The following is a 57,671-nucleotide window of genomic DNA, read 5'->3' on the forward strand; positions in this document are numbered from 1 at the left end:
TAGTCAATTCTTCAGTAGAATAACTGGAATAAAACAATTTTGGAACTCCGTGAAATCGCATATAAAAAAGCGGAAAATCTTTAAAAATAGTTTGAGGAAGATTAGGATGGCTCACACTGCAAAATGTAATATTATTTTCTTTGAAAACATTCCACACCTCGTCATTCCACCAGCTTTCATGACGAAATTCGACTACATTTTTAAAATTATAATCTAGACTATTGATTATAGTTTCTAATTTTTCTCGACTAAAAATATAACTCGGAGGAAATTGAAATAAAACTACCGCAAGTTTTTCCTTCATACCTACTTTACAGATCTCATAAAAGTCATTCAATAGTGTTTCACATTCTTGCAGTTTTTTGATATGGGTAATTTCTTTGGGCACTTTTACAGAAAACAAAAAAGATTCAGGCGTTTTATTGTACCAATTTTGAAAAATTCTTACTGTCGGAAATTTATAAAAACTACCGTTAAATTCGTAAGTATCAAAATGATGGCAATAAAACTCAAACCATTGCTTTGAGGGCAGATTTTGAGGATAAAAAATATTTTTCCAGAAACTGTTGTAAAAGCTTGAACATCCTATTATTACTTGATTTTTCATTTGTATAGTTGTTGACAATTGGTGCAGAAAAAACTTCTGCGTTTTCGCTCTCCCGTCTGTTTTCTTTGAAACGGCAGATTACATCGCAAACAAATACTTTTGGTATAAGCTTCCCAATGTTGTTTCAGTTCGAATTTCTTTTTCCAATACAAAAATTCAAAACTATAAGTAGAACATTCTGCAATAAGCTCACTAATAACGTGAGGCGGAATTTTCTCTACAATCGATTCTGGATGTACATAACAGCGGTACAAAACTTCATTTTTAATGATATTACCTACTCCAGAAAAAATTTCCTGATCTAGAATTACATCACAAATCATTTTGTTTTCCATTTTGTCGACACTAGCTTTTGCCTTTTTCGGATTCCAATTTTCATTCATTACATCGACACTCCAATCGTAATGTGAATTGACATCGCCTTCTAAAATTTTAACTGAGCAGGTGTAGAAATTGATTTCTCCATTCTCAAAAACTAAACTCAATCTCGGTTTTGAATCTTTACGTTCATTAATTCGATACGTTCCGAACATTAACATGTGAATTTTCACTGTAAAGGAATCAAAACAGATTAAAAAATGTTTTCCCCAGGTTTTAAAAGCAAGAACGGTTTTATCCTTCAGGCGAGAAATATCAATATGGGCATTTCCAGATACAGAAATTATTTTCTGTCCGGCAAATTGCTGCACTTCTTCTTTTAAGATTACTATAGACGGACCTTCGGGCATATACTGAATTTTTTATTTAACTAAAAAAGTGCAGATTTAGAACTGCACTTTTATTTCATTTCTTAATCTGCTATTCAAGTTCAGCAGCTTCAAGATTTACTGCGTTTACAGCGACTTCTGTAAGGGTTTTATCGGCTCCTTTTTCTTCGTCGAGCGTTTGTTCTAATAAAGTTGCCGCTTCTGGCAGACCTAGCGTTTCTGCAAATTGTCTTAAAGTACCATAAGTAGCAATTTCATAATGCTCAATTTTCTGACTTGCTGCAATAATTGCTGCATCTCGCACTACACCAAGTTCGGTTTCCTCGAGCATTCCTTTGGCTTCTTCAATTAAACCTTCCATTGCGTCGCATTTTTTTGCTGTTGCTTTTTTACCAATAATTTTAAAAATTTCTTCCAAACGAATAATCTGTTCTTCGGTTTCGGTTAAATGATTGTCAATCGCATCTTTCAATTCAACAGAAGAAGCATTTTTAACCATTACAGGCAAAGCTTTTGTCAGTGCTTTTTCTGCCCAATAAATATCTTTTAATCCGTCTTCAAATAATTCTGTTAATCCTGAAGCAGCATTCGACTTCGGCTTCGTAACTCCTCTCGGCGTAGTTTCTTTTGCATTTTTACTATCTGTAGTTTTCATGGCAATAGTTTTTATGATTAATATGCTGGTAAAATTACTGCCTGCACAATCAGACTGGTTATATGATTACAAGTTAAAATTCTATTCTAAACATCTGTTAATTATAGAATTACACTTTATAATTTTATAATATATTCTATCAGCTTAATGCTAGCTTTGTATATATAATCATAAAAAACAGCGACCATGAGTACTATAGATAAAAACAACGGCACGAATAAAGATTTTAGAGAACATTTCTCAGATGACCGAAATCTGGCAGAAGATCTTAAAAACGATATTAGAAAACCGGATACCGATAATCGTGAAATTGCAGAACGAGGATATACGGTAAGAAATGGCTACAATCCGAACCGACCTAATCCAGATCAGGAAGATTTTGCCGATGATGATTTGGATGATTTAAATGATGACTTTCATAAGGACAGGGATTTAGAAGATAATAACGATGATATTTATGAAGTCGAATTGGAAGATGATTTCGAAGAAAACGACGAATTTGACAATCCTTCAGACTTAACCGAAGAAGAATATGATTTTAATGAAACTGAAGCCGTCTTGGAAGATCTTGACGAAGACGAAGATGATGATGAAGACGATGAAGACGAGTACATAGAAGAAGACATTGACGAGGATGATGACACTGATTATATCGAAGATGATGTTCAGGAAGATAAGGATGACGATAGATATCCAGAAAATGATCCCCGTCGATTCTAATTTTTTTAAAAGGATAAAAAACCGTCTCGTTAAATAACTAGACGGTTTTTTTGAGTTTAAAATTCAACACTAATCTCCAATAATTTTCAATACTGGAATATCATCCATACGTGCCAAACGCTCGGCTAATCCGGCTTTGGCTTCGTTAAGCTCCTGTTCTGCTTTCCCTAGTTCTTTATACCATTTTTCTTTACCAACTGGCGACGCTTCTAATTTTCTAACAATTTCATAAATCTCGCCCTCAGCTTCCATTACTTTCAATCTTTTATAATACGTTAGACTTTCGGTCATGTGTGCAAGCGCAATCATAGCCGTCAAAAACGGATGGTTATTGGTAACATTTACATCTTTTACCCTTCCGTGTTCCAACTCTACTTTTAATGCAAAAGCAAATTCTTCCATATTAAAAGCTTCATGTTTGCTTTTCGGATCCAGGTAGGCTTTTATTGCATGAACATTATTCATTGTAGAAAGATCGACATCGGTGTGTTTTTTATCATTTAAATCCTTAAAAACCACATTTGCAATAGCTCGTGCTTCTGCAGTTGTCGGATCGTTTTTAGGATTTTCAAAATCACGCACCGACCAATCCCAATCTTTAGGATGAACAGGTTTTATATACTTTTCACAAAAATCTGTCACATCATTTTTAAGGCTCACCATTTCATCTTCTCTTTTAATATAAACATCCTGATAAGCACCGCTTTTTGTTCCCATGATTTGCTTTTTTTTAATGAAACCACAAACGACACATCTTCGAAATGAGATGTGCCGTTTTGATTTGTTTGTATTTACTGACACTTCTTCTATACTCTTGTTGATCTTCCGCTTATTAAAGAAATAACGAAAAGAACTAAAAATATAAAGAATAAAATTTTAGCTATACTAGCGGCTCCAGCGGCAATTCCACCGAAACCAAATATTCCCGCCACTATGGCTAGAATAATAAAAGTGACTGTCCAACGTAACATAATAATAGTTTTTTAGTTAATAATGATTTTGTTTGTAATTCAAACTTTTCAGCTTTTTAAGAGATGCAGTAACTCTTTTATTGACAAGGCGATTCCAGATTGATCTGATAATTCTGAATCAATTCTGAAAATGCTATTTCTGATTTTGTAAAATACTTTTTTGTGCTTCGGCTTTTCTTGGCTATATCAAAATATTTCTGAATCGAGCCGTCTTCATAAGTCGAAATTAAAAGCGGATGAACGTAATAATCTTTGCATACTTTTCTCGTATTTCCTAGTGCTTCGGCGGTTAAATCAAAAGCAGTTATAATGTTCTGTTTGCTTTCTTTTTCATCATCTGCAATTCCGAGTTCCATTAGACTTTCAAAAAAAATAATCGAGGCTGCCCAGGTTCTAAAATCTTTTGCACTAAAATCTTCTCCCGAAATAGTATGCAGATACTCATTGACCATATGGCTGTCGAGTACTTTCTTTTCGCCATTTTTATCGTAATATTTAAAAACTTCCCAACCTGGAATTTCTTCGCAACGGCTTACTAGTTTGATCAATTGTTTATTTCGAGTCGTAATGGTATGCTGCACTCCTTTTTTTCCAATAAATTCAAATCGAAGCGAATTCTTATTGATATTAATATGGCGTTTTCTTAAAGTCGAAAGTCCGTACGATTTATTGTCTTTGGCATATTTCTCATTTCCAATCCGAATATGCGTCTCTTCCATTAACCGAATCACCAAAGCAATTACTTTCTCTTTTGACCATTCTTTCTTTTCTAAATCAATATCGACCTGTTTTCTAATTAAAGGAAGCTTGGCACCAAACGAAGCAATTTTGTAAAACTTGGTTTGGTTTCGTATCAAATTCCATCTCGGATGATAACGGTATTGTTTTCTATTTTTAAGATCGGTTCCTACTGCTTGCAAATGCCCGTTTGTTACATCTGTAATTCTAACATTTTCCCAAGCTGGCGGAAGCACTAAGCTATTAATGCGTTTAATTTCATTTTTATTTTTAAGGCTTCTTCCGTTCTTTTTATAAACGAAATTCTCACCTTCGCGGCAGCGTACAATCGTCAATTGATGATCATTGATGTACTCCAAATCCAGTTTTTCGATGACCAAATGTGGAGCTTTAATCAGCTGATTCATTAAGATTTCTTTTCTAGCTGCAGCATTCATGGTATATAAAATTTTATCACATTAAAACTTAGTTGTAATTTTTAATTATTTCTTAAAGACTCTATTAAACCTCTTTTGTTCATATAAGATCTTCCTTTTATGCCTACTTTACTGGCTTGTTTCAGAAGTTCTTCTTTTGTCCATTCTTCATACGGTTTTGCTTTTCCGCCCTTTTTACCTGCGTCTGGAGTATTGGCAATTCGAGCCGATTTTTCTTTGCTGTATCCTTTTTTTACCAATGCTTCATATTGCGCTTCATTCTTAATTCTTGGATCTGGCATGACTTTAAATTTTAAGGGATTAAATTCTAAAAATCTGATAAGTCAAAGTTCTTCAAAATGTTAAGCGAATCTGTTATAGAATTTTGGCTCGATATTTCATATTTGTAGGATGGGAATTGTGTAAGGGGAAATGTAAAATGTTTTTATTGTGATTTGTGAAATGTGATTTGTGAAATGTTAGATGTTGGTTGCAAAAAAAATCCCAACTCTTTTGGAGTTGGGATTATAATTATCTTTTCTAATCTTATTTTTCTAAATGGCAGTATCCTTTTAATTTAATTGTTTTTAAAGCAGTTACAAATTGATTTTGAGTCTTCTCTTTTAAATCAAAACCATAGAAAGCCATTTTTACCTTATTAAAATTTTTAGAATTTCCTTTTAAACTATCAATATAAATACCTGTTGCACCAAATTCTACATTAGTGGGTATTGTTATTTTAGCTTTAAAACAATCTATGGAATAAAAAACAGATTTATATTTTTGATATTTTCCAAAATCAATATCTCCAGACAAAGAATCAACAACTAAATGTTTCGTTTTTTTCAAAAGTTCTTTTTGCTTTTTAGTTAACTCTGCATAAGATTGTTTATCAAAAACTAATGAAAAATCATTTGAAGCATCTCCAGAATATAAGCCAATATCAAAAATCAAAGAATCTCTTTCTGGTGTAATTATTCCACCAACGTAACTATCAGTTCCTTTAAATTCTAATTTATTCCATTGCTTTGGAACTGTTATTTCAAAATCACCAAAGTCGATGGTTTTATATTTTTTCTTCTGTTCGCATGAAACTATTAGAATTGAAACTAAAATTATAAAAAGTATCTTTTTCATTTAATATTAAATAAAATCTCTAATTACTATTTAGAAAGTCCTTCTTCAGTTATGTATTTAAATTCGTAATCACTATCTAAAATAATACCTCCTATCCTAATAAATGTCCCGAATTGTCCTCTCCAATCTTCGATATCATTTTCTTTTGCTGTATCCCAACGAATCAGTCCACAAAAAAATGATTGATCTTCTTTATCTCTTATGACAATACCACATTCGTTTTCTAAAGAAACTTTCATACCATAAATAAAATCTTTTTCCATTTTAAATTGATTTTAGGCGAATATAAAAATTAACATCTTAATCCTATAACAATCTCTCAAAATCCTGTAAGACATTCCTGTAACTACTCCATAATTTTACATTATAACATTTAAACTATTAAAATCATGAAAAAGTTACTATTAGCCGGAAAAGCCATTTTAGGAGCAGGACTTATTATTATATTCCTTCAATCTTGTAAAAACGAAACCAAACAAGAAGATCCAAAAGAAGTTGCAGAAGACGCAAACGAAGCAAAATTTGATTCTATTGACAGCAAAGAAGATGATTCTGAATTTTTGGTAGATCAAGCTGAAATTAATTTGGCTGAAATCGAAATCGGTAAACTGGCACAAACAAAAAGTACAAATCCTGAAGTGAAAAAATTTGGTAAAATGCTTGTTGATGAGCACACTAAATCGGCTTCTGAAGTAAGTGCTTTAGCAAAAGCAAAAAACTTTACTCTTCCAACTTCTCTAACTGAGGAAGGACAAGAAGAATACAATAAATTAAACGAAAAATCTGGCGTTGATTTTGATAAAAAATTCGCCGATATGATGATTGATGGTCACGAGAAAGCAATCAAAAAGCTTCAAGATGCAACTAAAAATGCCGTTGACGAAGATGTAAAAACTTGGGCTTCTAACAATATTGCAGGTTTAACAGCGCATTTGGAACACGCTAAATTGCTGAAACAAAACCTAGACAAAAAGTAAAATGAATTAAGACGCTAAGATTCTAAGGTTCTGAGATTCTAAGTATAAAGTATCTAAGAACCTCAAATCTTTGCTAAAAACCCCCTCAAGAGTTGAATTGCTTGAGGGGGTTTCCTTTTTAGATGCTAAGATTCTAAGTTTTCTCCTAGTTGCTTAATATCTTAGCGTCTTAGAATCTTAGCATCTCAGAAACTTACTTCCCAGCTATCTTCTGCAAATGCTCTGGGTATCGCGAGCCTTCTATTGTTATTTTTGATGCGGCATCGTTAATTTCTGAAAGGTCGCTGGCAGAAAGCACTAAATTTAATGCGCCGAGGTTTTCTTCTAAACGATGTAATTTTGTGGTTCCTGGAATTGGTGCAATCCAAGGTTTTTGTGCTAAAATCCACGCAAGTGCAATTTGTGCATTTGTTGCACCTCTATCGGCAGCCATTTTTCCTAATAGATCTACAAAAGCTTGATTTGCTTTTCTGGCTTCAGGGGCAAAACGAGGCAATGTGTTTCTAAAATCGGTGCTGTCAAATTGTGTGTTCGCATCAATTTTAGCGGTTAAAAAACCTCTTCCCAACGGACTAAAAGGCACGAAACCAATTCCTAACTCTTCTAAAACAGGTAGAATTTCTTCTTCTGGAGTTCTCCACCAAAGTGAATATTCGCTTTGTAGTGCGGTAACAGGCTGAACTGCGTGTGCACGTCGAATACTTTCTACACCAGCTTCAGAGAGTCCAAAATGTTTTACTTTTCCTTCCTGAATTAAATCTTTTATGGTTCCAGCAACATCTTCCATAGGCACATTCGGATCAACACGATGCTGATAATACAAATCGATTACATCGGTATTTAATCTTTTTAACGAACCTTCAATGCTTTTTCTAATCCACTCCGGACGGCTGTCTAATCCTTTTTTAGAATCGCCTTCCAAAAAGCCGAATTTTGTTGCAATGACAACTTTATCTCTGAAAGGCGCTAAAGCCTCTCCTAAAAGTTCTTCGTTCAAAAATGGTCCGTAACATTCAGCCGTATCAAAAAAAGTAATTCCTTTTTCATAAGCAGAACGAAGCAGACTTATCATTTCATTTTTATCATGAGCTGGACCGTATCCAAAACTCATTCCCATGCAGCCGAGTCCCAATGCTGAGACTTCTAAACCGCTATTTCCTAGTTTTCTTGTTTGCATGATTTTTTTTAAAGTTTCTAAGATTCTGAGATACTAAGATTCTAAGTTTTTTTTAGTCTTTTTAATCTCTGTTCCTTATTTTATACAATTCCTAAATTAACCAAGATTCTAAGCATAAAGAAAAACTTAGCATCTCAGAATCTTAGCAACTTAGCATCTTATTTCAACGAAGCCATATCAATTACAAAACGGTACTTAATATCTCCTTTTAATAATCTTTCGTAGGCATCGTTTACATCATTAACACCAATTACTTCAACATCGGCAGTAATATTGTGTTCAGCACAGAAATCGAGCATTTCTTGAGTTTCTGCGATTCCTCCGATGGCAGAACCCGCGAAGCTTCTTCTTCCTAAAATAAGACTGAAAGAAGTTACAGGAAGCGGATCCATTGGCGCTCCAACTAAAGTTAAAGTTCCGTCTACTTTTAGTAAACCTAAATAAGAATCGATGTTGTGTTCAGCAGAAACGCAGTCTAAGATAAAATTCATGCTTTTGGCGTGTTTTGCCATTTGCTCTGGATCTGTAGACAAAATAACCTCATCAGCACCCAAACGTTTTGCATCTTCTACTTTAGATAAAGAAGTTGTTAGAACAACCACATGAGCTCCCATAGCTTTTGCTAATTTGATTCCCATATGTCCTAAACCTCCGATACCAACAATTCCAACTGTTTGACCAGGACCAACTTTCCAGTGTCTTAACGGAGAATATGTTGTGATTCCTGCGCATAATAATGGCGCAACAGCAGAAAGTTCTAACTTATCTGAAATATGAAGTACAAAATTTTCATCGACTACAATACTTTGAGAATACCCTCCGAAAGTTTGTCCGCCTAAATGTTTATCAGGAGAATTGAATGTTAAAATGCTTCCTGGATCACAATATTGCTCCAATCCTTCTTTACATTGCTCACATTCTCTGCAAGAATCGACCATACATCCAACTCCCGCCAAATCGCCAACTTTGAAACCTTTTACGTGATCTCCCACTTTTGTTACACGACCTACAATCTCATGTCCCGGAACAATCGGATAAATAGTGCCATGCCATTCGTTTCTAGCCGAATGCAAATCTGAGTGGCAGATTCCGCAATACAAAATTTCTATTTCAACATCATGCGCCTGTACAGCTCTTCTTTTAATATCTAAAGTTTTTAATGGTGCTTCAGCAGCTACTGTACCAAAGGCTTTAATGTCTTTTGTTTCCATAATTTTTTTATAGTTTGTTGTTAATTGTTTTTTGTTTGAAGTTTCAGGTTTAAAGTTTCAAGTTCAAAAACTGTTACGAAATTGGCGTAAAGATTCAACCGATTTACACTGATTTACAAATAGTTATATAAATTTCGATTATTTTAACCTAACCAAAAAATAAAATCTGTTATAAATCAGTAAATCTGTGTAAAAAAACTTAGAATCTTAGAACCTTAGCATCTTTAAAAAGAATGATATTCTTCATCTGTAACGCTATCTAGCCATGTTCCATGACCTTTGTCTACTTCTGTAACAATAGTAATATGAGAATATTTCGTTTTTGGTGTTGCTCCATACCAATGCTCTATTCCAGGTAAAACCGTGATTACTTTTCCTTTTTCGATAAGATTAATTTGTCCGCCTCTTTCTTGGTAATAGCCCGCTCCATCGGTTACAATAATCAATTGCAGACTCGCATTGATACGCCAATTGCTTCTTGCACCAGGCTCAAAAGAAACATCTTTTATAACAGTGTTTTCAGGATGAATTTCGCTTGTCTGCTTCTTATATGACACTTCGCCTGTCATATAAGTATTTGGAATTTTACCTTCTTCGGTTACGGCAGTGAATTGTGTCGACATAATTTCGATTTTTTTAGGTTAATAATTAATTTTAAAAATTCTTATAAGCTTATTTGAATGAAATAATCAGCACATCGAATCTCTTATAGAAGGAGATTGTTGATTTTAGTTAATACTTTAAAAAATTTATATTTTTTCTACTATCAAAATTTAAAACTAAATGCAAAGCGGAGCATCGCTTTTGTGAAGTGTTATTTAGTCATTAAAAAAACTGATACAAAGATTCGTTGTTTATTTCAGGGCAAATGTAGTGCAATACTACAATGCCGAAATAACAAAATTCAAACAAAAAATTAAGAAATTGAAACAATTTATACGCGAAGTGATTTTGGAACTGTTCCTGTAAGTCTTTTAAAATAATTATTGAAATAACTTGGATATTCAAAACCGAGCGAATAACCAATATCCGAAATACTCCAATCTGTGTGCTGCAATAAAGCTTTTGCTTCGTTAATGACTCTTTCGGTAATGTGCGCTGTAGTAGGTTTTCCTGTAACTTCTTTTACAGAACGATTTAAATGATTCACGTGCACAGAAAGACTTTGCGCGTAATCTTGAGGTGTTTTTAGAGTTAAGGGCTGATCTTTGGTTTCTATTGGGAATTGTCTTTCCAGCAATTCTAAAAACAAAGAAGTAATTCTCGAAGAAGCATTTTTATGTTTAAAGAAACTCTCTGAAGGCTGCATTTTCATCGATTCATGAATAATCAAATTGACGTAACTGCGCATCAAATCGTCTTTGAATGCATAATCGGTTTCGTATTCTTCAATCATTTTTTGAAACAACGAATCTATAAATACTTTTTGTTCAGGTGTTAAAGTAAAGATTGGCGTTCCTCCTATTTTAAACAAAGGCGATTCCTGAAGAGTTTCTGAACGGTCTTTTGTTTTAAAAAATTCTTCGGTAAAAACACAGGCATAACCCTCAAACTTCTCTGAAATAGTTTCCCAAGAATAAGGAATAATCGGATTGCCGAAAAACAGAATCGTCCCGTCGGTTTCTATTCCGCGGTCGGCATATTGTATGATGCTTTTACTGGTGTTGATGCAGATTTTATAAAAGTCTCTTCGGCTGTAAACGGGAACTTTACTAAAATCCCCATTTATAGGATACACTTTAAATCCCTTCATTTTTAAATCTGAAGTAAAATCGCAACTCTGAGTTTCTGTCTGATTATTCATTTTGCAAAGTTATGAAAATCAAACATTATTCTTTTGTTAATTTTTTGTTCGTTTTTTTACCGCAAAGAGCGCAAAGAATTACGCAATCCCGATAGCTATCGGGAGCAAAGTTTTTATTTTGAGAGAAACCAATGCTCGCAAAGTCGCTAAGATGCAAAACTCTTTTTGAATTGACTCCAGTTTTAACTGGAGGTTTAAAAGAGACAAGCATAGAAAAGGCTTTAGCCAAACCAAGAACTGTTTGGCTAAAGCCCTGATAACATTACAATCATTTCGCATCCAGCTAAAGCTGGACGCAATCCATTTATAACTATTTTAAAAGAGACTTTGCGTCTTAGCGACTTTGCGAGCATATTTCTCAAAGCTACATAACTTGAAACCTGAAACTTAAAACTATTTAACAACTAAACTTACTGCTCGCAACCCTTTCCCAGAAGCAGATAAAACAACTTCTTTCGCGTTTTCATCTTTCTGAATAATAATTTGAGCATAACCATTAAAGAGCTTTCTCTTCCATGGTTCAGCAGGAGTAACTACTTGAATGATTCCAGGATCGGTATTCATAACATCCCAATCTTTTACTTTTTGTAGTGGAGTTGCTGCAATATGAATGGTATTTTTTCCTTGTTTTAAAATGGCTGTATCAAAAATATATTTCTGAGCATCTTCAGCGCTTGGTTCTATCTTTTTTCCGTTTACGAAAACGACAGTTTCAACTCCTATTTTTTTATAGAAAAAACTAACAATCGAAGAACCTGAATTGCTTTTCAAATCAAATTCTCCTTTGTAAATATAAGACGGCGCTTGTTTTTTATAATCACGGTCTTTAAATGCTTCTTTCCATTCGCTCTCTGGATAATCTGATAATTGCTGAGGCAAAGATGCACTTGTTCCTTTCTGTTCCTTAAAATTATTTATAGCAACCAAGGCGATGTCATCAATAAACTGATCGCTTTCTAATGAAGTTGGATCACCGTTTCCTACTCCTAAAATTTTACCCCCTTTGATAGAAAACATAATTTCATCGTTTGCTGTCGGAACATGCAAGCCATTTTTATCTGTGGTTTCCACCGTTAAAACAGAAACATTTCCTTTTAAGACATTTTCTTTATCTAATGACAATTTAATATTTTCTGATTTTCCAGTTGTTTTTTGAATATCAGAAAGTACTTTTTTACCGTTTTTATAACCAACTGCTTCCAAAGTTCCTGCAACATAATTTACTTTCCACTCCAAATGACCGTTTTGCTGCATTTTCTTTTTTCCTAAACTCTTTTTATTGAGAAAAAGCTCTACTTCATCGCAATTCGAATAAGCCCAAACATCAATTGCCGCACCCTCCATTCCGCTCCAGTTCCAATGTGGCAATAGGTGTAAAACGAGTTCATTTCTCCACCACGATTTTAAATAAAAAACATTGTCTTTCGGGAAACCGCAAACATCCATCATTCCGAAATACGAAGTTACAGAAGGCCAGCCATAAGGCGTTGGTTCGCCTCTGTAATCAAAACCTGTCCAAATAAACATTCCTGCCAAATAAGGTCTTTCGGCATAGAATTTCCAACCTTCTTCGATGCTATAAAAAGTCGGACGAGGTTTTTTATCGTAAGCACTCTGGTAATGTTTGCCATCATCAGTAAAATAGATACCGCGTGTGGCAAAAGTCGAACCTTCTTCGGTTCCCATTCCGGGCTGATTTTTAAACTGATTTCTATGCGCATCGATATCCCCGTTTCCAAGATAATTATAGCCCATAATTTCTACAACTGAAGAAATTCCGCTTTTAAATCCGCTGCTGATTCCTACTGTTACAGGCCTTGTTGAATCAATACTTTTAGAAAAATCTTGCATTGTATTGGTAATTCTTTCCCCAATAATTCCGCCCTCAATCTGCCATTCTTCATTTCCAACAGACCAGCAGAAAATACTCGGGTGATTTCGGTCGCGCTCTATCATTCGCTGCAAATCATTCAAATGATAATTGTTAATTCCCATTAAACGAGTTTCATCAATAACCAACATTCCTAATTTATCGCAGGCATCCAATAATTCGGGTGTTGGCGGATGATGCGAGCATCTATAGGCGTTGGAACCCATTTCTTTCAGTTTTGCAATTCTATAATACTGAATTTCATCTGGAAGCGCTGTTCCAATTCCAGCATGATCCTGATGGTTGTTTGTTCCTTTTAGTTTTACATGTTTTCCGTTAAGGAAAAAACCATTTTCAGGATCAAATTTTATCGTTCTAATTCCAAATGAAGTTTCATATTTGTCAATTGTTTTCCCTTCACTTTTTATTTCGGTAATCAGCTTATACAAATTAGGATTCTCAATATCCCACAAAAGCGGATTTTTGACATTTAATTTTGATGTATAACTATTTGTTTTATAAAATTCTGGAGCTTCCACATTTTCTGCATTTGAAACAATCTGTTTTCCAGATGCATCTAAAATGGTTTGGCTTATATCCACATTTCCTTTAAAATGTCCTTTGTTTTCTAATTTTACTTCTGCAGTAATGACAGCATTATTATTTTCAATTTCTGAAATTACATAAGTTCCGTTCTGTGCCACATGAAGCGGATTGGTTTTCTGCAAATAAACATGTCTGTAAATCCCTGCTCCTTCATAAAACCAGCCTTCTTCCATCGAAGCATCAACACGAACTACGATTGTATTTTCGCCTCCATAGTTTATGTAAGCCGTTACATCATACTCAAAACCATTGTAACCGCTTTCCTCCGTTCCTAAGTAAAATCCGTTAAAAAACACTTTTGAGTTTCTAAAAACACCATCAAATTTTAAAGAAATTGTTCTTCCTAAATCTTCATTCGGAATCGTTATCTTTTTTCTGTACCAACCAATACTTTTTTCTGGAAAATTTTTTCCTGTTGCTTTAAATCCGTGACTAAAACTTGCGCTTTCGCTAAAAGGCTGTTCGACTGCCCAATCGTGCGGCAAATCTAATTTTCTCCAAGCGCGGTCATCAAACCCTGATGCTGCTGGTCCGTCAGCAAATCCTGTTTTGGTTAAATAGGAAAAATAACCTTCGGCATGACCAAAGTCTTTTTTTGTATCGTATTGATGTCCAAATGAAAATGTCCAGTCTTTATCAATCAAAATCAATTCTCTTCCTGATTTGTTCTGCGCGGCAATATGAATTGAAAATGCGAATAAAAAGTAAGCAATTGTGCTTAAGCTAAAAGTGGTTTTCATAAGGTTGGTTGTTAGTAAAATCAGATAGCGATAAAAATAAAGCTTTTAAAGAAGAAAGATTAATAGTATTTTATCAAAGTCTGATAACTCTTTCATACAAATACTTCCAGAAGGTGATCTAAAATTTAGAATGAATCTAATGGCTTCAGATTCAAAATTGATTTTCTTTTAATGTAATTTTATATTGAAAATCATAAAAAGCAATTACCATTATGAGTACTATTATTAATGAAAATAGACTCCAGACAACTTTTAAAAACCTAGATCATAAGATTAATAAGCTTAATGATCAAAAGATTGTGGCTTTTTTTGAATCTTTAGGATTGTTAGAAAGAAAAGATGTTCCGAGAGACTTCTTGAATTGGGAAAACATACTTATTGTAGTTCCAAATCGACACGTTTCTCATGAACTGAAATATTATAAATATACCATTTCGAGAATTTCATTCTTAACGAATCCTTATGCAGATCAAATTCATATTTTTGATCTCAAAGATTGGAAAAGTGCATCGGGAAACAAAACGCAATTTCAGATTAGAGAAATGCTGAAAACGAGTTTTGGAGGTGTAAAGAAAGTTATTAAAGAGTCTTAAGAAAAGAATTAAAAATCTGTAATTAAAAATTAAAAGTCTGGCTGTTAGCTGGACTTTTGTTTTTTAACCGCAAAGAGCGCAAAGGTTTACGCTAAGCACGCTACATTTTTAAAGAATCTCGCAAAGTCGCAGAGTCGCTAAGAATAATAAACTCTGCGGCTTTGCGAGAGTTCTATTTTTCAAATAAAAAACGTTGCTCCCGATAGTCACCGGGATTGCATAAACCTTTGCGCTCTTTGCGGTTAAGGAAAATTTATTGCACCTCTAAAAGCTCTTTAATTTTTGCTTCTAAAGCCTGTCCGTGAATATTTTTTGCTAAAATAATTCCGTTTTTATCTACCAAAAAGTTCAAAGGAACCGATTGCAACATATAATCTCCCACAACTGGAGACTGCCAGTATTTTAAATCACTAACGTTTGTCCACGGCAATTTTGCTTTTGCTATTGCTCCTGTCCATAATGGCTTTTTGGTATCCATAGAAACTCCGTAAATAGATAGTTTATCTGGGTACGCATTGTGCAATTTTATTAATAAAGGCTGTTCTTTAATGCAAGGTCCGCACCAAGAAGCCCAGAAGTCGACTAAAACCAAGGAACCTCGCAAAGAAGAAAGCGCAACTTTTTCTCCTTTTGTATCCGGAAGATCAATTTCTGGAGCAATATCTCCAACATCTACGCCTACAACTTGAGCTTTAGAACTCGTGATTACACTGCATAAGAATGCTAAAATAAGTACAGTTTTTTTCATGATAGATTAAGTTTTGTTTGTTTGAGGGTTATTTTAATCTCATAATCAGCACAATAGTTTGTCATTTCGACGAAGGAGACCCGAGCGATAGCGAACAGGCGAAGCAAATCTTCGCAAGTAACTCCGCAACGAATGTCTAATCTTTGTCGAGCTTCTCGCGAAGATTTCTCCTTCGTCGAAATGACATAAAATGAGAATAAAACTCTACGTTTTTCTTTGATTAAAACTAAAACAAATATAATTTTTCTTTAATAAAATATCTTTGCGTAACAAAAAGTTTCTTCCTCCCCAATCATAAAATTATGCTAAATATTTTTCTCGAAATCCATATATCGGGAAAAGTCGATATATTTGCACTATGGAAACGATAGAAATTTTTAAAGCATTATCTAACAAGTCCCGACTACAGATGTTGGAATGGCTAAAAGAGCCTGAAATTAACTTTCCTGGCCAGCTGGAACATGCAGGATTTGAGCATGGAGTCTGTGTTGGGCAGATTCAAGCCAAAGCTGGCTTGACACAATCAACCGTGTCAGAATACCTGTCTATTTTACAGCGTGCTGGTTTTATTGAAGCCAAACGTGTTGGACAATGGACTTATTATAAACGTAACGAAGGTGCCTTTGAAGCACTTAGTAAATTAATTCAATCTAATTTGTAAAATTACTATGAGTACAAACAACCTCTTTTCTGAATTTAACTTAAAGTCGTTAAATCTGAAAAACCGAATCGTAATGGCGCCAATGACGCGCTCTTTTTCTCCTAACGGAATTCCAACTGACGAAGTCGCAGCTTATTACCAAAAAAGAGCTGAAGGCGAAGTTGGATTAATTCTGTCTGAAGGAACTGTTATTGACAGAAAATCATCTTCTAATGATGCTAATGTTCCTCATTTTTATGGCGATTTAGCTCTAAATGGATGGAAAAAAGTGATTGATGAAGTTCATGCTGCTGGTGGAAAAATGGGCCCGCAGATTTGGCATATGGGAATTATGGATAATCACCATTCTGGATGGGTTCCTCCTGTTCCATTTGAAGGTCCGTCTGGATTAAATCGTCCTAATTTTAGAAATGGTGTTGCCATGTCTGAAAAAGATATTGAAGATACCATTCTAGCTTTTGGTAAAGCTGCTGCCGATGCTAAAAGATTAGGTTTTGATACTGTAGAAATTCACGGTGCACACGGTTATTTAATCGATCAATTCTTTAGAGCTGAAACGAATTTACGTGAAGATATCTACGGAGGGAAAACATTACCAGAACGTAATCGTTTTGCAATTGAAGTAATTAAAGAAGTGAGGAAACAAGTGGGCAATGATTTTGCTGTTATCATGCGATTCTCTCAATTTAAACCTTCTGATTATAATTATAAACTGGCTAAGAATCCACAGGAATTAGAAGCTTGGCTTACTCCTCTTGTTGATGCTGGTGTTGATATTATTCATGCTTCGCAACGTCGTTTCTGGGAACCTGAATTTGAAGATTCTGATTTGAACTTTGCTGGTTGGGCTAAAAAAGTAACGGGAGCTCCAACAATTACCGTAGGTTCTGTTGGTCTATCTGGCGATTTCTTTGGTGCATTTGCTGGAGAAAGCTCTCAGCCAACTTCTTTAGAGGAATTAAACAGACGTTTCGATAGAGGCGATTTTGATTTGGTTGCTGTTGGAAGACCTCTTTTATCAGATCCAAATTGGGTGGCTAAAATCAAAGCAGGAAAAACTGATGAGCTAAAAGGCTTTACTAAAGAAGCTTTAGGACAATTGGTTCTAGAATAATTTTTTTGAAGGTACTAAGGTTCTATCCCGATAGTTATCGGGACTAAGATGCTAAGTTTTTTTGTTGCTTCTTACTGAAAATCGAACTATGCTGAAATAAGAAAGGGATGAAGTTTAAAACTTCATCCCTTTTTGAATATCTATAACTAACAAAATTTAGAAATTCAATTTTTTAAAAGACGCTTAGAAACTAAGATTCTAAGTGACTAAGTTTTATCTTAGAATCCTTTTTGACCAATCTTTATTATCTTAGAACCTTAGTTACTTAGAACCTCAGAAACTTTTTTTCTCTGAAATTTCTTCATCAGCCATTTTCTAACTGGTTCATCGTATAATTTTAAGCATACAAAAGCTAGAACGATGCTTACGATTAAAACTCCGATTCCTTCTAAATAGCCATTTTCCATTGAAACTTTGTTATCCACAACCCATGCTGTAAACCAATAAATTAACGGATAATGTGTAATATAAATTGGATATGAGATATCACCTAGAAGCTTGCAAATCTTAAGAGAAAATTCGTTTTTAATTTCTCCTCCTGCTCCAATTGCAACAATTATCGGGAAAATAAAAATAATACAGATTGATTCATACAGACCATTTATCCAAAGACTGTTTTCATCTCCAAATCTCGGCAACGCCAAAACAATAGTGATTAAAATACTGCAAATCCAGAAAGCATTTTTTACGTGGATTAATTTTCCTAATCGGCATAATAAAACCCCAGCAAAAAATGGGTACAGCAAACGGGTAAAACCAACATACATTTGCTCAACATTTAGTGACCATCCTCCGATTACGTCACCTTTTGGTCCAAAAACAGTATAATTAATTAATAGTCCGGCAAATATCAATACAAAAACTGACATTACTTTATTCGAAAATTTACGGAAGATTAAGGCGTACAAGATGTTTGCAATATATTCGAAAAAAAGCGACCATGCCGGACCATTTAAAGGATGCATTTCTCCCCAACCTCTAATTTCTAATGAAGGAGGAATTGGCAGTAATGTAAATCCGATTACCATTGTTAGAATAACTTTCCAGACTTCCATCCCTGCAATTTGAGGGAAAAGTATATCTGAGGCTTGGAAATAGTAAAAGATAGCACCAATAATCATCCCCATGATTACCATTGGCTGTAAACGGATTAATCGGCGTTTGTAAAACTCCCATTGTCCCATTTTTACCCAACGATCGTCGTATGCGTAAGCGACAACAAACCCTGACAAAAGGAAAAAGAAATCTACGGCAAGATATCCGTGGTTTATAATTTGTTTAAAACGGTTTCCGCCAGCAAAAGCTTCAAAAATATGAAAAGCAACTACCAGAATAGCCGCTACGCCACGAAGACCATCAAGTATTTCGTAATGTTTTTTTGGTTTAATGTCAGATGAAATTGAACTCATTTGTTTTTGGTTTAAGTTAAGTTATAATTGTAGATTTTAGATTGCAGATTTTAGATTTTCTGCACTCTTAAAATTCGAAAATTAAGTTTGGAATTTGGAATTTAAAAATTGAAGTTTAATCTATTGGTGATTTTTGAGCCATTCTAATCTTCTTTGGTCTGGCAAGTGTTTTACCGTGAAGTTTTCGAATTTAGCTTCAAAACCTTTTCCGTCTGGAGAGGCAGCCATTAAACCAACCATTACTGGTGTGTTATCCTGAAGAGGTGCATTTCTCGTCATGATGTAATTTTTATCATCAAAAGAATAAAATATCTCAACAGCATCTAATCTTCGTACGGCTTTTATCCAGATAAAAGGAGGCACTTTTTCTAGAGTTGTTACACTCCAATCACTTTTATCGTGCGTTACAACGGTACTGATATTGAATTTTCCATCAACGAATTCAACTCCTGTTTTAATGTAATTCTTTTCGTCGATGCGAATCATTAATCCCATTTGATCAAAACGGGCAATGTAATTTCCCGTCAATTTTACTTTTGCTTCAAATTCGCCACCATAAGTTGCGTAGTAAAAAGGCGCATCATCGACTGTAAAACCATAATGCGAAATTCTCCAATAATCGCTATTCGCAGTGACATTCATAATTAAAGCATTGTTTTTAATTTCCCATTTTTCAGGTTCATTAAACCATTGCATTTTATTCAGACTTTGAGCCGAAAGGTTTTGAAATAGAACAAACCCAATCGTAAATAGTAGTATTCGTTTCATTATAATTTGATTCTTTATTTTATAAAAAGCAAAACTTCTAACGTTTCACATTTAACATTTTTACATCTAACTTTTTAAGACAAAAGCAAAGCTGCAAATTTTTACACTTGCAGCTTTACAAACCAACCAATTTTTAGAAATAAAAAAACTTATTTAAGTGAAAAATTCACTTTAGATTTTATATCTGTTGAAGAAGCACCAATAATTGCTTCAAAATCACCAGGTTCAGCAACCCAGTCGTGTTTTTTATCGTCAAAGAAACTTAAAGCCGTTTTATCAACTGTAAACGTTACTGTTTTCTCTTCTCCAGCTTTAAGAGCTATTTTCTCAAAACCTTTTAATTCTTTTACTGGACGTGGCAATGAAGATTTTAAATCAGAAATATACAATTGAACTACTTCAGAACCTTCTCTGCTTCCAGTATTTTTTACATTTACAGAGAATGTGATTTTATCTCCAGCATTCATTTGTTTTTTGTCTGCTGTTACTTTTCCGTAAACAAAAGTCGTGTAGCTTAAACCGTGGCCAAAAGAAAACAATGGTTTGATTTTGTTTTTATCAGCCCAACGGTAACCTACAAAAATTCCTTCATTGTATTTTACTGAATCACCACCTGGGAATTCGCCTAAAGCATGAGCTCCGTTATCAGATAATTTTACTGGGAAAGTGAAAGATAATTTTCCTGACGGATTCACATCGCCAACCAAAACATTTGCTAAAGCATTTCCAGCTTCAGTTCCTAAAAACCATCCTTGAACAATTCCTGGAACTTCTTTAATCCAAGGCATTGCAATTGCATTTCCAGAAATATTTACGAAAACAATGTTTTTGTTTACTTTCGCTAAATCGCTAATTAGTTTATCCTGACCATAAGATAAATTTAATTCATTACGATCATGTCCTTCGTCATCTTGATTTGGGCTTTTGTTCAATCCACCGATGAAAAGAACAATATCTGCATCTTTTGCTACTTTTAAAGCTTCTGCAGTCAATTCTGCTGGAGAACGTTTGTCTTCTAAACTTACTTTAGCAACAACTCCGTTATAGTTACTTGTAGGATCTCCTACATAACCTCTTGCGTATACAATTTCAGCTTGATTTCCGATTCTTTTCTTCAAACCTTCTAATGGTGTGATTTCGTATCTTGCTTTAAGCGAAGAACTTCCTCCACCAACAGTCATCATTTTAATCGCATTTTCTCCAATTACAGCAATCTTTTTAGTTTTAGAAAGATTGATTGGCAAAATGTTGTTGTTGTTTTGCAATAAAACAATTCCTTCTTCAGCAATTTTACGTCCTGCCAAGGCATGCTCTTCTGTTCCAAAAGATCCAAAAGGACGATTTCTATCCATTGTTGTCAAGAAAGATAAACGTAGAATACGACGCACTTTTTCGTCTAATTCTTTAGTTCCAACTTCTCCTTTTCTGATCATTTCAGAATATGGTTTTGCTAAGTAATAGTTGTCATAGGCATTACTTGTTCCCCAAGACAAACCATTTGTCCAAGAACCAAATTCCATATCTAAACCATTGTGGATAGCTTGTTTAGTGTCGTTTACACCACCCCAGTCAGAAACTACAACTCCTTTGAAGCCCCATTCTCCGCGAAGAATATCGTTTAACAAATATTCGTTATGGCAACATTGCTGTCCTTTGTATTTGTTGTATGCTCCCATAATTGACCAAACGTCACCTTCTTGAACTGCCGCTTTAAAAGCAGGAAGATAAATTTCGTATAATGTACGATCGTCAACAATTACGTCAACAGAATTACGTTTAGTTTCCTGATTGTTTAAAGCAAAATGTTTTACGCAAGCCGCAACTCCATTTGACTGCACTCCTTTAATATAAGGAACAACCATTTTTGAAGCTAAAAACGGATCCTCTCCCATATATTCGAAGTTACGTCCGTTTAATGGACTTCTGTAAATGTTTACACCAGGCCCTAATAATACGTTTTTGTTGCGGTAACGTGCTTCTTCTCCAATAGATTTACCATATAAAGAAGCCAATTCTTTGTTCCATGTTGATGAAAGTGCCGTAAGCGCTGGAAAAGCAATACAAGAATCGTTTGTCCATCCTGCCTGATCCCATTCGTCCCATTTTACCTCTGCACGAATTCCGTGTGGTCCATCGGTCATCCAGTTTTCTGGAATCCCAAGACGTTTTACACCTGGAGAACTAAATTTAGATTGCGCATGAATCATGGCAATTTTCTCTTCGGTAGTCATTCGTCTAAGCGCATCTTCTACACGCTCTTCAATCGGTTTTTTATCGTCTAGATAAACTGGCACTTTGTTCTGGGCATTCATTCCAACAGAACTTAGTAAAAGTAAAACAACAATTGTTTTAACGTTTTTTAACATAACAGTATTTATTAAAGCATTAGTTATAATAGGAAAGTCTTCTTACCGAAAAACTTTTTTTATCATATTGTAAAACTAAAACGTTATCGTACATGTTACATTTTTAGACAGAAAAAAGTAGTAGATTAAAAAACTAAAGTATTAATTTACAGAAACTTAACATTTTAAAAACACTAAAAAAAGTAGTGATTTTAAAACATTTTTTTACACTTTCAAAGTCTTTGAACCGATTTTCATGACCTTTTCTTCGAAATCATTTCGCGAAACTGCAGCCTTATTTCGAGCTCTTGTGCGATAGTTATAAATTGTGCTTAAAGAATAACGCAAAAATGCCGCTATTTTAACACTATCAGTAATTCCTAATCTGATTAAAGCAAAAATTCGAAGCTCGGTATTTAGCAATTCATTTTGCTTGAGAACAATCTGTTCTTCTGGTATTAATAAAGCATTGAAATCTTTGACAAATGTTGGGTATAAATTCAGAAAGATAATATCAAAGTTCTTATACAATTCCTCTAATTCATTATCAACCAAAGTAGTTGATTTTAATATTTTATAAATCTCATCAAACTGTTTCGCCGTTGCTTTCTTGTTCAAAATAATACGGTAATTCTCCAGTTTATTGATATAAGTCGAACAAAGATTGAAGAAATGTGCAATGTATTCTTCTTTAACCAAATTAGATTCAGACAATTGCAGGTTGCTTTCTTGAAGCTGACTGTTTGTTTCTGTAATATCTTTGTTTAATTCTGCCAATTTCTGACTGGTTTCGTAAAGTTCTGATCGAATTCTCGAAACCTTTTTCATCTGTAAATACACATAAATAACCGCAACAATCAAAAACAAAGAAAGCAGACTAATGCAAAGCAAGTAAATCTGCAATTCGCTTTTTCTTTGCGCTTCACGCTCTAAATACACGGTATTGATAATCGAATATACTTCTGACATGAGCAAAGTTCTAAACTGAACATTGCAATAAAGTGCGTCTTCAATAGCAGATTGTGTCAGTTTATAGGCCATATCAACATCTCCGATTTCATAAAAAACCAAAGCCAGTTCCTGTAAAGAAGCATTGTCTTTATTGGCGTTTTTAATATCTGAAGTAGCAGAAAGTGCGTAGTATCTTTTTCTGGCTTCCAAATCATGTGTCGCTTCACCAATTTTTCCTAACAAATAAGTAATCATCGCATATTGCGGACTTTCTTCTTTTGTTTTATTCAATAAAGCCAATAACTGCTTTTTAGGGTCATTGTATTTTTTATCAATAAAAATATCCTGCTGAATTCTATTAATTTGAAAATCCAAAGTATTCGGATTTAGAATACTTAATAATGAATCTCTATATTTTCCTATCTGTTTTCTATATTCTGGACTGTAACTATTTGCAGCATAATGCTCGAAAAACTCACGATACGAAATATAATAATTTGGAAGTAAGGAAGCAGGAAGGCTTTTTTTATTAATACTCTTTAAAATAGCTTCAGATTCACGGTATTTTCCAGAAGAGGAATAAAGCGTTACCAATTCCAATTGAGCCAAATTGAAAAGCTCTTTATTTTGAAGTTCTTCTGCAATTTTAAGGTTCTTTTTTACGTATTGAATAGCTGAATCTGAGTTTAGTTTCTGATATTCAAAGTACAGCGTTTTGTTGTAATTATACTCCTGCTCTTTCGTAAGATTTTCAGATTTTATTTTCTTGAAATTCGCAATTCGTTCTTCTTTAATTTTTACGTAATGCTGTTTATTTTTGATTGCTTCGTTTAGTTCTTTTAAAATAACATCTGTGCTCTCCGATGCAAAAAGAGGAAAGCTAATAAGAACTGTAAAAAGGGAAAGAAATAGATTTTTCAAACTGACAAAAAAATAAAATAAGATATACAAATATAATAAAGTGTGTATTCTAAAATATTACAAGTAAGCTTTTTTATAATTTTGTTTTAACAAACCCTATAAAACTTAAAAATTATGCCACACTTTATAATTGACTGTTCAGAAAATGTACTGCGCCGACTAGCTGCAGACGAAATAATACAGGGAGTTTTTGATGCCGCTTTATCAACTGATCTTTTTACTGCTTCGGAAATTAAAGTTCGTATTAATCCTTTTACAAATTATAACAACGGAAATACCTTAGATGATTTTATTCATGTTTTCGGCTACATTATGGAAGGGAGAAATGATGAGCAAAAGGGTAACCTATCAAAAGTAATTGTCACAAAACTGAATGACTTACTTCCAGAAGTTTCTGTAATTTCTATGAATGTCCAAGAATTTGAAAAATCAAATTATTTTAATAAAACAATGATATAAAAGCTCTTATGTTATCATCCATTTTATATCTCAAGCTTTAATGGCATAAAAAAATCTTTGCCAAAGTTTAAAATTTTGACAAAGATTTTTTTAAAACTTATATCACTTATATGGTTTAAAATCAAACCGCAATTGGCGCTGCCAAACAGCTTTCTGGAATATCAAAAGCATTTACCAAAGCCACCGCGTCGGGACGAATATCCCAGCAAAGCTGATTTACAATTTTACGGACTGCTTTGGTTTTAACCGCTTCCATATAACCGTCTTCCAGATACCAAGCTTTATTTTTTTCGATTGTAGAAAGTGCGTATAACTGATTCAATTTCGTCAAAATAGCTTTTGATGGTTCATCTTCAACAGCTTTTATTGCAAGTTGAAATTGTTCTAGAACTATTCTTTCTAAATACGCCTGTGCAACATCAATCATTTGATGCTGAACGACATTAAATGCATCATAAGGTTCTAATCCGCCATCGATTAATTTTTTGATGCGTCGTGCTGCAGAAGCCAGGATTGTCTTTTCTCTGTGAACAAATGCCTGAAGATGAAATTCTCCGTCTAATAAATGTTCGTCATCTGTCCTTCTCGTTACAATCGGATTTTTCTCAGCAATAGCTGTTTTTGCATTTTCATATACGTAATTAATGATTCCCAACGAGCCCATTTCTCCAAACGATTTTCTGAATTCTGCTAAACGATTTTTAGCCACTAATTGCATCAAAACTGTATTATCGCCCTCAAAAGTGGTATAGATTTCCGTGTCATTTTTAAGTGCATCGATTCGGTTTTCAGACAAATATCCTTTTCCTCCACACGCCTCACGGCATTCCTGCAAAATATCTCTCGTGCTCCAAGTAGAATACGATTTCATTCCTGCTGCCAAAGCTTCAATTTCCTGCATTTCAGCTTCGGTTCTATTTAAAAATCTGTTGGTTAGATATTGTAATGCAAAATGAACCGCATATGTTTTAGCCAGAGGTGGCAACAATCTGCGTTGATGCATTCTATAATTTAAGATCGGAACTTCAGATCCGCCTTCTGGTCCAAATTGTCTTCTTTGATCGCTGTAACGAATGGCAATTGTCAATCCAGATTTTGCTGCCGCTAAAGCCGAACGCGGAATCCCAATTCTTCCTCCTACCAAAGTGCCTAACATGGTAAAAAATCTACGATTATCACTCGGAATCGGACTTTCAAATTCGCCTTTGTCATTCACAGAAGCAAAACGATCAAGCATATCTTCTTTCGGAATTACTACATTATCGAAACTAATTGTTCCGTTATCAACACCATTTAATCCCATTTTATGGCCACAATCGCCAATTGTTACGCCACTTACGACATTTCCATTTGAATCGCGTAACGGAACCACAAACGCATTAACACCATAATCGTGATCGTCAATAATTAATTTCGCAAAAACAGTTGCTTTTTGTCCGTGAACAGCTGCGTTGCCAATATATTCTTTTTGCGCATTTTTGTTTGGTGTGTGAATGGTAAAAGTCTGATCGCTATGATTGTAAGTTGCTGTAGTTTCTAAACCTTTTACGTTCGATCCGTGATGTGTTTCGGTCATAGCAAAACAGCCAGGAAGTTTCAGCGAGCCTATATCTTTTAAATATTTAGCATAATGTTTTTCAGTTCCAAGAGATTGAACACTCATTCCCCAAAGTCCAAACTGAACACCAAATTTAATCACCAGACTTAAATCGTGATAGCTCAGCGTTTCCATAATTGCAAAATAATCTTCGATATTTCCTCCCCCACCGTATTCTTTTGGATAAGCCATGCTTCCAAGATTTTCATCGGCTAGAATTTTACACCATTTGTAAACGGTTTGTCTGAAAACGTTAATATCGGTAGAAGTTTCATAAGCAAATTCGGGTCTTGAAATCACCGATTTTACCCTTTTGATTATTGCAGCTTCTTTTCCATCTAAAATCTGAGTGATTTTCTGAATATCAAAACTGGCATTGGTATGAGAATCGGCTGTAAAAGTGCCTGCTTTGGTTTTAAAGTTTTGAAGCGCTTCTTCACCCAAAATTCCCAAATCATTTTCCAACTTTTTAAAATCGGATTCTATTGGAGTTAAATCTAAATCGGTTCCCGAAAGTGCTTTTGCAATATCAAAAATCGACTTAACAGAAGATTTATCCTGAATGCTTTTTTCAATATCTAATTTCCATTGTGTGAGTTCATTTCGCGAAGGCGGATTTGAAATATCTACTTTAGAAAGTAAATATTCTTTTTCTTCTTGAGATAATACATTTAGAGAATTTATAAATCCTTGTAAAGTTGTAAACTCTTTTTGCGTCAGTAAATCATCTGACCATACTAAATAAAATAACGGAGTAAAGGCTTGAAGTTTGGCTGGTTTCATATAATAAATATTCGGTTCGTAATAGTTTTTTCTGCCACAGATCAAACGTTTTTTTTGTTTGCCACGAATTCCACTGATTTTCACGAATTAATTATTCTAAAATGACGAACAAAATTTGTGGAAATTAGTGGAATTCGTGGCAACATTTTTTAAACACAAAGAATATAATCCTTTTAATCTGTGTATCCCGATAGCTATCGGGAGTGGCTAAATATTTTTTCAGTTTATCGCATAAAAAAACAGGAATGAAATATACTCATTCCTGTTTAAACATCCTGTTAAGATTCTGACAATTTTCGATTTTAAACCAATAAAAAATATGAAAACTAAGAATTAAGAACCTTTGGATATTGAGGTCATTTTTTGCTTAATGGCAAAAATATGATGCGAATTAAAAACTAACACTGCGGTAAAAATGATACCGTATGCTGTAATCTGCAATGGCGTAATATTTTCTTTGAAGAAAAAGGCTGCCAAACCAAATGCAATCATCGGATTAATGTTTAATAACATTCCAACTGTTGAAGAGTTGATTCCTGAAAGTGCATATAAATTGAGAAATAACGGAATTATAGTAAATACAATTGCAATGGTTTCAATGCAGAGATAAAACTTAAATTCCGTTGGAACCGGTCCCCCAAAAACCGGATAAAACGGTAATAATACTAATGCTGCCAAGGTAATATGAAAAGTCAGTACAATAAATTTATCAAAACCTTTATTGGCACGCTGGCTTACTAAATAAGAGGCATAAGTTAATCCGATAATGATACTGAAAACCATATCCATAATAGCAGCGTACGACAATAATACACAGCCTGAAATACTTAATCCTACAGAAATCCACTGCATTTTAGACAGTTTCTCTTGTAATATAAAATAAGCTAATATGGTAGTCAGAATTGGACAAACTAAATATGCCAGAGAAGTTGCTTTAACACTGACATGATTCATTACATAAATATATGTAAACCAATTTCCCATCAAAAAAGCACTTCCGCCAATATTCAATAAAACAGATTTTCTTTTTTCTGATTTTGGCAATGCTTTAAAAATTTCGATGGTCTCTTTTATTTGTTTTCTTTTGAATAACAAAGCAATCAAAAGCATCAAAATACTACAACTGAAAACGCGATAAAACAAAATATCTAATGATGGATATTCATGAATTGGTCTTAAAACCAAGCTGAAAAGTCCCCATGTAGTAAAGGCAATAATTGCCGCTATATAATACTTTGTTGTTTTCACAAAAACTCCGATTTGATTTGTTTTCTTTTGATAAGGCAAATTTCTAAAAAATTAAACAGCAATACAGATACAGTTTTTGTAAATTGCAGCATAACAGTTTTTATTTTTACAATGAAAAATTCCAATTACTTATATCTTCAATTTGCTGACCTCATCGAAAAACAGATCAAATCTGGACTTTTAAATGTAGGCGACAAACTACCATCTATACGAGAAGTGTGCGCTGAAACTGGTTACAGCATGAGTACTGTCAGCAAGGCATATTACGAAGTTGAAAGCCGTTCTTTGATCGAATCTAGACCGCAATCAGGCTATTATGTAAGTAATATTTCGGCTAGAACAATTCCAGAACCATCGGCAAGCAAACCGCTTTTGACCCTTGAAAATATTGAACGTGAGGATTTGGTTGATTTGGTTTATGGTGATATGCGTAAAAAAGATATTACGATGCTTTCGCTTGGTTTTCCATCAAATGAATTACTTCCGATTGCGAAACTGAATAAAGGAATGGTTCAGGCCATGCGCCAATTACCCAACAGCGGAACGAGTTATGAAGAAATTGAAGGTAATAGTAATTTAAGAAAAGAAATTGCGCGCTGGTCGTTTACTTGGGGCGGTTCTTTGACTGAAGATGATATTATAACAACTCCGGGCTGTATTTCGGCAATTTCGGATTGTTTACTAACGCTGACTAAGCCGGGAGATACGATTATTACAGAAAGTCCGGTTTACTTTGGAATTCTGCAATTGGCGAGATCATTGGGTTTGTATGTAATGGAACTTCCAACTAATATGACAACAGGAATCGAATTGGAAGCGGTCAAAAAAACACTTTCTACGAATAAAGTAAAAGCTTGTGTTTTGATGAGTAATTTCAGTAATCCGTCGGGAAGCATGCTACCAAATGAACATAAAAAGGAAATCGTCCGTTTAATGGATTTTTATAATGTCCCGCTAATTGAAGATGACATTCACGGTGATTTGTATTTTGGAACAAGCCGTCCGACAAACTGTAAAACGTATGATGAAAGTGGTATCGTTTTGTGCTGCAGTTCAGTTTCCAAAAGTCTGGCACCAGGCTATCGTGTGGGTTGGGTTTCTCCAGGGAAGTTTAAAAAAGAAGTTCTGAGAACCAAATTGTACCATACGATCTCCAATTCAACTATTACTCACGAAGTCGTTGGTGACTTTCTAAAAAACGGTCGCTATGAAAACCATCTTAGAAAAATTCGCCAAATTCTGAATCGCAACTGTACCAATTACATCAATACGGTTTTAGAATCTTTTCCTGCAGGAACAAAAGTGAGTCAGCCTCAAGGTGGTTTTTTCCTTTGGGTCGAATTGAATAAAAAAATAGATACTGCTGCTTTTTATCATTTAGCGTTACAGCATAATATTAGTATTGCGCCTGGAAGGATTTTTTCGTTTCAAAATCAGTTTTCTAACTGTATGCGATTAAGTTTTGGATTGCCTTGGTCTAATGAATTGAGAACTGCTATTCAGACGTTGGGAAGGCTGGCGAAGCAATTGTAGACTAAGAAAATCAACACAATTTTATCAACATCATCAAATTAACATAGCCCGTGGTTTCAACCACGGGAACGCATAATAGTTTTTGATATTCTTTGTGTTCCAGCGGTTGAAACCGCTGGCTATATTTAAGACGTTTGCGTTATAATTGTTGTCTATATTTATTTTTTAAAATGACAAAACAAAAAAAACTGGACAGCGCAACTACACACTGTCCAGCCAACAATTAAAAGAAGACCAAAATTAAATAGTTATAAGACAAAATAAGCGTCTTTCTCGACTTTCTTAGGTTCGTCATTTAATTCAAATTCTTTCAGGATATCAAATTCACTTTGATATTCATTCAGCATTTGCTTGATATTTTTTTCAATTGTATTTGCAATTGCCGTAACTGGAGTATCTGTTGGTCGGTTTTCAAACGGATCTTGCAAGTGAATTGCCATTCTTTCGATTAAAAAGAAAGCGGCACCAATTGCAGTAATCAACGGAATTGCGAACCAGCTTAATACGCTTGTTAATCCGAAAGGCAATACAAAAATGAATAAACACAAAGTCAATCTGATATACATGCTATATGTTGTTGGGAAAATCGTGTTTTTAATACGCTCACATTTTCCCATTTCATCACATAATCTAGACAAAGTATTATCAATTTCTACCTGCTGATACATGTTGATTTTCTTTTCGTTTTTAGCGGTTCTTAAATCCCTCGCGTGCAGCATCAAAATGGCATTTGGAACGTTCTGATGATTTTTGATGTATTTGATTTCTTCTTCGCTAATTAAACCTTCAAGCGGTTTTATGGCATCTCTTTTTCTAAGTGATTCTCCTAAACTGTAACACCATGCAATTTGCCTTTTGGCAAAATTTTCTTTGAATTCGCTGGCTTCAACTGAATAACCAGGATCATTGTAAAAGGTTAAAACTTGACGAATAAGTGTTCTTGAATCATTCACTACAGCTCCCCAAACTATTCTCGCTTCCCACCATCTATCGTAAGCTTGATTGGACTTAAAAGCTAATAATAAGGAAATAATTGTTCCAATCATGGTTGGAATCGCAATCGGGATATCTACAGGAAGATTGATGAAATAATGATGAAAAATTTCAAATAGTACTGTATACGCCAGTACTAGAGCAATTTCTACTTTAATTTTCCCGAGAACGTACTTCATTGGTATTCTTTTCTTTAATAACATATTTTCGGTTATAATTAAATTAATATTTTTTTTTAAGGTTCTAAGAAACTAAGGAGCTAAGACGTTAAGGAATTAAAGTTTACCAATTAAAAAACTTAGAACCTTAGAACCTCAGAGGCTTAGATTCTTAGAAATCAAACCATCTCTTCGTACAATGAAAGAACCGGAAGGCCTAATTTTTCATTGACATTTTCTTTTTTGACTTTTTTAAATTTGATTTTTTCGCCTTTGCGCGTTTCCACTAACATATCAATATTATGTTTTGAAATGGCTTCTGATAAAAACGGCGCAACATTTTCGTAGTTATCTTCAAAACTGGCGGTCTGGCTAACAATTTCAAAAGAGAAATTGGCGCTTAAAAATTCCTGCACATCTTTTACATGGATATTCTTGCTTGAATTTTCTACATATAAAGCTTTATGGAAAACCTCTTTATTGACTTCTGTACTTAAATGAAGAATTGGGCATTTTTGATTCCCAGCCAATTGCACTAAATACTGATGAATTCTTTTGCTTTCTTGCTTATAAGAGTGCGTAAGAATAACCAGCTTTACCGAAAAAGCTTCAATTAGACGTTTGAAAATTGGCGCTGAAAGTCCGTATTGGTTGTGAACTTTTAGCTTAATATTTGGAGTATGTTCTATAATATATCGGCAAGTTTCTAAAACTTCTTCCTGACTTTTGCTAAGTCCAGATCTCATTTCTCTCAAAAAACCAGAAGAAGAAAACGTATCAGGAGCTTCTGAAACTAATACTAAAATAATTTCCGATTCCGTATTCTTAGACTGATTTACCGCAGATTTAACAGCCGAAATAGTATCATCTTTTAAAGTTGTAGGTATAAGAAAATTTTTCATAAGTATATCTTTTAGTTTATACCTACAAAATAACTGTCCGCAAATTAGACCTTAATTAATTTAAAATTAGAATTTTCTAAAATTAAACATTAGATTTTTTAATGTTGCCTTTTTTGAAGATGATCGTAACGATTGTTCCCTTGTTTTGTTCTGACTGTACTTGAAGTTCACCATCGTGCATTCTAATGATTTTAGACGCTAAGGGCAATCCTAAACCATAGCCAATATACTTAGCCGCAATTTTACCTCTAAAGAAAGGCTCATACAAATGCGGAATATCTTCTGGCGGAATTCCGATACCAATATCATTGATCGTGATTTTGATCATTTCTTTATTGGCTGTAAGATTTACAAAGACTTCGTTGTTGTCTGAATATTTTACCCCATTAGTAATAATATTATTGATAGCCAATTCTAAAAGTGGTTTATTGCATGGTAACAATAATAGATTAGAATCTTCTGGAGCAAAATTAAGTTTAATGCTTACGCGGTTATCTGGATAAATTTTATCTAAATCTGATTTTACATCCAATAACAATTCGTCCATTCGGGCAATATCTGAAACTTGTTTTTGTCCGTCATATCCTGTCTGCGTCAATTTAAGAAGACTTTCTGTCAAATTTCCTAATCTTGAAGCCTGGCTGTAAATGTTTTGCAAAGATTCTACATATTCATGCTTTTCTCTCTCTTTTAGCAGCATAATCTCAGATTCGGCAATAATGGTTGTAATTGGCGTTTTTAATTCATGAGAAGCATTATTGATAAAGTTAGCCTGAATTTCAAAAGAAGTTTCCAATCGATCCAACATATTATTGAACGTATTGGTCAAATCTGATATTTCATCAGAATTTTTAACTTCGGGAAGACGGTTATGTAAATTAGAAGCACTAATTCTTTTTACTTCTTTAGTAATTCTCGCGACAGGATTAATAACACGTTTTGCTAGAAATCGTCCTAAAAGAAAAGCAAGAATTACAAATCCAATTCCGCCAAAAAGCATAATTTTGACAATATAAACGGTTGTATCTCTACCTTTGCGGTCTCTCGCACCAACAATCACAATATATTTCTGATTGTTTTCTTGAAAAATCTGTCCTAAATAATATTTATTATCTCTTTCATAAGAATCTTTTCCCGTTCTTAAGATATTGGTATAAAAGGTATTTGGAAGATTGAGATTAGTATTATAATCAAAACTATTATGGCTATTTATTTTTAATACATATTCTTCTTCCTCAATTAATTCCTCAAGACCATTTTTTTGAAGATTTTTATAATATTTAATTTTCTCTGGGTCTTTTTGAAAATGAATTGAAGCGACAATTTTTGCTCTATCGTCTAATCGCTTTAAAAAGTGATATCGATTGTTTTCTCTAAAAAGAAAAAATACGATAATACACAATAGCGAAGTGCTAAAGGTTGAAAGGGCAACATAATTGAAAGTGATTTTTTTTCTAATATCCATATTATGGCTTAATTACATAACCTAAACCCTTCATGGTATGAATCAGTTTGGTTGAAAAAGGCTTATCTATCTTTCTTCTTAAGTACGTAATATACACATCGACAACATTGGTATTCATATCAAAATTAATATCCCAAACATTGTCCAAAATTTGATCGCGCGAAACAATGCGTCCCGTATTTTTAGCCAAATAATATAAAAGTTTAAATTCTTTGGCTGTCAATACAATGTTTTCACCATCTCTTTTAACCGTTTTGGCACGACCATTTATTTCTAAATCAGCAATTGTGATGGTGTCTATTTTTTCTGTTTCCTGCTGCGATCTTCTGTATAAAGCATTTACTCTGGCGTCTAATTCGCCAAATTTAAAAGGCTTGACCAGATAATCATCCGCACCAGAATTAAGACCGGTTACAATGTTTTCTGAAGTTCCAAGAGCCGTTAAAAGTAAAATGGGCACAAAGTTTTTTGCTGCTCGAAGTCTTCTGCAGATTTCAATTCCGTTAACATCAGGAAGCATAACGTCTAAAATTACAACATCGAAAGTATAATTATGAATCATTTCTATCGCAGTTTGACCATCCATAGCAACGCTTACTTCATTATTATTTTCTGCAAAACCTTTTCGTAATATCGATAATAGATTTGGCTCGTCTTCGACTATCAGTAATTTCATATTAAGAAGTTTGTATATACAACAAAAATAAGAATACTATTTAAAATAATTTTAAACAACTTTACAAATTATGATTTTATTGTGAACAATAAAAAAAGCAGACTCGATAGCCTGCTTTTTACTATTATTTTATGCCTAAATTTTTTAAAATTAAAAAGTTTCTCCAGCATTCAAATAAAATCCTTTAGAATTATTACCCCAAGCATAATCGAAAATCAGATTGGTTTTGGATGCTTTATCAATTAAAAGTCTTAAACCAATGCCTGCTGCGGGCTGAATGGATTTGAATAATTTAAGATCATTATCAGAATTACTCGTCGTTACAAAATTGGTAAAAACAGTACCGCTTAGCAATTGGTTACAGGTAATTGGAAATCGAAATTCTGTCGATAAATAAACCAGCCCATTTCCTCTAAACAATCCCTGCGTATACCCTTCTCCGCTTCTGCTGCGCTGATCCCAGCCAATTGCCGGCAGGTTTAAGTACGGAACTTTTCCTCTAGTCACAAACTGTCCATAAGTCCAAATCGCCAAAATATAACGGGGATTCTTATGCGAAACAGGAATAAAATGACGGTATTCTGCAAACAAAACATTACTATATTCCTGATTATTAAACAGTACTGGATTAAATCTATAATTTATATTGGCAAACCAACCTTTTGATGCATTTACCTGATTATCTCGTGAATCGTGAACCAAATTAAGACTTACTCCATTCAAGAAATATTCATTATGATCAAAACCATATTTCTGACTGTAATTATAATGATAAGTATAATTTCCTTTATCAATATCTAGCTCTTTGTCATCAATGCTTGAATACCAATCAATATTAATTCCTCCTCCAACATAATAATTTTCCTTAACTTCAAAAGAAACTGTCTGATGAAACTTGAAGTAATTATAATCCATATCCTGAGCTAGCGAATCGACACTAAATCCAGGCGGACGGTCACGCCTTGGCGGAATTATATCGGTTCCTAATCCATAATTGGGTTGCGAAAACAAATATAATCGGTAATCGCCACTCAGAAAGATTTTATTATTCTTGAGCAGAATATTATTTTTTACATTAACTAACCACTGATTTTTAAGCGTGTAAGTAATTCCGATATTAGCAATCGAATATTTGTCTTTTTCTTCTTTTCCTTTAAAAGTATATTGGGCCACGGCTCCAAAAAAGAAACCAGTTGCAGGCTGAGAACCTATTGCTGGAATAACTAAAAAGAAATTGTTTTTTGTAGGTTTAACGACTAGCGCATCATCATCTTTTTTAAAAATATCGAATATTGTTTTGGGAGGACAAATATTTGGATTTTGAATTTCAGGACTTTGAATTTCCTCTTGAGCGAATAAATTAAAAGAAATAAGAAGCAATAATCCTAAGATTTTAGACTTGTACTTATCGGCATTATTTTTAAAAAAAATTACCATTTACAAAGTTTAGTTTTAGAGATAAAAGCTTAATCCTACTGTAAATATAAGTCTTATTTTCAACATCTTACGAACTAAAACTAATTAATTCAAAAATATTTTAACAAAAAAAGCCGTCAAAAATAAATTTGACGGCTTGGAAATATCATCTCAAATATTACTTGGTAATAAATTTTGGGTGAATCAGATTCTCAAGAGAATAAATTTCATCCCATTTTTCTTGTGTAATCAGCTTTCTTTCCAAAACTGCAATTTGATGTACACTTTTACCCGTTTTTAAAGCTTCTCCAGCAATACTCGCACTTTCTTCGTAACCTAAAATTGGGTTCAATTGCGTTACAATTCCGATGCTGTTCATCACCATATTATAGCAATGGTCCACATTTGCTGTAATTCCGTTAATACATTTATCGATTAAAGTCTGAATAGCATTTGAAAGATAATCCAACGAAGTAAACATTGCGAAAGCAATTACAGGTTCCATTACATTTAATTGCAATTGTCCCGCTTCTGCCGCCATTGCCACCGTTAAATCCTGACCGATTACATAAAAGCAAGTCTGGTTTACTACTTCTGGAATTACCGGATTTACTTTTCCTGGCATAATAGATGAACCTGGCTGACGCGCTGGAAGATTGATTTCGTTAAAACCAGTTCTTGGCCCTGAACTTAATAATCGCAAATCATTACAGATTTTAGAAATCTTAACCGCAGAACGTTTTAAAGTTCCCATAATCTGAACGTAAGCACCTGTATCAACCGTTGCCTCAATTAAATCTGGTGAAAGTGTCAGCGGAATTCCCACCTCATCTGCCAGATATTTTACGCAGATTTCTGGATAACCTTCTGGAGCATTTACTTTTGTTCCAATAGCTGTTGCTCCCATATTGATTTCTAAGAGCAATTCCTGAGCATTTTTTAAACGCTGAATATCTTCTCCAATTGTTGTGGCGTAAGCTTTAAATTCTTGCCCTAAAGTCATAGGAACAGCATCTTGCAATTGCGTTCTTCCCATTTTTAGGACTTCTTTAAACTCCTCTCCTTTTTTGGCGAAAGCAACTTCTAAACCCGCTAAAGTTTTAATAAAACTTTCCATTTTCAAATACAAAGCGATTCTAAAAGCCGATGGATAAGCATCATTTGTCGATTGAGAACAGTTTACATGATTATTTGGATGAAGAAAATTGTATTCGCCTTTTTTATGACCTAAATATTCCAAACCAATATTAGCAATAACTTCGTTCGCATTCATGTTTACAGAAGTCCCTGCTCCGCCCTGAATTAAATCGCTCACAAATTCCTGATCAAATTTGCCCGCGATAACCTGATCACTTCCGTAACAGATTGCTTCCGCAATTTTAGAATCAATTGCGCCGCAATCTTTATTGGCTAAAGCAGCAGCCTTTTTTACATATCCCAAAGCTTTGATAAATAAAGGTTCTTTTGAAATCGGAATTCCTGTAATGTTGAAATTCTCTACAGCTCTAAAAGTCTGGATTCCGTAGTATAAATGATTCGGAATTTCTAATTCTCCTAAAAAATCATGTTCCTTTCTTGTTGGTTCCATATAATAAAATTGATATGTTTTGACTTAAAAAAATAAGTGTAAAGCTACACCATTTTACGGATTAAAAATGTGAATGAAATCAAAATCATTTATAATTTGTTCCCATTATTCTATGGTAAATTATTACCTTTTCACCTTCAAATAATTATAGAAAAGGGTTGAAAAAAGAAAGCGAATATTTTCTTGATAAAGAATACAATACAATTGTTTACGCCAAAGACGATTTGAATTTTAAAGACTTTGAATCTTGCGTTTTTAACAATTGTAACTTTTCTGCATGCACGTTTTTAGCCGTTACTTTCATTGATTGCGTTTTTAATGACTGTATTTTCAGCGAAGCCAAAATCAATTATGTGGCATTGAGAACCGTTATTTTTAATCGATGCGAAATTAAAGAGGTGAATTTTGCGATGTGCGACAAACTGATTTTTGAAGTTCATTTTAATGATTGCATCCTCGATTTTTCTAAGTTTTATACTTTAAAATTGAAAGGAACTCCGTTTACCAATTGCAGTTTGATTGCAGTAGATTTTATGGCGACAGATTTAACCAACGTAATTTTCGATAATTGTGACTTATATCGTTCTGAATTCAACAAAGCCATCGCCAACAAAGCTGATTTTAAAACGAGTTACAATTATACCATTGATCCTTCTAAAACTAAATTGAAGAAAGCTATTTTTTCTTTGAAGGAAGTGAAGGGATTATTGTTTACGCATGATGTGATTGTGAGTGATAATTAACTATGTTTTTTTTTATAATAAATACTCTGCTCTATTTTTTATCCAAACTTTTACTTCAATTTTATCATATCAGCAATTTGCTTAAATTCTTTAAAATAGACATAGTTTTTTGAAATATCTGTCCCAACAAATAAAATTACACCCTTTGTCGTTTGTTTTAAATATTGAAACATCTTTAGTTTTTTGCCTTGATATACTCCTAACATTTCACCTGCAACAATTTCGTCTTCACCATTTTTATAATTCTGTTCAGAAATTATTTTTATTTCAATACTTTTCTCTTTAAAAACATTGTTTTGATATTTGGATATCAAATTATCACTATACTTTTTTAAATTGAAATCGTTCAAGTCATTTGGTAAAGTACTTACAACAAAATTATTAGCATAAGAATTATTAGATAGTAATTGCTCATTATTTATAGTATAAAAAGCCACATTACCAACTACATTTGATAATTTAAATTTTGAATCTTCTAACTGAAGATTAAATAGTAAGTTATCTCCTAACGTGATTTTTACATTTTTATCATAGTATGTACTAAGTACTAGTTTAACAATTTCGTTTCTTGCTTTTTCGTTATTTTCAAAAATCCCCATAACTAATACCGAAAAAGAAGAATCTCCAAATCCTAAAATTATTTGTTCGGAATCCATACCTTGGGGAGCAAGGGCAAAGTATGCATTATAAATTCCTAATTTAAATTCTTTTTTAATCCTTAATTTACCACCTTGTTTTTCAAGCTCATTAATCTTATTAATTACATTTGGCATTACTTTAAAATAATCTTGATTAGGAATTTCAATAATTTGGAAATAGTTCTTAGAATCCTTTTGAAACCTCTTTAACTCATCAAAGTATTTATACGAACTTGAATTGTCAATTAATACTTTAGTGCCCTTAACATTTATCTTATTCTGAATATTTGAAACTTCAATTTGGTCAGGAATATCTATTGATTGCCCTTTTAAATCACAACTGATTATTGAAAATATTAAAAAAAAAATTATACTATATTTCATATTGCTACTATGCTTTTTTTCAATTAGAAGCTATTTAATTTTATAAAATAAGGTAGCCTTAAAGTTTCCTCCCCATCACATAATCCTCCATCAAATACCCATTCCCAATTTCTATATCAACGGTTTCTTTAATTTCGAAACCTATTTTTTTATAAAAATCCAATGCTGTATTAAATCGGTTTACATTCAATGACAATTGTTTTGAATTGTTTTCTAAAGCCAGTTTTTCTATAAAATCAAATACTTTTTTTCCATAACCTTTTCCTTGTGTTTCTGGTAACAAGTAAATTTTATGAATTTTGGTAATGGCTTCATTTTTATAATGATGCTCAATTCCTATAAAACCAATTGTAGATTCAGAATCTAAAATAAGATAGAATAATTGTTCTTTATTCTCAATTTGTTTTGCCAAAGCTTCATTAGAATAAAACAAACCTAACATATAATCTAATTGCGATTGAGATAAAATTTCACCGTACGTAATAGGCCAAGTGATGTTGGTAATTTTCTGAATTGTAGAGATATCACCTACCCCTGCTTCCGAAATGCTAATCATAATGTATTTTGAAATATATTTTTATTTAGTAAAAACTTGATTTTCCTGCTCGCTTACACGGATGAAAGTCGTTCGTTTAGTCAATTCTTTTAATCTTGAAGCTCCAACATAAGTGCATGTACTTCTTATTCCGCCTAATATATCTAAAACAGTGTGAATGACATCTCCTTTAAACGGCACCTGAACTGTTTTTCCTTCACTTGCTCTGTATTCCGCAACACCGCCGGAATGTTTATCCATTGCAGTTTTTGAACTCATTCCGTAAAATTGTTTGAATTTTTCTCCTTTGACTTCTATTAGTTCACCGCCGCTTTCTGTATGTCCTGCGAGCATTCCTCCCAACATAACAAAATCGGCTCCTGCACCAAAAGCTTTCGCCACATCGCCTGGAGTTGTACAACCACCATCACTGATAATATGACCGCCTAAACCGTGCGCTGCATCGGCACATTCGATAATAGCCGATAACTGCGGATAACCAACACCTGTTTTAACACGAGTTGTACAAACAGAACCAGGTCCAATTCCGACTTTTACAATGTCTGCTCCTGCCAAAAGTAGTTCTTCAGTCATTTCGCCAGTAACTACATTTCCAGCGATAATTATTTTGTCTGGATATTGTTTTCTGGTTTTCTTTAAAAACTGAACAAAATGTTCTGAATAACCATTTGCAACATCAATGCAGATAAATTTCAATGACGGATTAGCAGAAATTATTGTTCCTATTTTCTCAAAATCTTCTTTTCCCGTCCCAGTGCTTACGGCAATATAATTGTAGAAATCTGGAGTTACATTTTTTAAGAAGTTATTCCACTCTTCTAAAGTGTAGTGTTTATGAATGGCCGTAAAAAGTTTTTCTTGTGCCAAAACCTTTGCTATTTCAAAAGTTCCAACAGTATCCATATTGGCGGCCATAATCGGAATTCCTGTCCAATTTGCAGTACTATGCAAAAACTTGAAATTTTGTTCTAGGGAAACTTCAGATCTACTTTTCAACGTTGATCTTTTAGGTCTAAACATTACGTCTTTAAAACCCAATTTGAGGTCCATTTCTATTCTCATAGTTCGAGATTTTGGTTACTCTCAAATGTAAGGAATTTTAGATTGTAGACTTTAGATTTTAGATTAACAAAAACTCGAACTTTTGAACAATTATCAATTCACTTTTGCGAAAGTGCTAATTTGAATGTTTTTATTTCACAGAGACTCACAAAGTTTCGAATTAGGAATGCGTTTCTCCTGATAACTATCGGGATCGCTCAACGTGACAAACGCAGAAACTGAAAACTGTCACTGCGCCTGAACACTAAAAAAACTACCCGTGAATCGTCTCTCCTTTTCCGTAATTGGTAATGATTGATTCTTCAAAAGCGAGCCATTCTCTCCAACGTTTTTCAACATCGATTCCTGTTCCATATTTACGTGCGTATGTAATGAAAGTAGTGTAATGTCCTGCTTCACTTTCCATTAATTCTCTGTAGAAAAGCGCTAATTCTTCATCTTTAATATTTTCAGAAAGCACTTTAAAACGTTCACAGCTTCGTGCTTCAATCATGGCTGAAAACAATAACCTTTCTACAAGTCCAGAAACACGGCTTCCGTCGCCGCTTCTTTTCATATATTGGTAAAGTTCGTTTACATAATCATCTTTACGCTCACGTCCTAATTTCAATCCGCGTTTAATGATGATATTATGAACCTGCTCAAAATGATCGATTTCTTCTTTGGCTAAAGCCAATAAATCTTTCACTAAATCCTGATGTTCAGAATTGTTTGTGATAATCGTAATCGCATTTGTTGCAGCTTTTTGCTCGCACCAAGCGTGATCTGTTAAAATTTCTTCAATGTTTTTCTCAACAATATTTACCCATCTTGGGTCGGTTGGCAATTGTAATCTTAATACGCCCATTTTTTTTAAGTCTTAAAGTTTGAAAGTCGAAAGTCATAAAGTCATTGGAAAACTTTAAAAGAAAAATCGAAGATCAAAAACTAAAGATAGAAATTCACTTTCCATTTTTAGACTTTCGACCTTCGACTTTATGACTTTTGACTAATTTTTAATATGCAAAAATCGGTTTTTCGCTCATCATATCATTTACTTGTTCAGCCACTTCTTCGATAACTGCTTCATCTGTATGGTTCGATAAAACTTTATCAATAAGCTCAACAATAGTTTCCATATCTTTTTCAACTAAACCACGAGTTGTGATTGCAGCTGTTCCAACACGAATTCCAGAAGTGATAAATGGAGATTTATCGTCAAAAGGAACCATGTTTTTATTTACTGTAATTTCAGCTTTTACTAATGCATTTTCAGCTTCTTTACCAGAAATACCTTTGTTTCTTAAATCAATAAGCATCATATGGTTATCAGTTCCGCCAGAGATAATATTGTAACCTCTTTTTACGAAAGCATCAGCCATTGCATTTGCATTCTTTTTTAATTGCATTGCATAAGTAAAGAAATCATCTTTTAATGCTTCTCCAAAAGCAACTGCTTTAGCCGCAATAATGTGCATTAAAGGTCCTCCTTGGTTTCCAGGGAAAACAGCTAAGTCTAATAATGAAGACATCATTCTGATTTCTCCTTTTGGAGTTGTTAATCCTTGTGGATTTGGGAAATCTTTACCCATTAAAATCAAACCTCCACGTGGTCCTCTCAATGTTTTGTGAGTTGTTGTAGAAACAATGTGGCAATGAGGAATTGGATCGTTCATTAATCCTTTTGCAATAAGACCTGCTGGGTGAGAAATATCAGCAAATAAGATTGCTCCTACGCTGTCAGCAATTTGTCTGAAACGAGCAAAATCCATATCACGAGAATAAGCCGAAGCTCCAGCGATAATTAATTTTGGCTGTTCTTTAGTTGCAATTTCTTGAATTTTATCATAATCTAAACGACCGGTTTCAGCATCTACACCGTAAAATACAGGACGGTATAAACGTCCAGAGAAATTTACAGGAGAACCGTGAGTTAAGTGACCTCCATGAGATAAATCGAAACCTAAAATAGTATCACCTGGATTTAAACAAGCATGGTAAACAGATGTATTTGCCTGAGAACCTGAGTGAGGCTGTACGTTTGCATATTCAGCGCCAAATAATTCTTTAGCTCTGTCAATTGCAATCTGCTCAATAACGTCCACTACTTCGCAACCGCCGTAGTATCTTTTGCCAGGATAACCCTCAGCATATTTATTAGTTAAAACAGACCCTGCTGCTGCCATTACTTCATCACTTACAAAATTCTCAGAAGCAATAAGCTCTAGTCCGTGAATTTGTCTTTCTTTCTCCTCTTGGATAAGATCAAAAATTTGTTCGTCGCGTTGCATTTTTTTGTTTTTCGTTAATTTCACGCAAAAATACAAAAAAACGTTTGTCAAACAGCTAGATTATGATATATTTGACATGTAATTTTTCAACAAACAATTAACATTAAACATGCCAATAACCGCCAACGATACCAATAGAAAATCATGGTTAGAAGTGCCACAAAATAGCGACTTCCCTATTCAGAATATTCCTTTCGGTGTATTTCTTACCAAAGAAAATGTCGTTACTGTAGGAACAAGAATTGGCGATTATGCCATAGATTTAGGAGCTTTACAGCAATTAAACTATTTTGAAGGAATAGAATTAACCGATGATATGTTTATGCAGGATACGCTAAATGATTTTATTTCTGATGGAAAAAAAACATGGCGCCTGGTGCGAAATCGCATTGCTGAGATTTTCGACGAAACTAATCCTCAATTAAGAGATACAACAAAACATCGCGATATTGTTATATTTAAAATCGAAGACGTAGAAATGCAATTACCAGTTTTAATTGGTGATTATACTGACTTTTATTCAAGTAGAGAACATGCTACAAACGTAGGAAAAATGTTCCGTGATCCAGATAATGCTTTATTGCCAAACTGGCTACACATTCCGGTTGGATATCACGGTAGAAGCTCTACAATTGTTCCTTCTGGAATTCCAGTTCACAGACCAATGGGACAATCTTTACCCGCTGGACATGATACACCAGTTTTCGGAGCATCTCGTTTAGTAGATTTTGAATTAGAAACTGCTTTTATTACTACAGATGTAAATGTAATGGGCGAAAATATTTCAACTTATGAAGCTGAAGATTATATTTTCGGAATGGTTTTACTAAATGACTGGAGTGCTCGCGATATGCAAAAATGGGAATATGTGCCTCTTGGGCCATTCTTAGCAAAAAACTTTGCCACTTCAATTTCACCTTGGATTGTGACTATGGATGCTTTGGAACCTTTTAGAACTAAAGGCCCAAAACAAGATCCGTCTCCGCTTCCATATTTGCAGACAAAAGGAAAAAAAGCTTTTGATATTCATTTAGAAGTTTCTTTACAACCAGAAAATCAAGAAGAAACGATAATTTCAAAATCTAACTTCAAGTATATGTACTGGTCTATGGCTCAGCAATTAACGCATCATACTTCAAATGGATGTCGCGTGAATTCTGGAGATATGATGGGTTCTGGAACTATTTCTGGTCCAACTCCTGATAGTTTTGGTTCTATGCTAGAATTAACTTGGGGAGGAAAAAATCCGCTTAAACTAAGTGACGGAAGTGAACGTAAATTTATTGAAGATAATGATACTGTTATTATTCGCGGTTTCTGTGAAAACAACGAAGTAAGAATTGGATTTGGAGAAGTTTCAAGCCAGCTTTTACCTCCATTTACGAGACAATGAAGAGCAGAGCAATCTGAAGAGATATAGAAAAACAAAAAAACCTTGGAAATCCAAGGTTTTTTTTATGCTTTATATTTAATCTAGAAAAAGCTATTTATTCTAAAACCACTTTTACCCAAACCAAACGATGATCTGAACTTGATTCTCGTTTTTCAACTAATTCTGACATTGGCTCACCTTTTGCAGGCCAGAATACACCGCTATTAACAACCTTGAAACCAAGTCTGGATGGCAATACATAATCAGCTCGCATTCTCCAAAAAGCCGTATGATTAACTCCAAAAGGATTTTTAGGACTAAATTCAGCACCACCTTTACTAGCAGGCGTAAAGTCGCTATTAATTTTCGGACTTTCTATTAAGGATTTTATACCTTCTCTCATAGCATCTCCTTCAACTGGCGAAGCGTTTTGATCACCCATGATGACAAATCGAGAATCTGGAGGCAAACCTCCTTTTACTCCTTTATCATCGTAAATATACGAAGCAGAATTGTCTGAAATATAATCTCTCCAGAATCGGATTTCATCATGATTTCTTTTTCCGTTTCGATCTTCATCTCCATCAAAAGTAGGAGGAGTTGGATGACTGACTAAAACGTGAACTGTTTTATTCCCAATCTCTACAGGAACATCCCAGTGAGATTTTGAAGATAATGGAAATTCCTTCCATGCTTTCTTACTGTACCAATCCGATCCATCTGCTTTTTTGGTAATCAATGCTTCCGGCATGTCTTTCCATTTAAAATGCTGAAAAGTACGAACAGCCTTAACATCAATAGGATATTTAGATAAAAGCATCATCCCGTATTGTCCAGGATACATGCCAAATGCCCATGCATCATTTCCAAAATTATCCAACTTTCCATCATTGTTCAAATCATAAGGACTTGGCTGGCCTGTATTTACTGTCGAATAATAGTAATAAGGATAATCAATAGCGGCTGCTCCACCTTGGCCGACGTTCAAATAATTTTTTATAAACGCCTTTACACCAAATTCAGGGTCTTTAATATAATCAAATTCGTTTAGCAAAATAATGTCAGGCCTAACAGTCTGAATAATCTGGGCAATATTTCTGATTTGAGTATTATGCCCTGAACTAAGTTGATTAATCAACATCTGCTCCGACTTTCCCATTGCACCTTTGGGAGAATAATTATCAGATTCCATACTTACATTGTAGGTGGCAAATGTAAGTTCATTTTTGTCTTGTGAATCAGACTGCGAAAAAAGAACTCCGGAAGAAAGCACGGAAAGGATAAAAAATATTTTCTTCATATAAAATTAAATCTGCATTTCTGCATTATTGAACATACGAATATAAGAAGGATGTGTGGACACACGGCAAATCTGTCTGTTAAATATACAACAAAAAAAAGCTGCCACATTTGGTGACAGCTTAAATTATATAAGAAAGTCTCTGAATATCTGATAATTTTATTACAGATTAAAAATATCAAAACGATTATTCTATAATCTGTGGCTACTATTTTTATGCAGGAATCTGCTGACTTAAACAATGTAAAGTTCCGAATCCCCAGATAAAATCGATACAGCTAATACCGATTACTTCACGATCTGGAAAACATTCTGCTAATATGTTTAAAGCTACTCGGTCGTTGCTGTCGTTGAATGTTGGTACTAAAACGCAATTATTCAAGATTAAGAAATTAGCATAACTTGCCGGCAATCTTAAATCTTCAAAATCAACACGTTTTGGCATTGGCAATGCTACAATAACTGGAGATTTTCCGTTTTCTAATTTAGCATTCTGCAAACGTTTCAAATTGTCCTGTAAAGGTTTGTAATTTGAATCATTTTTATCTGTTTCTACAATTGTTACAATCGTATCTTCGTTTACAAATCGGCATAAATCGTCGATATGCCCATGCGTATCATCTCCTTCTATTCCGTCTCCTAACCAAATTACATTGGTAACTCCAAGATATTCTTTAAAAACAGCTTCGTAATCTTCTTTTGTAAAACCAGGATTTCTTACTTGAATTGTTGGGTGCATCAAACACTCTTCAGAAGTCAGTAAAGTTCCTTTTCCGTTTACATCAATCGCCCCACCTTCAACAATTACAGGTTTTCCTTTGTACATTACTTGAGTTAAAGGAACATCAATAAAATCAGCTACTTTACCAGGAACAAATTTATCTAATTGATAGTTTTTATATTTTGCCCAACCGTTAAAGTTAAAGTTAAGCGCTTCTCTTTTTGAACCATTTTTTACAATAATTGGTCCCGAATCGCGCATCCAGCTTCTGTTTGTTTTATGAACAATATAAGAAACGTTTTCAGTATTAACGCGAGCTCTTTCAAGCATATCAGCAACTTTCTCTTTCAGTTTATCATCGGCTACAACTAAAAAAACAGTTTCAAAAGTCGCTACTTTTTTAATAAATTCTACAAAAGCCCATTGAACGGCTTCATATTTTCCTGGCCAATCGTTACCATTGTGCGGAAAACACAATACAATTCCTTGCTGTTTTTCCCATTCTGCTGGAAATCTTCTATTATTTGTTGACATAAATAGATTCTAATTTAGAAAGTGCAAAGATAAGCATTCGTTAGGATTATAAAACATTTGGTTGAAATTCCTATGTAATTTCACAAAACTTATCCTGCAAAATTTAAGTTAAAGATTAAATAATACACACTTAATATTTAACAGAGAGCTCAGAATTACTTTTGCCAAAACTAAAAACTAACACATGAAAAATTTATCTCTCTCATTATTAGCTGCTCTTTTTTTATTGGCAAGCTGTAACAATGATGAAAATTCAAACACCGAACCAGAAGTTGTTGTAAACGAAAATCCAGGAACTTTTAAAGAAATTGGTTCGATTACAATTGGCGGAGAAGCTGCTGCTGAAATTTCTGCTTACTGCGAAAAAACGAAAAGACTTTTTACAGTAAACAATAGCGGTGTTAATCAAATTGACGTTATCGATATTAGTGATCCCACAAAACCACTTAAAATCGGAAAAATTGATTTAGTTGCTTATGAAGGTGCTGCAAATAGCGTTTCTGTTTTTGATGGAAAACTGGCTGTTGCTTTAGAATCTACTGTAAACAAACAAGGAAACGGAAAAGTAGTTGTTTTTAATACTTCAGATTATAGCTTAATTAAACAAGTAACGGTTGGTGCTTTGCCAGATATGATTACTTTTTCTCCAGACGGAAAATATATTATGACGGCAAATGAAGGCGAGCCAAATACAGATTACACACAAGATCCAAACGGAACCGTTTCTATTATTGAAACAAGCACTTACAATGTTACAACTTTAGACTTCGCTTCATTTGCTGGTCAGGCTGCGACATTGGTAAAAGATGGCTTCAGAATTTCAAAATTTGCTAAAACCAGTTTTGCTCAAGATATCGAACCTGAATATATTACAATTTCAGACGATTCTAAAACGGCTTGGGTAACCTTACAGGAAAACAATGGTGTCGCTAAAGTCGATTTAACTTCTAAAACGATTACTGCTATTTATCCTTTAGGAATGAAAGATTATAACACAGCTGAAAACGCAATTGATGTAAGTGATAGCGATAATAAAATTGCTTTTAATCCTTGGAAAGTAAAAGGATTGTATATGCCAGATGCGATCAGCCATTATACTGTAAACAATGTTCCTTATTTTGTAACCGCTAACGAAGGTGATGCAAGAGAATACACTGCTTACACTGATGTGAAGCGTATGAAAAGCATGACACTTGACGCAACAGCTTTCCCTGATGCAGCTACTTTAAAATTAGACACCAATTTAGGAAGATTAAATCTTGTTGCTGACATGGGAGATACTGATGGAGATGGAGATTTAGATCAAATGGTAAGTTTTGGAGGAAGATCTTTTTCTATCTGGAACGGAAATACAGGGAAAATTGTTTTTGACAGCAAAAATGATGTTGACAAAAAGACTAACGAAATTGGCACATATGATGATAAAAGAAGTGATGATAAAGGTTCTGAACCAGAAGCTGTAGTTGTGGCTAAAATGGGAAATCAAAATATTCTGTTTGTAGGACTTGAAAGATCTGATGCTTTTATGGTATATGATGCTACAAACCCAACTTCTCCTCAGTATTTGCAAACTGTGAAAACAGGAGATGCTCCAGAAGGTATTCTTTTTATTCCAGCTTCAAAAAGTCCGACAAAAAGAAGCTTGTTGGTAGTAAGCAGCGAAGGAGACGGATCTGTTAAAATTTATCAGCCTGATTTAAAATAATAACTCTTTTTTAAGGATAGCAAAAGGACAAAATGTGAATTTTGTCCTTTTTTTTGCCTTCTATTGTACTTATTTTAACGAATTTACACAATTAAAAGCCAAAATATGGGAATTATGTAAGGGTATATACAACACTTTCTAGAATTCGACCTCTAATTTTGTTTCAGAGTTTAAAATAAAAACAATTTAATTTTTGATATCATGAAAAAGAAATTAGTATCAGTATCCTTATTATTACTATCATTTGCTGCAGGTGCTCAAAATATGGCTACTACTTCTACAAAACCAAATGTAGATCAAGAATACAACAAATGGTCGATCGAACTTAATGGTGGGGTTAACAAACCAACCAGAACAATGACTCCAGGTTATACTACAGAATCGTTAAACTTTTTTCACGGAGATTTGGGTGTAAGATATATGTTTAGTCCAAAGTTTGGGGTAAAATTAGATGTTGGTTACGATCAATTCAAAGAGAAAAAAGATACTCCAGATTTTGAAAGCCGCTACGTTAGAGCGAGTTTACAAGGGGTTATCAATGTTGGACGTGCTTTAAATTTTGAAACTTGGACAAACACAATAGGTCTTTTGGCGCATGGTGGTTTTGGGGTTTCGCAAATTAGTACTGAAACAGGATTTGGCGGACAAGATTACATGGCTCACGGAATTGCTGGTTTAACAGGACAAATTAGATTAAGCGACCGAGTAGCATTGACAGGTGATCTTACCGGAATTGTTAACGGAAGACAAAACTGGAACTTTGACGGAATGGGAAATACTACCACAGGTTCTTTTGATGGCGTTTTATTAAATGCTTCTATAGGTTTAACTTTCTACCTAGGTAAAAACCAAAAACATGCTGACTGGGTTGGTGAAGAAGATAGAATCAGTGAATTGGAACAAAGAGTTGACTTAATCGAAACTGGTCTTATAGATTCAGACAAAGATGGAGTTGCTGATTTATACGATTTAGAACCAAACAGTATTGCAGGAGTTGCTGTTAATACAAAAGGACAATCTATTGATACCAATCAAAATGGTGTCCCAGATGAGTTAGAAAGCTACTTAGACAAAACTTACGAGAGAAAAGGTGCTGGAACAGCTACAAACAATACAGTTGAAGAATTAATCAACGGTGGCTATGTAAATGTTTATTTCGATTTCAATTCGTCTAAACCAACAAACTCTTCTTTATCTGGTGTTGATTTCTTAGTGAAATACTTGAAAAACAACCCTGGAAAATCTGCCGACATTATTGGTTATGCTGATGAAATTGGAAGCTCAAGCTACAACACTGAATTATCTAGAAAACGAGCTGAAGCTGTGAAAAAAGTAGCCGTTAATGCTGGAATCGATGCTTCAAGATTGAATGTTATTGCTAACGGAGAAGATACTTCTGTTAACAAAAGCTCTAAAGAAGCACGTCAAATCGTGAGACGAGTTACTTTCCAAGTAAAGTAATCTATATATAAAGCTAAAAGCAGAAAAGGAGCTATTTCGTGTTGAAATAGCTCCTTTTTATTATAAAAAATAGATTTTGAATACTTATTTAAAGCTTCGGAGAAGCCAAATATTTATAGCAAAAAAAAATACGTTTACGATATAAAGCTCCAGAAGAGCGAGATGTTCTTTTACAATCTAATGCATGTCGCTCCACTGGAGCTTTATCATTTTGTTTTATTGAGGTGTTATAAATATTTCGCTTCTCCGAAGCTTACAAAAAAAAGGACAAAATGTATATTTTGTCCTTTTTATATGTTTTAGATAAATCAAATTATTTATCAATTGCTCTTTTTGTAATGTCTCCAAAAGCGTCAATTCTTCTGTCTCTAAAGAACGGCCAGTTTTGACGAACATTTTCCTGAAGATCTAAATCAACCTCAGCAATTAAGATTTCTTCTTTATCATGAGAAGCCTGAGCTAAAATTTCTCCTTGCGGTCCCGCAATAAAAGAAGCTCCCCAGAACTGAATTCCTTCTGTTCCTTCAAGGTATTTTTCAAGACCAATTCGGTTTGCTGCTGCAACGAAAACACCATTTGCTACTGCATGACCTTTCATTACGTTCATCCAAGCACCATATTGATTCTCTCCATATTGCTCTTTTTCTTTTGGATGCCATCCAATTGCTGTCGGATAGAATAAAACTTCTGCTCCTTTAAGCGCTGTAATACGAGCCGCTTCTGGATACCATTGATCCCAGCAGATTAAAGTTCCAACAGTTCCTTTTTTAGTTTCGATTGCCTGGAAACCTAAATCACCTGAAGTGAAATAGAATTTTTCATAGAAATGAGGATCATCTGGAATGTGCATTTTACGGTATAAACCAGCCTCTGTTCCATCAGTATCAATGATGTAAGCACTATTATGATAGATTCCTGCCATTCTTTTCTCGAAGAAAGGAACAATAATTACTACTCCTAATTCTTTTGCCAATTCGCTGAATGCAATAAATGAAGTGCTGTAAAGTGGCTCTGCTAATGCAAAATTATCTACATCTTCACTTTGACAAAAATAATGACTGCTATATAATTCAGGTAATAAAATAACTTCTGCACCTTGACTTGCAGCATCTCTTACCCAGCTGATACATTTTTTAAGATTATTTTCGGCAACATCATTCAGATTTAACTGAATTACTGATATTTTATACTTTCTTTTCGGCATGACATAAAATTTAGAGTGCAAAAATAATACTTTTTAAAGGAATGTCAAAGTAGATAACTTTTATATAACAACTAATAAATCAGTACCAATTCCTCAAATTAAAAAAACCATTTCACGTCCGTTTAAAATAAAACTTCCGCAAAATGGCTTTCAACCTAAAAAAATATCAACTAAACAAGTTGTTATTCGATCACTACTTTTTGAGTAAGGAATTCAGTTTCTGATTTCTTAAATTTAATTTCAAAAGTTCCTTTTGCAGCAGATTTAAATTTATAAACTGTTTTTTTAGGATCTGGAATTTGTTGTGTACAAACATCTGAAGCGTATTTTGCTATAACTTGCAATCCTTTGTCTGTACCAATTGTTGTTTCGCTAATTTTATCAAATTCTCCACAAGCGTTATCTACAATAAAAGTCACGTCATAACTTAATTCCTCATTTACTTTTCCAGTTTCCGGACCTTTAATTTCGGTTACAAATGCTGTTTTTGTTTTAACTGTCGATTCTACTTTATCATCGTCGCTACTGCAAGAAACAAATCCAATTGATAAAAATAATACTACTAAAGCTGTTTTTAATCTAAAACTTTTCATATAAAATAATAATTAATTGTTAATTACTATGAAGACGCGCCTTGGTTGCAAAGGTTGCTTATAAAAAATGTTAAAAAGTTACAACGTATCATTAAACAACTATAAATCAGTAATTTATTTTTAAAAAAAAATTTAAAAATTACTGTTATTTCCTATAAAAACAAAAATAACATTAAACAACCCCTTTAGAAATGACCTCTTTCTATAGCAGTTATGATAGCAATCCGAAACAAAAATATAGTACATGGAGAGGCTTTAAAATGAATCAATCTGCTCCAAAAAAAAACATCAGCTGTGAGCTGATGTTTTCGTTAAAGTATATTTTAATGTAAAATTATGCTGTTTTCTTTTTAAAAATCTTTTTGAAGAGATTTACAATTGCCAAAACTATAAAGCCCATTATAAGTCCGATTGCAAATTCTTTTATAATTGATGGGAAGTTTGGTAAAAGGTGGTGAAAAAATTCGATGTTATGTACAAATAACCCGCCAGCAACCAAAATCAACGCAATAGTTCCGATAACCGTTAGTGCTTTAATTACTTTTGGAAGCGCTTGAACCAATACATTTCCAACACTTTTTAAAAGGCTTTTTTCTTTTTTACTGTGCTGAATCATCTTAAAACCAACTTCATCCATACGAACAATAAGCGCTACAATTCCGTAAACTCCAACCGTAGCAATTAAAGCGATAATGGACACGGTAATGATTTGTGACAACAATGGTTTTCCAATTACGGTTCCCAAAGCAATAATTACAATTTCGACTGATAAAATGAAATCAGTAACAATTGCCGATTTCACTTTTTCTTTTTCAATTACTAAAATTTCTTCTTCTGTCAATACTTCATCAGTTATTCCTTCCGATTCTTCGTGTTTGTGAGGCACAATAAATTCGTAGATTTTTTCAGCCCCTTCATATGCTAAAAATAATCCTCCCAAAACTAAAATTATCATGATGGCAACTGGAAAAAACGCACTTAATAAAAAAGCAATTGGCAGAATAATTATTTTATTTAGAAGCGAACCTTTACTAATTGCCCATAAAACAGGCAACTCTCGTGAAGATGCAAATCCAGAAGCTTTTTCTGCATTTACAGCTAAATCATCGCCCAAAATTCCGGCTGTTTTTTTTGCAGCAACTTTACTCATTACTGCAACATCATCCATAATTGCTGCGATATCATCTAATAGAGCGAAAAAACCTGAACCCATTTTTTAAATTTATTTTTAGTGATGCGAATCTAGACATTTTGCCTTAATCTGCCCAATTATATTGCATCAAAATTTATCTTTTTATTCGTATTTTTCTGTACTAGAATCTTTAATTACATTGTCCTAAAAGAACCCAAAGAATGATAAAAACTATAATGGTTCCGAAACACCCGCCACCTAACTTCTTTGCTCCATATCCTGCTAATAATCCTCTGAAAATATTATTCATGTCTTTATTTTTTAAATTAATAATTTGCTGATTTTTATGAACTTAAAATTGAATATTTTTTCAAAAAGAATTGTTATAACAATCAGACTAAAAGTTTCAGAATTTACGGCAAAAAAAAGCACCAGCTTTGACACTGATGCTTTTTCAAGATTAACTAAAAAAAATAATTATTTAACTGTCTGGTTTCTAAAAACCAGTTTGCCATCGAAAGCATCCAATAAAATGATGCTGTCTGTTGTAATATTTCCTGCCAAAATCTCTTTTGACAATTGATTTAAAACTTCTCTTTGAACTACACGTTTTACAGGTCTTGCCCCAAAGTGCGGATCGTAACCTTTGTCGGCCAAGTAAGCAATAGCTTCTGGAGTTGCATCCATTGTAATGCCTTGCAGAGCCAACATTTTTGTAACACTCTTTAACTGTAAGTTTACGATTCTTGAGATGTTCTCTACTGTAAGCGGTGTAAACATTACAATCTCATCGATACGGTTGATAAACTCAGGACGAACAGTTTGTTTTAATAATCCTAAAACTTCGTTTTTAGCCGCTTCTGTTGCCGCTTCAACACCTCCTTTTAGGTTTTCAAATTTCTCCTGAATGATATTACTTCCCATATTTGAGGTCATAATAATAATCGTATTTCTGAAATCTGCCAGACGCCCTTTGTTGTCTGTCAAACGACCTTCATCTAGAACCTGCAATAAAATATTGAAAGTATCTGGATGCGCTTTTTCAATCTCATCTAACAACACAACAGAATAAGGTTTTCTACGAACAGCCTCTGTCAACTGACCACCTTCATCATAACCTACATATCCTGGAGGTGCACCAACTAAACGGCTCACACTGTGGCGTTCTTGGTACTCACTCATATCAATACGAGTCATGGCGTTTTCATCATCAAAAAGATATTCTGCCAAAGCTTTTGCTAGCTCCGTTTTACCAACTCCGGTTGTTCCTAAGAATAAGAATGAACCAACAGGTTTTTTCATATCCTGTAAACCGGCACGGCTTCTACGAACAGCATCACTCACTGCTTCTATCGCTTCTTCCTGACCTACTACACGTTTGTGCAATTCGTCTTCAAGGTGCAATAATTTTTCTCTTTCTGTTTGAAGCATTTTGGTTACTGGAATTCCAGTCCATTTTGCTACAACTTCTGCAATATCCTCTCTTGTTACTTCTTCTTTAATCAAAGAGTTTCCAGATTGAAATTCTAACAACTGTTTTTGCAAACTTTCCTGACGTTCCTGCGCTTCTTTTATTTTTCCATAACGAATCTCAGCTACTTTCCCATAATCACCTTCACGTTCTGCACGTTCTGCTTCGTATTTAAAGTCTTCAATTTCGTGTTTTACAGCCTGAATTCCGTCAACAATATCTTTTTCCTGTTTCCATTTTGCATAGATTTCGTTGCGCTCTTCTTTAAGGTTGGCTAATTCCATACCTAAAATTTTCAGCTTGCTCTCTTCTTTCTCACGTTTGATGGCTTCAATTTCAATTTCCAACTGCATGATTTTACGATCCAAAACATCTAACTCTTCTGGTTTCGAATTGATTTCCATACGTAATTTAGAAGCAGCTTCATCCATTAAGTCAATCGCCTTATCTGGTAGGAAACGATTGGTGATATATCTTTGCGAAAGTTCAACCGCAGCAATAATTGCTTCGTCTTTAATCTGAACTTTATGGTGTGTTTCGTATTTCTCTTTGATACCACGCAAGATTGAAATCGCGCTTTCTGTATCTGGTTCATCAATAAGAACTTTCTGGAAACGTCTTTCAAGCGCTTTATCTTTTTCGAAATATTTTTGATATTCATCTAAAGTTGTAGCACCAATTGCTCTCAATTCTCCACGAGCTAAAGCTGGTTTCAAGATGTTAGCCGCATCCATTGCGCCTTCACCTCCACCCGCTCCTACAAGCGTATGAATCTCATCAATAAACAAAACAATATCTCCATCTGCAGCTGTAACTTCTTTTACAACCGATTTCAGACGTTCTTCAAATTCTCCTTTATATTTGGCTCCGGCAATCAAAGCTCCCATATCTAGAGAAAAAACGATTTTATCTTTTAAGTTTTCTGGAACGTCGCCATCCACAATTCTATGTGCCAAACCTTCTGCAATTGCAGTTTTACCAACTCCAGGTTCCCCAATAAGCATTGGGTTGTTTTTTGTTCTACGAGTTAGAATCTGCAATACACGACGAATTTCTTCATCACGCCCAATAACTGGATCTAATTTTCCTGTACGAGCTAATTCGTTTAAGTTTTTAGCGAATTTATTAAGCGAATTATACGTTTCTTCTGCCGATGCCGAAGTTACTCTTTCGCCTTTTCTAAGTTCCTCAATAGCCGCTTTCAAACCTTTTCCTGTAACTCCCTGATCTTTTAAAATCTGAGAAACTTTACTTTTTGAGTCAAAAATGGCTAAAATTAAATGCTCGATCGAAACGTATTCGTCGTTCATTTTTTGTGCAATGATTTCAGCTTCATTCAAAGCTTTGTTCGCGTCTCGAGAAAGCATAACATCTCCTCCAGAAACTTTTGGAAAACTCTGAATTGTACTGTCTAAAATTTGCAAAAACAACGGCACATTTACATTCAATTTTTTTAGAATAAATGGCGCCACGTTTTCATCAACTTCAAATATTGCTTTGAAAATGTGCTCATTTTCAATTTGCTGCTGGCCATTTCGTTGTGCTAACTGCTGAGACAACTGAATGGCTTCCTGCGATTTAATAGTAAACTTATTTATATTCATATCTTTCTGATTTTGATTGATTTAACTTTATAAATTAAATAGGATTAAAGTTACGATTTATTGAGGTAAATAGTTAACTCAAATAATTTAACTTTGTATTCTAATAGACAAATTATATTCCACAGTAAAAAAACAGACAAAATGACGGTTAAAATCAAGTTTTTATCGTTTTAACACGTCAAAAAGTCATAAAGCAAGCCAAATATGAGTTTTTTTAATTCAATCTTCGGAAGTTCAGAGAACTCAGAAGCAGCAAAAAGTAAAGTTAACTGGACAGAATTAACAGATATTCTTCAATTAATGGAAATTGAAGCCATTTCAAATGAAAAACCAGTTGTAATTTTCAAACATAGCACAAGATGTAGCATTAGCCGAATGGCCTTAAAACAATTTGAAAGAGAATTTGATCTTGAAGGTGTTGTTGATGCGTACTTTTTGGACTTGATCGCACATAGAGATATTTCAAATGAAATTGCTAGCAGATTTGGAGTATATCACGAATCTCCACAATTGATTTTAATTAAAAACGGAAAAGCTGTTTACGATGTTTCGCACAGTGATATTGATGCAGAAGCATTGAAGAGTAAAGTATAATGTTTTTTTTTGTGAAATGTAAAATGTCAAATGTGAGAAGTAAAACACTTTACCTATTGCATTTTACATTTTACATTTCGCATTTTACATTTCTAAAAACTTCCCTCAGAGCCTCCTCCACTGAAACCTCCTCCTCCAAATTCCATTGGAGAATCTGTTTTAACTCCTGGTTTCATACCGAAAGTTGAAGCTACAACTAAAGCTTCTGCATTTAATAGGCTATCTGAATGGTTAATTCTATCTGGCTTAAAGGTTAATCCACTCTCTTTTTCTTTTAATTTTTTAATTGAAAAATAAGCTATTGCAAAAAGAATTATCCCTCCTAATGTAAGCGCAACTTCGATTGGCAAAACGGAATGGTAAAATCTAATCGTATAAATTGAAAATGCGACCGCTAAAAAACTCAACCAAAGCATTATTCTATCTTTTGTTTTTATAGCTTGCCCCAAATAAACAATTGGAACAATGAAAGTAAAAGCATAGAAGAAATAAGCAAACGGGATGTCGGTTCCAGGTTTCACTTCTACTCCTAAAAGCTCTGCAGAAAGTTCTCTTACCACCAGATAATTGCAAGAAAGATAAAATAACACCAAACAAAAACTATTAGCTAACAAAAGTCCATTGTAATAATAATTTTCATTTAGACGATTCATCATTTTTTTTGTTAAAAAATAAAATACGCCTGCAAAAATCATTGCTATAAATGGCAAAATTGCTTTTCCTCTATCTCCAAATTCAAACATTCCGTAAAACAAAAAAGCAGTTGCTGAAAGGCAAAACACAAGCATTGACAGCACATGCAAATACCTTAGAAACATAAAAAGCGATCCAATTGCAACAAAAAAAGCAATTACCATTTCGTACCCTTCTGTTGTTATTCCTATTGCTGCGCCTAAGCATAACAGTGCATTCAATATAAAAGCATCATCTAAACCGTGATTATGAAAATTTTGATTTGCAAGCAATTCTGCTCCAACAAATCCCACTATAGCAAAAATGTAACAGCAGATCTGAAAAAATGTATTCTCAGCGCTTAGTCCAAACAAAGAAATTGCTCCACAAACTGAAAGATACAACAAGCAACCAAGCAAAAAGAATCCTATTCTAACTAAAATATTACTTTGGCTTTTTAAAACTGGTAATTCCTTTTCTATAAATTTCTTCTGATCTTTACTTATAAAACCACCTTGAAATAAAGCATCTGCTTCATCTGTTAAAGCCTCATTATCTAATAATTGTTTGTTGTATACTATCATTCTGCAATAACTTTATGGAAGTTTTTAATTAATTTAATAAACATTACAATTGAGCCAATGAAATATGCTGGCAATAGAAAAATAAGCAATTCCCAAATATCAGAGAAATCAACGTTTTCAAAAATTCTAAACAAAACAATATTTCCGCCGATGTAAGCATACACAATCATAAATACATATAAAGACATTGCTTTATATTCGTAGCTGGCTTTATAAAAATAATATGTTGAACCAGCTAAAATCAAAGCAAATATTATCCATATTAAAGTATCATAACCTGTCAAATTACTAATTGCAGCGATACTTACAATATGCAATGCAAAAGTCAGAAAAACCAAGCTAAAGTGTGTTTTGAGCGAAATTCTATGGCTGTAAATAGTCCACAAAACCAACAAAACCCCTAACAT

General features: G+C 33.9%; 53 protein-coding genes (2 of these 53 cut by a window edge). 12 read left to right on the forward strand and 41 right to left on the reverse strand.

Annotation, left to right across the window (positions count from 1 at the left end; translation table 11 throughout):
• The 3 genes from AC5ZCW_RS02655 to AC5ZCW_RS02665 all read right to left on the reverse strand — a co-directional run.
• Positions 1-607, reverse strand: partial view of a DUF72 domain-containing protein gene (locus AC5ZCW_RS02655; protein ID WP_496117744.1) — the 5' portion only. Its footprint begins 107 nt before the window's first position; the window shows 607 of its 714 coding nt (coding positions 1-607); the start codon lies at positions 605-607; its stop codon lies beyond the left edge, outside the window.
• Positions 604-1,335 carry a DNA-formamidopyrimidine glycosylase family protein gene (locus AC5ZCW_RS02660; protein WP_343543253.1) on the reverse strand — a complete coding sequence of 244 codons (732 nt, stop codon included), beginning with the start codon at positions 1,333-1,335 and terminating at the stop codon, positions 604-606. Before AC5ZCW_RS02660 ends, AC5ZCW_RS02655 begins: the two co-directional genes overlap by 4 nt.
• 70 nt (positions 1,336-1,405) lie before the next feature.
• The gene (locus AC5ZCW_RS02665; protein ID WP_281632248.1) at positions 1,406-1,969 is read right to left on the reverse strand and encodes a YciE/YciF ferroxidase family protein; all 564 of its coding nucleotides are present in this window, start codon (positions 1,967-1,969) and stop codon (positions 1,406-1,408) included.
• 186 nt (positions 1,970-2,155) lie between these two features.
• Here AC5ZCW_RS02665 and AC5ZCW_RS02670 point away from each other — a divergent pair, with 186 nt between their 5' ends.
• On the forward strand, positions 2,156-2,689 hold the full coding sequence (locus tag AC5ZCW_RS02670) for a hypothetical protein (protein ID WP_496117747.1): 534 nt from the start codon (positions 2,156-2,158) through the stop codon (positions 2,687-2,689).
• Between the two features lie 69 nt (positions 2,690-2,758).
• On the opposite strand, the gene AC5ZCW_RS02675 is transcribed toward AC5ZCW_RS02670, so the two are convergent.
• From AC5ZCW_RS02675 to AC5ZCW_RS02700, 6 genes are all read right to left on the reverse strand, one after another.
• A complete protein-coding gene (locus tag AC5ZCW_RS02675) occupies positions 2,759-3,406 on the reverse strand; it encodes a DUF5661 family protein (RefSeq protein ID WP_281632246.1) in 648 nt (215 codons plus the stop codon).
• Between the two features lie 89 nt (positions 3,407-3,495).
• On the reverse strand, positions 3,496-3,660 hold the full coding sequence (locus AC5ZCW_RS02680; protein ID WP_008463190.1) for a DUF1328 domain-containing protein: 165 nt from the start codon (positions 3,658-3,660) through the stop codon (positions 3,496-3,498).
• Between the two features lie 77 nt (positions 3,661-3,737).
• Positions 3,738-4,835: a DNA topoisomerase IB gene (locus AC5ZCW_RS02685; protein ID WP_496117749.1), complete on the reverse strand. Its 1,098-nt coding sequence runs from the start codon at positions 4,833-4,835 to the stop codon at positions 3,738-3,740.
• A gap of 41 nt (positions 4,836-4,876) precedes the next feature.
• A complete protein-coding gene (locus AC5ZCW_RS02690; protein WP_281632244.1) occupies positions 4,877-5,116 on the reverse strand; it encodes a DUF7218 family protein in 240 nt (79 codons plus the stop codon).
• A 244-nt stretch (positions 5,117-5,360) separates the two neighbouring features.
• The gene (locus AC5ZCW_RS02695) at positions 5,361-5,951 is read right to left on the reverse strand and encodes a hypothetical protein (RefSeq protein ID WP_496117751.1); all 591 of its coding nucleotides are present in this window, start codon (positions 5,949-5,951) and stop codon (positions 5,361-5,363) included.
• 26 nt (positions 5,952-5,977) lie between these two features.
• The gene (locus tag AC5ZCW_RS02700) at positions 5,978-6,214 is read right to left on the reverse strand and encodes a hypothetical protein (RefSeq protein WP_496117753.1); all 237 of its coding nucleotides are present in this window, start codon (positions 6,212-6,214) and stop codon (positions 5,978-5,980) included.
• Positions 6,215-6,340: 126 nt separating this feature from the next.
• Here AC5ZCW_RS02700 and AC5ZCW_RS02705 point away from each other — a divergent pair, with 126 nt between their 5' ends.
• Complete coding sequence (locus AC5ZCW_RS02705; RefSeq protein ID WP_343543266.1) at positions 6,341-6,928, forward strand: DUF4142 domain-containing protein; 588 nt, start codon at positions 6,341-6,343, stop codon at positions 6,926-6,928.
• 193 nt (positions 6,929-7,121) lie between these two features.
• Here AC5ZCW_RS02705 and AC5ZCW_RS02710 read toward each other — a convergent pair whose 3' ends face one another.
• From AC5ZCW_RS02710 to galA, 6 genes are all read right to left on the reverse strand, one after another.
• Positions 7,122-8,105: an aldo/keto reductase gene (locus tag AC5ZCW_RS02710; protein WP_177209927.1), complete on the reverse strand. Its 984-nt coding sequence runs from the start codon at positions 8,103-8,105 to the stop codon at positions 7,122-7,124.
• Between the two features lie 158 nt (positions 8,106-8,263).
• Positions 8,264-9,316 (reverse strand): NAD(P)-dependent alcohol dehydrogenase, encoded by a 1,053-nt coding sequence (locus AC5ZCW_RS02715; protein ID WP_496117756.1) that lies wholly within the window; start codon positions 9,314-9,316, stop codon positions 8,264-8,266.
• A gap of 224 nt (positions 9,317-9,540) precedes the next feature.
• Positions 9,541-9,939: a cupin domain-containing protein gene (locus AC5ZCW_RS02720; RefSeq protein ID WP_343543270.1), complete on the reverse strand. Its 399-nt coding sequence runs from the start codon at positions 9,937-9,939 to the stop codon at positions 9,541-9,543.
• A 311-nt stretch (positions 9,940-10,250) separates the two neighbouring features.
• Entirely contained in the window at positions 10,251-11,120 is an 870-nt protein-coding gene (locus AC5ZCW_RS02725) for a helix-turn-helix domain-containing protein (RefSeq protein ID WP_343543271.1), read from the reverse strand.
• Positions 11,121-11,145: 25 nt separating this feature from the next.
• A complete protein-coding gene (locus tag AC5ZCW_RS02730) occupies positions 11,146-11,349 on the reverse strand; it encodes a hypothetical protein (protein WP_496117759.1) in 204 nt (67 codons plus the stop codon).
• A gap of 164 nt (positions 11,350-11,513) precedes the next feature.
• Positions 11,514-14,336: a beta-galactosidase GalA gene (gene galA, locus AC5ZCW_RS02735; RefSeq protein ID WP_496117761.1), complete on the reverse strand. Its 2,823-nt coding sequence runs from the start codon at positions 14,334-14,336 to the stop codon at positions 11,514-11,516.
• A 212-nt stretch (positions 14,337-14,548) separates the two neighbouring features.
• On the opposite strand from galA, the gene AC5ZCW_RS02740 reads away from it, so the two are divergent.
• Positions 14,549-14,929: a hypothetical protein gene (locus AC5ZCW_RS02740; protein WP_177209932.1), complete on the forward strand. Its 381-nt coding sequence runs from the start codon at positions 14,549-14,551 to the stop codon at positions 14,927-14,929.
• Positions 14,930-15,182: 253 nt separating this feature from the next.
• On the opposite strand, the gene AC5ZCW_RS02745 is transcribed toward AC5ZCW_RS02740, so the two are convergent.
• Complete coding sequence (locus AC5ZCW_RS02745; protein ID WP_496117763.1) at positions 15,183-15,677, reverse strand: TlpA family protein disulfide reductase; 495 nt, start codon at positions 15,675-15,677, stop codon at positions 15,183-15,185.
• A gap of 358 nt (positions 15,678-16,035) precedes the next feature.
• Here AC5ZCW_RS02745 and AC5ZCW_RS02750 point away from each other — a divergent pair, with 358 nt between their 5' ends.
• On the forward strand, positions 16,036-16,338 hold the full coding sequence (locus AC5ZCW_RS02750; RefSeq protein ID WP_091496855.1) for an ArsR/SmtB family transcription factor: 303 nt from the start codon (positions 16,036-16,038) through the stop codon (positions 16,336-16,338).
• A gap of 7 nt (positions 16,339-16,345) precedes the next feature.
• Positions 16,346-17,452: an NADH:flavin oxidoreductase gene (locus AC5ZCW_RS02755; protein ID WP_496117764.1), complete on the forward strand. Its 1,107-nt coding sequence runs from the start codon at positions 16,346-16,348 to the stop codon at positions 17,450-17,452.
• Between the two features lie 257 nt (positions 17,453-17,709).
• Here the strand turns inward: AC5ZCW_RS02755 and AC5ZCW_RS02760 are convergent, their stop codons facing one another.
• From AC5ZCW_RS02760 to susR, 4 genes are all read right to left on the reverse strand, one after another.
• Positions 17,710-18,861 (reverse strand): acyltransferase family protein, encoded by a 1,152-nt coding sequence (locus AC5ZCW_RS02760; protein ID WP_496117765.1) that lies wholly within the window; start codon positions 18,859-18,861, stop codon positions 17,710-17,712.
• A gap of 120 nt (positions 18,862-18,981) precedes the next feature.
• Positions 18,982-19,629, reverse strand: a complete 648-nt coding sequence (locus AC5ZCW_RS02765; protein ID WP_496117767.1) for a DUF1349 domain-containing protein — start codon at positions 19,627-19,629, stop codon at positions 18,982-18,984.
• A gap of 149 nt (positions 19,630-19,778) precedes the next feature.
• A complete protein-coding gene (locus AC5ZCW_RS02770; protein ID WP_496117769.1) occupies positions 19,779-21,995 on the reverse strand; it encodes a glycoside hydrolase family 3 C-terminal domain-containing protein in 2,217 nt (738 codons plus the stop codon).
• A 204-nt stretch (positions 21,996-22,199) separates the two neighbouring features.
• Positions 22,200-23,846, reverse strand: a complete 1,647-nt coding sequence (gene susR / locus AC5ZCW_RS02775; protein ID WP_343543283.1) for a SusR family glycan utilization regulator — start codon at positions 23,844-23,846, stop codon at positions 22,200-22,202.
• 114 nt (positions 23,847-23,960) lie between these two features.
• Between susR and AC5ZCW_RS02780 the strand changes: the two genes are divergently transcribed.
• Complete coding sequence (locus tag AC5ZCW_RS02780; protein WP_343543285.1) at positions 23,961-24,305, forward strand: 5-carboxymethyl-2-hydroxymuconate Delta-isomerase; 345 nt, start codon at positions 23,961-23,963, stop codon at positions 24,303-24,305.
• Positions 24,306-24,426: 121 nt separating this feature from the next.
• Here the strand turns inward: AC5ZCW_RS02780 and AC5ZCW_RS02785 are convergent, their stop codons facing one another.
• Complete coding sequence (locus AC5ZCW_RS02785) at positions 24,427-26,685, reverse strand: acyl-CoA dehydrogenase family protein (RefSeq protein WP_496117771.1); 2,259 nt, start codon at positions 26,683-26,685, stop codon at positions 24,427-24,429.
• Positions 26,686-27,018: 333 nt separating this feature from the next.
• Positions 27,019-27,933: an EamA family transporter gene (locus tag AC5ZCW_RS02790; RefSeq protein WP_496117773.1), complete on the reverse strand. Its 915-nt coding sequence runs from the start codon at positions 27,931-27,933 to the stop codon at positions 27,019-27,021.
• A 111-nt stretch (positions 27,934-28,044) separates the two neighbouring features.
• Here AC5ZCW_RS02790 and AC5ZCW_RS02795 point away from each other — a divergent pair, with 111 nt between their 5' ends.
• Positions 28,045-29,466 carry an aminotransferase-like domain-containing protein gene (locus tag AC5ZCW_RS02795; protein WP_496117775.1) on the forward strand — a complete coding sequence of 474 codons (1,422 nt, stop codon included), beginning with the start codon at positions 28,045-28,047 and terminating at the stop codon, positions 29,464-29,466.
• Between the two features lie 248 nt (positions 29,467-29,714).
• Here AC5ZCW_RS02795 and AC5ZCW_RS02800 read toward each other — a convergent pair whose 3' ends face one another.
• The 6 genes from AC5ZCW_RS02800 to aspA form a co-directional block, all read right to left on the reverse strand.
• Positions 29,715-30,662: a bestrophin family protein gene (locus AC5ZCW_RS02800; RefSeq protein ID WP_343543292.1), complete on the reverse strand. Its 948-nt coding sequence runs from the start codon at positions 30,660-30,662 to the stop codon at positions 29,715-29,717.
• Between the two features lie 134 nt (positions 30,663-30,796).
• Positions 30,797-31,519 (reverse strand): hypothetical protein, encoded by a 723-nt coding sequence (locus AC5ZCW_RS02805; protein WP_496117777.1) that lies wholly within the window; start codon positions 31,517-31,519, stop codon positions 30,797-30,799.
• 82 nt (positions 31,520-31,601) lie between these two features.
• Positions 31,602-32,984: a HAMP domain-containing sensor histidine kinase gene (locus tag AC5ZCW_RS02810; protein ID WP_281632225.1), complete on the reverse strand. Its 1,383-nt coding sequence runs from the start codon at positions 32,982-32,984 to the stop codon at positions 31,602-31,604.
• Between the two features lies 1 nt (position 32,985).
• Positions 32,986-33,660: a response regulator transcription factor gene (locus AC5ZCW_RS02815; RefSeq protein ID WP_343543296.1), complete on the reverse strand. Its 675-nt coding sequence runs from the start codon at positions 33,658-33,660 to the stop codon at positions 32,986-32,988.
• A 150-nt stretch (positions 33,661-33,810) separates the two neighbouring features.
• A complete protein-coding gene (locus tag AC5ZCW_RS02820; protein ID WP_496117780.1) occupies positions 33,811-35,097 on the reverse strand; it encodes a BamA/TamA family outer membrane protein in 1,287 nt (428 codons plus the stop codon).
• Positions 35,098-35,254: 157 nt separating this feature from the next.
• Positions 35,255-36,664: an aspartate ammonia-lyase gene (gene aspA / locus AC5ZCW_RS02825; protein WP_496117782.1), complete on the reverse strand. Its 1,410-nt coding sequence runs from the start codon at positions 36,662-36,664 to the stop codon at positions 35,255-35,257.
• A gap of 158 nt (positions 36,665-36,822) precedes the next feature.
• Between aspA and AC5ZCW_RS02830 the strand changes: the two genes are divergently transcribed.
• On the forward strand, positions 36,823-37,407 hold the full coding sequence (locus AC5ZCW_RS02830; protein WP_496117784.1) for a pentapeptide repeat-containing protein: 585 nt from the start codon (positions 36,823-36,825) through the stop codon (positions 37,405-37,407).
• 50 nt (positions 37,408-37,457) lie between these two features.
• Here the strand turns inward: AC5ZCW_RS02830 and AC5ZCW_RS02835 are convergent, their stop codons facing one another.
• The 5 genes from AC5ZCW_RS02835 to glyA all read right to left on the reverse strand — a co-directional run bounded on the left by AC5ZCW_RS02835 (position 37,458) and on the right by glyA (position 42,317).
• Positions 37,458-38,429 (reverse strand): hypothetical protein, encoded by a 972-nt coding sequence (locus AC5ZCW_RS02835; RefSeq protein ID WP_496117786.1) that lies wholly within the window; start codon positions 38,427-38,429, stop codon positions 37,458-37,460.
• Positions 38,430-38,487: 58 nt separating this feature from the next.
• A complete protein-coding gene (locus AC5ZCW_RS02840; RefSeq protein WP_496117788.1) occupies positions 38,488-38,985 on the reverse strand; it encodes a GNAT family N-acetyltransferase in 498 nt (165 codons plus the stop codon).
• Positions 38,986-39,006: 21 nt separating this feature from the next.
• Positions 39,007-40,047: a GMP reductase gene (locus tag AC5ZCW_RS02845; protein WP_496117790.1), complete on the reverse strand. Its 1,041-nt coding sequence runs from the start codon at positions 40,045-40,047 to the stop codon at positions 39,007-39,009.
• 253 nt (positions 40,048-40,300) lie between these two features.
• Positions 40,301-40,894, reverse strand: coding sequence for a MiaE family protein (locus tag AC5ZCW_RS02850; RefSeq protein ID WP_057122755.1), 594 nt, complete (start codon positions 40,892-40,894; stop codon positions 40,301-40,303).
• A 148-nt stretch (positions 40,895-41,042) separates the two neighbouring features.
• Positions 41,043-42,317, reverse strand: coding sequence for a serine hydroxymethyltransferase (gene glyA, locus AC5ZCW_RS02855; protein WP_281632219.1), 1,275 nt, complete (start codon positions 42,315-42,317; stop codon positions 41,043-41,045).
• Positions 42,318-42,426: 109 nt separating this feature from the next.
• Here glyA and fahA point away from each other — a divergent pair, with 109 nt between their 5' ends.
• The gene (gene fahA / locus AC5ZCW_RS02860; RefSeq protein WP_496117793.1) at positions 42,427-43,710 is read left to right on the forward strand and encodes a fumarylacetoacetase; all 1,284 of its coding nucleotides are present in this window, start codon (positions 42,427-42,429) and stop codon (positions 43,708-43,710) included.
• 94 nt (positions 43,711-43,804) lie between these two features.
• Here fahA and AC5ZCW_RS02865 read toward each other — a convergent pair whose 3' ends face one another.
• Entirely contained in the window at positions 43,805-44,989 is a 1,185-nt protein-coding gene (locus tag AC5ZCW_RS02865) for an endonuclease/exonuclease/phosphatase family protein (protein WP_496117795.1), read from the reverse strand.
• Positions 44,990-45,203: 214 nt separating this feature from the next.
• Complete coding sequence (locus tag AC5ZCW_RS02870; RefSeq protein ID WP_496117797.1) at positions 45,204-46,244, reverse strand: agmatine deiminase family protein; 1,041 nt, start codon at positions 46,242-46,244, stop codon at positions 45,204-45,206.
• A 184-nt stretch (positions 46,245-46,428) separates the two neighbouring features.
• Here AC5ZCW_RS02870 and AC5ZCW_RS02875 point away from each other — a divergent pair, with 184 nt between their 5' ends.
• Positions 46,429-47,949: a choice-of-anchor I family protein gene (locus tag AC5ZCW_RS02875; RefSeq protein ID WP_343543310.1), complete on the forward strand. Its 1,521-nt coding sequence runs from the start codon at positions 46,429-46,431 to the stop codon at positions 47,947-47,949.
• 201 nt (positions 47,950-48,150) lie between these two features.
• On the forward strand, positions 48,151-49,410 hold the full coding sequence (locus AC5ZCW_RS02880) for an OmpA family protein (RefSeq protein WP_496117799.1): 1,260 nt from the start codon (positions 48,151-48,153) through the stop codon (positions 49,408-49,410).
• A 313-nt stretch (positions 49,411-49,723) separates the two neighbouring features.
• Here AC5ZCW_RS02880 and AC5ZCW_RS02885 read toward each other — a convergent pair whose 3' ends face one another.
• From AC5ZCW_RS02885 to clpB, 4 genes are all read right to left on the reverse strand, one after another.
• On the reverse strand, positions 49,724-50,614 hold the full coding sequence (locus AC5ZCW_RS02885) for a carbon-nitrogen hydrolase (protein WP_496117801.1): 891 nt from the start codon (positions 50,612-50,614) through the stop codon (positions 49,724-49,726).
• A gap of 182 nt (positions 50,615-50,796) precedes the next feature.
• Entirely contained in the window at positions 50,797-51,207 is a 411-nt protein-coding gene (locus AC5ZCW_RS02890) for a hypothetical protein (protein WP_496117803.1), read from the reverse strand.
• A gap of 334 nt (positions 51,208-51,541) precedes the next feature.
• Entirely contained in the window at positions 51,542-52,420 is an 879-nt protein-coding gene (locus tag AC5ZCW_RS02895; RefSeq protein WP_496117805.1) for a DUF808 domain-containing protein, read from the reverse strand.
• A gap of 396 nt (positions 52,421-52,816) precedes the next feature.
• Entirely contained in the window at positions 52,817-55,414 is a 2,598-nt protein-coding gene (gene clpB / locus AC5ZCW_RS02900; RefSeq protein ID WP_281632211.1) for an ATP-dependent chaperone ClpB, read from the reverse strand.
• A gap of 204 nt (positions 55,415-55,618) precedes the next feature.
• Here clpB and ytxJ point away from each other — a divergent pair, with 204 nt between their 5' ends.
• Complete coding sequence (ytxJ, locus tag AC5ZCW_RS02905) at positions 55,619-56,008, forward strand: bacillithiol system redox-active protein YtxJ (RefSeq protein ID WP_343543316.1); 390 nt, start codon at positions 55,619-55,621, stop codon at positions 56,006-56,008.
• A 92-nt stretch (positions 56,009-56,100) separates the two neighbouring features.
• Here ytxJ and AC5ZCW_RS02910 read toward each other — a convergent pair whose 3' ends face one another.
• Both AC5ZCW_RS02910 and AC5ZCW_RS02915 read right to left on the reverse strand, forming a co-directional pair.
• Complete coding sequence (locus tag AC5ZCW_RS02910; protein WP_496117808.1) at positions 56,101-57,264, reverse strand: hypothetical protein; 1,164 nt, start codon at positions 57,262-57,264, stop codon at positions 56,101-56,103.
• A protein-coding gene (locus AC5ZCW_RS02915) for a DUF2157 domain-containing protein (RefSeq protein ID WP_496117810.1) crosses the window boundary here: on the reverse strand, positions 57,261-57,671 show its end. 591 nt of this gene lie beyond the right edge of the window; 411 of the gene's 1,002 nt are visible here — the last part of the coding sequence; the start codon falls outside the window, past its right edge — the gene reads right to left on this strand; its stop codon occupies positions 57,261-57,263. The genes AC5ZCW_RS02910 and AC5ZCW_RS02915 overlap by 4 nt, the downstream gene beginning before the upstream one ends.

Source organism: Flavobacterium sp. PLA-DH12 (assembly GCF_059511845.1).

Excerpts from the sequence above, each read along its gene's own strand:
- AC5ZCW_RS02880 (WP_496117799.1), top strand. The coding sequence starts at position 48,151 with ATGAAAAAGAAATTAGTATCAGTATCCTTATTATTACTATCATTTGCT.
- AC5ZCW_RS02815 (WP_343543296.1), bottom strand. The coding sequence starts at position 33,660 with ATGAAATTACTGATAGTCGAAGACGAGCCAAATCTATTATCGATATTA.
- AC5ZCW_RS02865 (WP_496117795.1), bottom strand. The coding sequence starts at position 44,989 with ATGAAGAAAATATTTTTTATCCTTTCCGTGCTTTCTTCCGGAGTTCTT.
- AC5ZCW_RS02795 (WP_496117775.1), top strand. The coding sequence starts at position 28,045 with ATGAAAAATTCCAATTACTTATATCTTCAATTTGCTGACCTCATCGAA.
- AC5ZCW_RS02755 (WP_496117764.1), top strand. The coding sequence starts at position 16,346 with ATGAGTACAAACAACCTCTTTTCTGAATTTAACTTAAAGTCGTTAAAT.
- AC5ZCW_RS02770 (WP_496117769.1), bottom strand. The coding sequence starts at position 21,995 with ATGTTAAAAAACGTTAAAACAATTGTTGTTTTACTTTTACTAAGTTCT.
- AC5ZCW_RS02680 (WP_008463190.1), bottom strand. The coding sequence starts at position 3,660 with ATGTTACGTTGGACAGTCACTTTTATTATTCTAGCCATAGTGGCGGGA.
- AC5ZCW_RS02725 (WP_343543271.1), bottom strand. The coding sequence starts at position 11,120 with ATGAATAATCAGACAGAAACTCAGAGTTGCGATTTTACTTCAGATTTA.
- AC5ZCW_RS02745 (WP_496117763.1), bottom strand. The coding sequence starts at position 15,677 with ATGAAAAAAACTGTACTTATTTTAGCATTCTTATGCAGTGTAATCACG.
- AC5ZCW_RS02800 (WP_343543292.1), bottom strand. The coding sequence starts at position 30,662 with ATGTTATTAAAGAAAAGAATACCAATGAAGTACGTTCTCGGGAAAATT.
- AC5ZCW_RS02890 (WP_496117803.1), bottom strand. The coding sequence starts at position 51,207 with ATGAAAAGTTTTAGATTAAAAACAGCTTTAGTAGTATTATTTTTATCA.
- AC5ZCW_RS02660 (WP_343543253.1), bottom strand. The coding sequence starts at position 1,335 with ATGCCCGAAGGTCCGTCTATAGTAATCTTAAAAGAAGAAGTGCAGCAA.
- aspA (WP_496117782.1), bottom strand. The coding sequence starts at position 36,664 with ATGGAACCAACAAGAAAGGAACATGATTTTTTAGGAGAATTAGAAATT.
- AC5ZCW_RS02805 (WP_496117777.1), bottom strand. The coding sequence starts at position 31,519 with ATGAAAAATTTTCTTATACCTACAACTTTAAAAGATGATACTATTTCG.
- clpB (WP_281632211.1), bottom strand. The coding sequence starts at position 55,414 with ATGAATATAAATAAGTTTACTATTAAATCGCAGGAAGCCATTCAGTTG.
- AC5ZCW_RS02895 (WP_496117805.1), bottom strand. The coding sequence starts at position 52,420 with ATGGGTTCAGGTTTTTTCGCTCTATTAGATGATATCGCAGCAATTATG.
- AC5ZCW_RS02885 (WP_496117801.1), bottom strand. The coding sequence starts at position 50,614 with ATGCCGAAAAGAAAGTATAAAATATCAGTAATTCAGTTAAATCTGAAT.
- galA (WP_496117761.1), bottom strand. The coding sequence starts at position 14,336 with ATGAAAACCACTTTTAGCTTAAGCACAATTGCTTACTTTTTATTCGCA.
- AC5ZCW_RS02740 (WP_177209932.1), top strand. The coding sequence starts at position 14,549 with ATGAGTACTATTATTAATGAAAATAGACTCCAGACAACTTTTAAAAAC.
- glyA (WP_281632219.1), bottom strand. The coding sequence starts at position 42,317 with ATGCAACGCGACGAACAAATTTTTGATCTTATCCAAGAGGAGAAAGAA.
- AC5ZCW_RS02850 (WP_057122755.1), bottom strand. The coding sequence starts at position 40,894 with ATGGGCGTATTAAGATTACAATTGCCAACCGACCCAAGATGGGTAAAT.
- fahA (WP_496117793.1), top strand. The coding sequence starts at position 42,427 with ATGCCAATAACCGCCAACGATACCAATAGAAAATCATGGTTAGAAGTG.
- AC5ZCW_RS02910 (WP_496117808.1), bottom strand. The coding sequence starts at position 57,264 with ATGATAGTATACAACAAACAATTATTAGATAATGAGGCTTTAACAGAT.
- AC5ZCW_RS02785 (WP_496117771.1), bottom strand. The coding sequence starts at position 26,685 with ATGAAACCAGCCAAACTTCAAGCCTTTACTCCGTTATTTTATTTAGTA.
- AC5ZCW_RS02695 (WP_496117751.1), bottom strand. The coding sequence starts at position 5,951 with ATGAAAAAGATACTTTTTATAATTTTAGTTTCAATTCTAATAGTTTCA.
- AC5ZCW_RS02760 (WP_496117765.1), bottom strand. The coding sequence starts at position 18,861 with ATGAGTTCAATTTCATCTGACATTAAACCAAAAAAACATTACGAAATA.
- AC5ZCW_RS02845 (WP_496117790.1), bottom strand. The coding sequence starts at position 40,047 with ATGAGAATAGAAATGGACCTCAAATTGGGTTTTAAAGACGTAATGTTT.
- AC5ZCW_RS02820 (WP_496117780.1), bottom strand. The coding sequence starts at position 35,097 with ATGGTAATTTTTTTTAAAAATAATGCCGATAAGTACAAGTCTAAAATC.
- AC5ZCW_RS02685 (WP_496117749.1), bottom strand. The coding sequence starts at position 4,835 with ATGAATGCTGCAGCTAGAAAAGAAATCTTAATGAATCAGCTGATTAAA.
- AC5ZCW_RS02870 (WP_496117797.1), bottom strand. The coding sequence starts at position 46,244 with ATGTCAACAAATAATAGAAGATTTCCAGCAGAATGGGAAAAACAGCAA.
- AC5ZCW_RS02705 (WP_343543266.1), top strand. The coding sequence starts at position 6,341 with ATGAAAAAGTTACTATTAGCCGGAAAAGCCATTTTAGGAGCAGGACTT.
- AC5ZCW_RS02835 (WP_496117786.1), bottom strand. The coding sequence starts at position 38,429 with ATGAAATATAGTATAATTTTTTTTTTAATATTTTCAATAATCAGTTGT.
- ytxJ (WP_343543316.1), top strand. The coding sequence starts at position 55,619 with ATGAGTTTTTTTAATTCAATCTTCGGAAGTTCAGAGAACTCAGAAGCA.
- AC5ZCW_RS02710 (WP_177209927.1), bottom strand. The coding sequence starts at position 8,105 with ATGCAAACAAGAAAACTAGGAAATAGCGGTTTAGAAGTCTCAGCATTG.
- AC5ZCW_RS02715 (WP_496117756.1), bottom strand. The coding sequence starts at position 9,316 with ATGGAAACAAAAGACATTAAAGCCTTTGGTACAGTAGCTGCTGAAGCA.
- AC5ZCW_RS02690 (WP_281632244.1), bottom strand. The coding sequence starts at position 5,116 with ATGCCAGATCCAAGAATTAAGAATGAAGCGCAATATGAAGCATTGGTA.
- AC5ZCW_RS02875 (WP_343543310.1), top strand. The coding sequence starts at position 46,429 with ATGAAAAATTTATCTCTCTCATTATTAGCTGCTCTTTTTTTATTGGCA.
- AC5ZCW_RS02750 (WP_091496855.1), top strand. The coding sequence starts at position 16,036 with ATGGAAACGATAGAAATTTTTAAAGCATTATCTAACAAGTCCCGACTA.
- AC5ZCW_RS02780 (WP_343543285.1), top strand. The coding sequence starts at position 23,961 with ATGCCACACTTTATAATTGACTGTTCAGAAAATGTACTGCGCCGACTA.
- AC5ZCW_RS02700 (WP_496117753.1), bottom strand. The coding sequence starts at position 6,214 with ATGGAAAAAGATTTTATTTATGGTATGAAAGTTTCTTTAGAAAACGAA.
- AC5ZCW_RS02810 (WP_281632225.1), bottom strand. The coding sequence starts at position 32,984 with ATGGATATTAGAAAAAAAATCACTTTCAATTATGTTGCCCTTTCAACC.
- AC5ZCW_RS02720 (WP_343543270.1), bottom strand. The coding sequence starts at position 9,939 with ATGTCGACACAATTCACTGCCGTAACCGAAGAAGGTAAAATTCCAAAT.
- AC5ZCW_RS02670 (WP_496117747.1), top strand. The coding sequence starts at position 2,156 with ATGAGTACTATAGATAAAAACAACGGCACGAATAAAGATTTTAGAGAA.
- AC5ZCW_RS02765 (WP_496117767.1), bottom strand. The coding sequence starts at position 19,629 with ATGAAACGAATACTACTATTTACGATTGGGTTTGTTCTATTTCAAAAC.
- AC5ZCW_RS02840 (WP_496117788.1), bottom strand. The coding sequence starts at position 38,985 with ATGATTAGCATTTCGGAAGCAGGGGTAGGTGATATCTCTACAATTCAG.
- AC5ZCW_RS02675 (WP_281632246.1), bottom strand. The coding sequence starts at position 3,406 with ATGGGAACAAAAAGCGGTGCTTATCAGGATGTTTATATTAAAAGAGAA.
- AC5ZCW_RS02665 (WP_281632248.1), bottom strand. The coding sequence starts at position 1,969 with ATGAAAACTACAGATAGTAAAAATGCAAAAGAAACTACGCCGAGAGGA.